Origin of the sequence: Nocardioides sp. GCM10030259 (assembly GCF_042666375.1) — a bacterium.
GTDB lineage: Bacteria > Actinomycetota > Actinomycetes > Propionibacteriales > Nocardioidaceae > Nocardioides.
The window spans coordinates 329,156-386,092 of record NZ_JBHTDF010000005.1 but is presented as its reverse complement, the minus strand read 5'-3'; the positions used below and the strand labels follow the sequence as shown (position 1 = coordinate 386,092).

The 56,937-nt window shown below is 71.8% G+C and carries 51 protein-coding genes and 2 tRNA genes (2 of these 53 only partly in view); 41 read left to right on the top strand and 12 right to left on the bottom strand.

Translation table 11 applies throughout. The features are described from left to right. The 7 genes from mtrB to secA all read left to right on the top strand — a co-directional run. Positions 1–1,093, top strand: the 3' portion of a protein-coding gene (gene mtrB / locus ACFQQI_RS06370; RefSeq protein WP_378559583.1) for an MtrAB system histidine kinase MtrB. Its footprint begins 536 nt before the window's first position; only the last 1,093 of its 1,629 coding nucleotides appear in the window; its start codon lies off the left edge, out of view; it ends in the stop codon at positions 1,091–1,093. Then, entirely contained in the window at positions 1,090–2,829 is a 1,740-nt protein-coding gene (locus ACFQQI_RS06365; RefSeq protein ID WP_378559580.1) for an LpqB family beta-propeller domain-containing protein, read from the top strand. Before mtrB ends, ACFQQI_RS06365 begins: the two co-directional genes overlap by 4 nt. 84 nt (positions 2,830–2,913) lie before the next feature. Continuing rightward, positions 2,914–3,669 carry a ComF family protein gene (locus tag ACFQQI_RS06360; protein ID WP_378559577.1) on the top strand — a complete coding sequence of 252 codons (756 nt, stop codon included), beginning with the start codon at positions 2,914–2,916 and terminating at the stop codon, positions 3,667–3,669. Between the two features lie 406 nt (positions 3,670–4,075). Then, a complete protein-coding gene (gene hpf / locus ACFQQI_RS06355; protein ID WP_378559574.1) occupies positions 4,076–4,699 on the top strand; it encodes a ribosome hibernation-promoting factor, HPF/YfiA family in 624 nt (207 codons plus the stop codon). 113 nt (positions 4,700–4,812) lie between these two features. Continuing rightward, complete coding sequence (locus ACFQQI_RS06350) at positions 4,813–5,493, top strand: response regulator (protein ID WP_378559571.1); 681 nt, start codon at positions 4,813–4,815, stop codon at positions 5,491–5,493. Positions 5,494–5,632: 139 nt separating this feature from the next. After that, positions 5,633–6,847 (top strand): winged helix-turn-helix domain-containing protein, encoded by a 1,215-nt coding sequence (locus ACFQQI_RS06345; protein ID WP_378559568.1) that lies wholly within the window; start codon positions 5,633–5,635, stop codon positions 6,845–6,847. Positions 6,848–6,952: 105 nt separating this feature from the next. After that, entirely contained in the window at positions 6,953–9,763 is a 2,811-nt protein-coding gene (secA, locus tag ACFQQI_RS06340) for a preprotein translocase subunit SecA (RefSeq protein WP_378559565.1), read from the top strand. 96 nt (positions 9,764–9,859) lie between these two features. On the opposite strand, the gene ACFQQI_RS06335 is transcribed toward secA, so the two are convergent. Next, entirely contained in the window at positions 9,860–10,366 is a 507-nt protein-coding gene (locus ACFQQI_RS06335) for an Rv3235 family protein (protein ID WP_378559562.1), read from the bottom strand. After that, complete coding sequence (locus tag ACFQQI_RS06330; RefSeq protein ID WP_378559559.1) at positions 10,363–10,962, bottom strand: LysM peptidoglycan-binding domain-containing protein; 600 nt, start codon at positions 10,960–10,962, stop codon at positions 10,363–10,365. The genes ACFQQI_RS06335 and ACFQQI_RS06330 overlap by 4 nt, the downstream gene beginning before the upstream one ends. A 237-nt stretch (positions 10,963–11,199) precedes the next feature. Here ACFQQI_RS06330 and ACFQQI_RS06325 point away from each other — a divergent pair, with 237 nt between their 5' ends. Next, entirely contained in the window at positions 11,200–11,421 is a 222-nt protein-coding gene (locus tag ACFQQI_RS06325; RefSeq protein ID WP_378559556.1) for a hypothetical protein, read from the top strand. A 100-nt stretch (positions 11,422–11,521) separates the two neighbouring features. Here ACFQQI_RS06325 and ACFQQI_RS06320 read toward each other — a convergent pair whose 3' ends face one another. Beyond that, positions 11,522–14,770 carry a VWA domain-containing protein gene (locus tag ACFQQI_RS06320; protein ID WP_378559553.1) on the bottom strand — a complete coding sequence of 1,083 codons (3,249 nt, stop codon included), beginning with the start codon at positions 14,768–14,770 and terminating at the stop codon, positions 11,522–11,524. 212 nt (positions 14,771–14,982) lie between these two features. Between ACFQQI_RS06320 and ACFQQI_RS06315 the strand changes: the two genes are divergently transcribed. Genes ACFQQI_RS06315 through ACFQQI_RS06305 form a run of 3 tightly spaced genes read left to right on the top strand, consistent with a single transcriptional unit; the run spans position 14,983 to position 16,354 of the window. After that, positions 14,983–15,291 carry an ArsR/SmtB family transcription factor gene (locus tag ACFQQI_RS06315; protein WP_378559550.1) on the top strand — a complete coding sequence of 103 codons (309 nt, stop codon included), beginning with the start codon at positions 14,983–14,985 and terminating at the stop codon, positions 15,289–15,291. Then, the gene (locus ACFQQI_RS06310) at positions 15,288–15,761 is read left to right on the top strand and encodes an SRPBCC family protein (RefSeq protein WP_378559547.1); all 474 of its coding nucleotides are present in this window, start codon (positions 15,288–15,290) and stop codon (positions 15,759–15,761) included. The genes ACFQQI_RS06315 and ACFQQI_RS06310 overlap by 4 nt, the downstream gene beginning before the upstream one ends. 59 nt (positions 15,762–15,820) lie before the next feature. Continuing rightward, positions 15,821–16,354, top strand: a complete 534-nt coding sequence (locus ACFQQI_RS06305) for a hypothetical protein (protein WP_378559544.1) — start codon at positions 15,821–15,823, stop codon at positions 16,352–16,354. Between the two features lies 1 nt (position 16,355). On the opposite strand, the gene ACFQQI_RS06300 is transcribed toward ACFQQI_RS06305, so the two are convergent. Genes ACFQQI_RS06300 through ACFQQI_RS06285 form a run of 4 tightly spaced genes read right to left on the bottom strand, consistent with a single transcriptional unit; the run spans position 16,356 to position 19,689 of the window. Continuing rightward, positions 16,356–16,694: a sec-independent translocase gene (locus tag ACFQQI_RS06300; RefSeq protein WP_378559541.1), complete on the bottom strand. Its 339-nt coding sequence runs from the start codon at positions 16,692–16,694 to the stop codon at positions 16,356–16,358. 18 nt (positions 16,695–16,712) lie between these two features. Then, on the bottom strand, positions 16,713–17,876 hold the full coding sequence (locus ACFQQI_RS06295) for an Mrp/NBP35 family ATP-binding protein (protein WP_378559538.1): 1,164 nt from the start codon (positions 17,874–17,876) through the stop codon (positions 16,713–16,715). Between the two features lie 11 nt (positions 17,877–17,887). Next, positions 17,888–18,436, bottom strand: coding sequence for a DUF1003 domain-containing protein (locus tag ACFQQI_RS06290; RefSeq protein WP_378559535.1), 549 nt, complete (start codon positions 18,434–18,436; stop codon positions 17,888–17,890). Beyond that, a complete protein-coding gene (locus ACFQQI_RS06285) occupies positions 18,433–19,689 on the bottom strand; it encodes a magnesium transporter MgtE N-terminal domain-containing protein (protein ID WP_378559532.1) in 1,257 nt (418 codons plus the stop codon). Before ACFQQI_RS06285 ends, ACFQQI_RS06290 begins: the two co-directional genes overlap by 4 nt. A gap of 267 nt (positions 19,690–19,956) precedes the next feature. On the opposite strand from ACFQQI_RS06285, the gene ACFQQI_RS06280 reads away from it, so the two are divergent. Then, a complete protein-coding gene (locus ACFQQI_RS06280) occupies positions 19,957–21,090 on the top strand; it encodes an endonuclease/exonuclease/phosphatase family protein (RefSeq protein WP_378559529.1) in 1,134 nt (377 codons plus the stop codon). Between the two features lie 4 nt (positions 21,091–21,094). On the opposite strand, the gene ACFQQI_RS06275 is transcribed toward ACFQQI_RS06280, so the two are convergent. Continuing rightward, on the bottom strand, positions 21,095–22,630 hold the full coding sequence (locus ACFQQI_RS06275; RefSeq protein WP_378559526.1) for a sulfatase: 1,536 nt from the start codon (positions 22,628–22,630) through the stop codon (positions 21,095–21,097). A gap of 31 nt (positions 22,631–22,661) precedes the next feature. Continuing rightward, the gene (locus ACFQQI_RS06270) at positions 22,662–24,557 is read right to left on the bottom strand and encodes a hypothetical protein (RefSeq protein WP_378559523.1); all 1,896 of its coding nucleotides are present in this window, start codon (positions 24,555–24,557) and stop codon (positions 22,662–22,664) included. A 216-nt stretch (positions 24,558–24,773) separates the two neighbouring features. Between ACFQQI_RS06270 and ACFQQI_RS06265 the strand changes: the two genes are divergently transcribed. The 8 genes from ACFQQI_RS06265 to ACFQQI_RS06230 all read left to right on the top strand — a co-directional run bounded on the left by ACFQQI_RS06265 (position 24,774) and on the right by ACFQQI_RS06230 (position 32,472). Continuing rightward, positions 24,774–26,366: a hypothetical protein gene (locus tag ACFQQI_RS06265; RefSeq protein ID WP_378559520.1), complete on the top strand. Its 1,593-nt coding sequence runs from the start codon at positions 24,774–24,776 to the stop codon at positions 26,364–26,366. Further along, entirely contained in the window at positions 26,363–26,590 is a 228-nt protein-coding gene (locus ACFQQI_RS06260; protein WP_378559517.1) for a DUF6752 domain-containing protein, read from the top strand. The genes ACFQQI_RS06265 and ACFQQI_RS06260 overlap by 4 nt, the downstream gene beginning before the upstream one ends. Continuing rightward, a complete protein-coding gene (locus tag ACFQQI_RS06255) occupies positions 26,587–27,666 on the top strand; it encodes a hypothetical protein (protein WP_378559514.1) in 1,080 nt (359 codons plus the stop codon). Before ACFQQI_RS06260 ends, ACFQQI_RS06255 begins: the two co-directional genes overlap by 4 nt. 58 nt (positions 27,667–27,724) lie before the next feature. Then, positions 27,725–29,167 (top strand): phospholipase D-like domain-containing protein, encoded by a 1,443-nt coding sequence (locus ACFQQI_RS06250; RefSeq protein ID WP_378559511.1) that lies wholly within the window; start codon positions 27,725–27,727, stop codon positions 29,165–29,167. Positions 29,168–29,174: 7 nt separating this feature from the next. Beyond that, the gene (locus ACFQQI_RS06245; protein WP_378559508.1) at positions 29,175–30,158 is read left to right on the top strand and encodes a hypothetical protein; all 984 of its coding nucleotides are present in this window, start codon (positions 29,175–29,177) and stop codon (positions 30,156–30,158) included. Between the two features lie 92 nt (positions 30,159–30,250). Further along, positions 30,251–31,456, top strand: coding sequence for an acyl-CoA dehydrogenase family protein (locus ACFQQI_RS06240; RefSeq protein WP_378559505.1), 1,206 nt, complete (start codon positions 30,251–30,253; stop codon positions 31,454–31,456). An 85-nt stretch (positions 31,457–31,541) separates the two neighbouring features. Beyond that, a complete protein-coding gene (locus tag ACFQQI_RS06235; RefSeq protein WP_378559502.1) occupies positions 31,542–31,727 on the top strand; it encodes a DUF5302 domain-containing protein in 186 nt (61 codons plus the stop codon). A 208-nt stretch (positions 31,728–31,935) separates the two neighbouring features. Beyond that, on the top strand, positions 31,936–32,472 hold the full coding sequence (locus ACFQQI_RS06230; protein WP_378559499.1) for a MaoC family dehydratase: 537 nt from the start codon (positions 31,936–31,938) through the stop codon (positions 32,470–32,472). Here ACFQQI_RS06230 and ACFQQI_RS06225 read toward each other — a convergent pair. Continuing rightward, complete coding sequence (locus ACFQQI_RS06225) at positions 32,449–33,669, bottom strand: MFS transporter (RefSeq protein ID WP_378559496.1); 1,221 nt, start codon at positions 33,667–33,669, stop codon at positions 32,449–32,451. The genes ACFQQI_RS06230 and ACFQQI_RS06225 overlap by 24 nt on opposite strands. Here ACFQQI_RS06225 and ACFQQI_RS06220 point away from each other — a divergent pair. The 11 genes from ACFQQI_RS06220 to ACFQQI_RS06170 all read left to right on the top strand — a co-directional run bounded on the left by ACFQQI_RS06220 (position 33,668) and on the right by ACFQQI_RS06170 (position 42,967). After that, positions 33,668–34,555 (top strand): alpha/beta hydrolase, encoded by an 888-nt coding sequence (locus ACFQQI_RS06220; protein WP_378559493.1) that lies wholly within the window; start codon positions 33,668–33,670, stop codon positions 34,553–34,555. The genes ACFQQI_RS06225 and ACFQQI_RS06220 overlap by 2 nt on opposite strands. A gap of 13 nt (positions 34,556–34,568) precedes the next feature. Further along, positions 34,569–35,075, top strand: a complete 507-nt coding sequence (locus ACFQQI_RS06215) for a ribose-5-phosphate isomerase (protein ID WP_378559490.1) — start codon at positions 34,569–34,571, stop codon at positions 35,073–35,075. After that, a complete protein-coding gene (locus ACFQQI_RS06210) occupies positions 35,068–35,916 on the top strand; it encodes an Fpg/Nei family DNA glycosylase (protein ID WP_378559487.1) in 849 nt (282 codons plus the stop codon). Before ACFQQI_RS06215 ends, ACFQQI_RS06210 begins: the two co-directional genes overlap by 8 nt. A gap of 28 nt (positions 35,917–35,944) precedes the next feature. Further along, complete coding sequence (locus ACFQQI_RS06205) at positions 35,945–37,042, top strand: PP2C family protein-serine/threonine phosphatase (protein ID WP_378559485.1); 1,098 nt, start codon at positions 35,945–35,947, stop codon at positions 37,040–37,042. Between the two features lie 94 nt (positions 37,043–37,136). Then, positions 37,137–37,210 (top strand) — tRNA-Gly (locus ACFQQI_RS06200). 45 nt (positions 37,211–37,255) lie between these two features. After that, positions 37,256–37,328, top strand: a tRNA-Pro gene (locus tag ACFQQI_RS06195). Positions 37,329–37,375: 47 nt separating this feature from the next. Beyond that, the gene (tig, locus tag ACFQQI_RS06190; protein ID WP_378559483.1) at positions 37,376–38,815 is read left to right on the top strand and encodes a trigger factor; all 1,440 of its coding nucleotides are present in this window, start codon (positions 37,376–37,378) and stop codon (positions 38,813–38,815) included. A 255-nt stretch (positions 38,816–39,070) separates the two neighbouring features. Beyond that, on the top strand, positions 39,071–39,655 hold the full coding sequence (locus tag ACFQQI_RS06185; RefSeq protein ID WP_378559887.1) for an ATP-dependent Clp protease proteolytic subunit: 585 nt from the start codon (positions 39,071–39,073) through the stop codon (positions 39,653–39,655). 25 nt (positions 39,656–39,680) lie between these two features. After that, positions 39,681–40,289 (top strand): ATP-dependent Clp protease proteolytic subunit, encoded by a 609-nt coding sequence (locus tag ACFQQI_RS06180; protein WP_378559481.1) that lies wholly within the window; start codon positions 39,681–39,683, stop codon positions 40,287–40,289. 172 nt (positions 40,290–40,461) lie between these two features. Further along, the gene (gene clpX / locus ACFQQI_RS06175) at positions 40,462–41,760 is read left to right on the top strand and encodes an ATP-dependent Clp protease ATP-binding subunit ClpX (RefSeq protein WP_378559479.1); all 1,299 of its coding nucleotides are present in this window, start codon (positions 40,462–40,464) and stop codon (positions 41,758–41,760) included. 301 nt (positions 41,761–42,061) lie between these two features. Continuing rightward, positions 42,062–42,967, top strand: a complete 906-nt coding sequence (locus ACFQQI_RS06170; RefSeq protein WP_378559477.1) for a hypothetical protein — start codon at positions 42,062–42,064, stop codon at positions 42,965–42,967. A 27-nt stretch (positions 42,968–42,994) separates the two neighbouring features. Here ACFQQI_RS06170 and valS read toward each other — a convergent pair whose 3' ends face one another. Then, positions 42,995–45,637 carry a valine--tRNA ligase gene (valS, locus tag ACFQQI_RS06165; protein ID WP_378559474.1) on the bottom strand — a complete coding sequence of 881 codons (2,643 nt, stop codon included), beginning with the start codon at positions 45,635–45,637 and terminating at the stop codon, positions 42,995–42,997. A 239-nt stretch (positions 45,638–45,876) separates the two neighbouring features. Between valS and ACFQQI_RS06160 the strand changes: the two genes are divergently transcribed. Genes ACFQQI_RS06160 through ACFQQI_RS06150 form a run of 3 tightly spaced genes read left to right on the top strand, consistent with a single transcriptional unit; the run spans position 45,877 to position 48,560 of the window. Then, a complete protein-coding gene (locus tag ACFQQI_RS06160) occupies positions 45,877–46,764 on the top strand; it encodes a GNAT family N-acetyltransferase (protein WP_378559471.1) in 888 nt (295 codons plus the stop codon). Between the two features lie 24 nt (positions 46,765–46,788). Then, the gene (locus tag ACFQQI_RS06155; RefSeq protein ID WP_378559468.1) at positions 46,789–48,168 is read left to right on the top strand and encodes a bifunctional folylpolyglutamate synthase/dihydrofolate synthase; all 1,380 of its coding nucleotides are present in this window, start codon (positions 46,789–46,791) and stop codon (positions 48,166–48,168) included. Continuing rightward, entirely contained in the window at positions 48,165–48,560 is a 396-nt protein-coding gene (locus tag ACFQQI_RS06150; RefSeq protein WP_378559465.1) for a DUF4233 domain-containing protein, read from the top strand. The genes ACFQQI_RS06155 and ACFQQI_RS06150 overlap by 4 nt, the downstream gene beginning before the upstream one ends. Here the strand turns inward: ACFQQI_RS06150 and ACFQQI_RS06145 are convergent. Continuing rightward, complete coding sequence (locus ACFQQI_RS06145; protein ID WP_378559462.1) at positions 48,549–49,874, bottom strand: PLP-dependent aminotransferase family protein; 1,326 nt, start codon at positions 49,872–49,874, stop codon at positions 48,549–48,551. The genes ACFQQI_RS06150 and ACFQQI_RS06145 overlap by 12 nt on opposite strands. A gap of 70 nt (positions 49,875–49,944) precedes the next feature. Between ACFQQI_RS06145 and ACFQQI_RS06140 the strand changes: the two genes are divergently transcribed. The 7 genes from ACFQQI_RS06140 to rodA form a co-directional block, all read left to right on the top strand. Further along, positions 49,945–50,640, top strand: a complete 696-nt coding sequence (locus ACFQQI_RS06140; protein ID WP_378559459.1) for a pyridoxamine 5'-phosphate oxidase family protein — start codon at positions 49,945–49,947, stop codon at positions 50,638–50,640. 10 nt (positions 50,641–50,650) lie between these two features. Continuing rightward, positions 50,651–51,058, top strand: a complete 408-nt coding sequence (gene ndk, locus ACFQQI_RS06135; RefSeq protein ID WP_378559456.1) for a nucleoside-diphosphate kinase — start codon at positions 50,651–50,653, stop codon at positions 51,056–51,058. 145 nt (positions 51,059–51,203) lie between these two features. Beyond that, a complete protein-coding gene (locus ACFQQI_RS06130; protein WP_378559453.1) occupies positions 51,204–52,232 on the top strand; it encodes a rod shape-determining protein in 1,029 nt (342 codons plus the stop codon). After that, positions 52,232–53,140: a rod shape-determining protein MreC gene (gene mreC / locus ACFQQI_RS06125; protein ID WP_378559450.1), complete on the top strand. Its 909-nt coding sequence runs from the start codon at positions 52,232–52,234 to the stop codon at positions 53,138–53,140. Before ACFQQI_RS06130 ends, mreC begins: the two co-directional genes overlap by 1 nt. Continuing rightward, positions 53,137–53,649, top strand: coding sequence for a rod shape-determining protein MreD (gene mreD / locus ACFQQI_RS06120; protein ID WP_378559448.1), 513 nt, complete (start codon positions 53,137–53,139; stop codon positions 53,647–53,649). Before mreC ends, mreD begins: the two co-directional genes overlap by 4 nt. Further along, a complete protein-coding gene (gene mrdA / locus ACFQQI_RS06115) occupies positions 53,649–55,775 on the top strand; it encodes a penicillin-binding protein 2 (protein ID WP_378559445.1) in 2,127 nt (708 codons plus the stop codon). Before mreD ends, mrdA begins: the two co-directional genes overlap by 1 nt. A gap of 1 nt (position 55,776) precedes the next feature. Continuing rightward, on the top strand, positions 55,777–56,937 hold the 5' portion of the coding sequence (gene rodA / locus ACFQQI_RS06110; protein WP_378559442.1) for a rod shape-determining protein RodA. It continues 36 nt past the right edge of the window; the window shows 1,161 of its 1,197 coding nt (coding positions 1–1,161); it begins with the start codon at positions 55,777–55,779; the stop codon falls past the right edge of the window.

Below are 56,937 nucleotides of genomic sequence, written 5' to 3'. Positions count from 1 at the left end.
CTCCCAGGTGCTGCTCCCGGCCGACGCCCAGACCTACACGCTCTACTACCTCTTCCCGCTCGACGAGCAGGAGGAGACGATGGCGCTGGTCGCCCGCGCGCTGCTGACGGCGGCGGTCCTGCTCGTGGTGCTGGTCGCCGGCATGACCTGGCTGGTGACGCGGCAGGTGGTGACCCCGGTCCGGATGGCCCGTCGCGTCGCCGAGCGGCTCGCGGCCGGCCAGCTCCAGGAGCGGCTGCGGGTCTCCGGCGAGGACGACCTGGCGCGCCTGGCGACGTCCTTCAACCAGATGGCCAGCAACCTGCAGCGCCAGATCCGCCAGCTCGAGGAGCTCAGTCGCCTGCAGCGTCGGTTCGTCTCCGACGTGTCCCACGAGCTGCGCACCCCGCTGACCACGGTGCGCATGGCCGGTGACGTCCTCCACGACGCCCGCCGCGACTTCGACCCGGCCACCGGGCGGGCCGCGGAGCTCCTGCAGACCGAGCTCGACCGGTTCGAGACGCTGCTCGCCGACCTGCTCGAGATCAGCCGCTTCGACGCCGGAGCCGCCGTCCTGGAGCTCGACGACCTCAACCTGGTCGACGTCGCCCACCGCGTCGTCGACGCGACCGGGGTGCTGGCCGCGCAGCGCGGCGTCCGGATCGTCGTCGACGCCCCCGACCACGCGTGCCTCGCCGAGGCCGACGTACGCCGCATCGAGCGCGTCGTCCGCAACCTGGTCACCAACGCGATCGACCACACCGGCACCGACCGGATCGGCGGCGACATCGTGGTGGCCGTCGCCGGCGACGACCACGCGGCCGCGATCACGGTGCGCGACTACGGGGTCGGGCTGGCGCCGGGGGAGGCGGCCATGGTGTTCAACCGGTTCTGGCGCGCCGACCCCGCGCGCGCCCGCACCAGCGGAGGCACCGGTCTCGGTCTCTCCATCTCGCTCGAGGACACCCACCTGCACGGGGGCTGGCTGCAGGCCTGGGGCCGTCCCGGCGAGGGCGCGCAGTTCCGGCTCACCCTGCCGCGCCGCACCGGCGGCGTCCTGCGGCACAGCCCGCTCCCGCTGGTCCCGACCGACGTCACGGAGCCGGTCACGTGAGCCGCCGCGTCCTCTCCCTGCTCACGGTCCTGGCGGCGCTGGCGACGGCCGGCTGCGCCGGCATGCCCACCTCCGGTCCGATCGTCGAGGGCGAGGCCGAGGGCGGCACGTCGGCCGTCCAGGGCACCAGCTTCGACCCCCGGCCGCCGCAGCCGGGCGACACGCGCGCCGACATCGTCCAGGGGTTCCTGGTCGCGATGACGGCCACCCCGATCCAGACCAACACCGCCCGGGAGTTCCTCACCGAGGGCGCGGCGGTCGCCTGGACGCCGGAGGAGACGATCGCGTACGACGGAGTCCCGTCGGTGCGGGAGAGCGCGACCTCGGTGACCGTGACGCTCTCGGAGTCGAACCGGCTCGACGCCCAGGGCGCCTGGCAGGGCGCGCTGCCGCGCGCGGCGCGGACCATCGAGTTCCCGATGGCCTTCGAGGACGGTGAGTGGCGCATCGACGCGGCCCCCGACGCGCTCATCGTGCCGCAGTCCTGGTTCGCCCAGCAGTTCCGCCAGGTCTCGCTCTACTACTTCGACCCCACCGGGTCGATCCTCGCCCCCGAACCCGTCTTCGTGCCGGGTGGGAAGCCGCTCGCGACGGCGCTGACCCAGGCGCTGCTGCTCGGCCCGGGCGGGCGCCTGGACCGCATCGTGCAGAGCTTCATCCCGTCCGGCCTGAGCGTCACCTCGGTGCCGATCTCCCGGGAGGGCGTCGCCGACATCGCCTTCAAGGGTGACGGCGGCGAGCTGACGCCGCAGTCGATCGAGCTGATGATGGCCCAGCTCGCGTGGACCCTGCGCCAGGAGACCGAGATCGAGGCGCTGCGGGTGTCGATCGACGGGAAGCCGGTCCCGCTGCCCGGCGGCGCGAGCGCGTACCGTGTCGACGGCGGCGCGGAGTACGACCCGTCGGGTTGGCAGGCCAGCCCCCTGCTCTACGGGCTGCGCGACGGGCGCCTCGCCTCCGGCACGGGTGGCACCCTGGAGCCGGTCAGCGGACCGCTGGGCATCGAGGCGTTCGGCCTGCGCAGCGTCGGCGTCAGCCTGACCGCCAACCGCGCGGCGGGGGTCAGCGAGGACGGCAGCTCGGTGGTCGTCGCGCCGGTCAGCGGCAGCGACGACGGCCGGGCCCGGACGGTCGTCACGGGCGCCAGCGACCTGCTCAAGCCCGGGTGGGACGCCTCGAACCGGATGTGGCTGATCGACCGGACCGCCGACGGCGCCGAGGTGTCGTACATCGACGAGCGCCGGCGACGCGAGCTCGACGTACCCGGCATCACCGGGCGGGCGGTGCGCGCGTTCGTGGTCTCCCGCGACGGGACCCGCCTGGTCGCCGTGGTGCGTCGGCCGGCGGGCGACGTCCTCCGGCTCAGCCGGATCGCCCGCGACCGGAGCGGCCGGGTCATCCGGGCGACCCCCGCGCGGGCGATCTCGGGGGAGCCCGACCGCGACCTGCCGATGCGCGCGATCGCGTGGCGACGGCCGACGGTCCTGGGCATCCTCAGCCCGTTCGCCGCGACCAGCTCGCTGGTCGAGCTGCACGCCGCCTCCGTCGACGGCTCGCCGGCCGCAGCCAGCAGCTCGAACACCATCGAGGGGCCGCTGCAGTCGCTCGCCGGGTCGCCGGTCCCCGAGGAGCCGCTGTACGGCGTGGGCCGGCGGGAGCTGGTCAACCTGTCGAACGACGGCCGGCAGTCGCTGCCGCTGGCGGAGGGGACCGCGGCCATCACCTACGTCGGGTGATCCCGGCGCCGATCCACAGGCGCAGATCCACAGGGCGCTGGCACCGGCCTTGAGCGCGTGCCCCGCCGGTGGTGGCATCGGTGGGTGCTCCGTCAGTCCTGGGCCGATCTGGTCGATGCCGCCTCCGACCTCCTGCTCGGCGGCCGGTGCGCCGGCTGCGGGCGCGCCGGCCGCGTGCTCTGCGCCGCCTGCGCAGCGCTGCTGCCCGGTCGCGCCGTCCCGGCCTGGCCGGACCCGGTGCCGCCCGGGCTCGCGACGCCCTTCGCCGGCGGGGAGTACGCCGAGGTCGTCCGGGCGCTGGTGATCGGGCACAAGGAGCGGCGCCTGCTCGGGCTGCGCGACCCGCTGGCCGCGCTCCTGGCCGAGGCCGTCCGCGCCGCGCTCGCCGACCAGCCGCCCGGGCCGGTGGTGCTCGTGCCGGTGCCGTCGCGGCCGGGCACGGCCCGGGTGCGCGGCCACGACCCCACGCTGCGGATCACCACCCGGGCGGCCCGCCTGCTGCGGCGCTCCGGGGTCGACGTGGTCGCCGTGCCGATGCTGCGCAGCAGGCCCGGCGTCGTGGACCAGGCCGGCCTCGACGCGACCGCCCGCGCCGCCAACCTGGCCGGCTCCATGCACTGTCCCACGGCCCGCCTGCGCGCCCTGGCGGCACGGCGTACCCACGCCCGCGTGGTGGTCTGCGACGACGTCGTGACCACCGGCGCCACGCTGCGGGAGGCCCAGCGCGCGCTGGAGGCGGTCGGCCTCGACGTGGTCGCCGTGGCCGCGGTCGCGGCGACACGCCGACGGATCCGGACTCCGGGCCCTTCGCCCCTTTCGTCACTTGATCCGGCGGACTAACGTCACTGCATGGAGTCCGTCCGGGTCCGTGGTTGCGTCGTCCAGGCGCCCCGGTCGAACCGGGCGCCGAGCCGGCAAGCCGATGCCAGTCGCAGGCGAAACGGTCCACGTAAGACGGTCTGCACCGCCCTGCGGGGCGGATCGTCGATCACGGTGCGGCTTAGTGGTAAGTCCTGCCTCGGCGGCGCCGCCAGATGCGGTGATGGCCGGGAGAAGGTCAGTAGTGGCAGAGAAGCTGCGAGAGCCTCAGCAGGCGATTGTGGGGTCGAAGACCAGGTCGGCCGGACGGACTCCTCCCCGACGCCGGGCCCTGTCGGGCTCCGGTGCTCCGGCGTACCCCGAGGAGGGTGCGGCCGGAGCTGACCGCTGAAACGCCGAGAAGCAAGTGTGCAATCGGGAGGTTCACATGGAAGTTGTGGTCACGGCTCGGCACTGCGAGCTGTCCGATCGGTTCCGCAGTCACGTCGAAGAGAAGCTGTCGAGGCTCGAGAAGCACGATCATCGGATCATCCGGGTGAACGTCGAGGTGGAGTGTGAGCGGAACCCGCGTCAGGCGGACCGCGCCGTACGACTCCAGCTCACGGCGCTCTCCAAGGGGCCTGTGATCCGGGCCGAGGCCAGTGCCGCGGACAAGATGGCCGCGCTCGACCTGGCCGTCGACAAGATGGCCGCGCAGATGAGGCGGGCCTCCGACCGACGCCGCGTCCACCGGGGTGGCAAGACCCCCGTGTCCGTCGGACAGGCGCTCGCGAACGGAGCGCCGCCCACCGAGTCGCAGACCGACGACGTCGTGACCCAGGACCGGCAGGTCGGTCCGATCACCGTGACCGGCGACGGGCCGCTCGTCGTGCGCGAGAAGACCCATGCGGCCGTGCCGATGACGCTCGACCAGGCGCTCTACGAGATGGAGCTGGTCGGCCACGACTTCTACCTGTTCGTGGACAAGGAGAGCGAGCGTCCGGCGGTCGTCTACCGCCGGCGCGGCTACGACTACGGCGTGATCTCCCTGGACGTGGCAGGGGCCGCCTGAGGGCGACCCCAGCACGCGATCGACGACGGGATGGCCCTTCCGGGTCATCCCGTCGGCATGTCGGATCACCCCGATGTGGGCGTTCGGGGGCCCGGTCGTGCCATGATTCCCCCGTGACGGACCAGACGGAGCTCGGACGGGAGCCCATCCGCGTGCTGGTGGTCGACGACCAGGAGCTGTTCCGTCGCGGGCTGACGATGCTGCTCGGCGCCGAGCCCGGCATCGAGGTCGTGGGCGAGGCAGGCGACGGCGTCGAGGGCACCTCCCTCGCGGAGCGCACCGCGCCCGACGTCGTGCTGCTCGACATCCGGATGCCGAAGCGCTCCGGCATCGAGGCGTGCCTGGCGATCAAGGAGGCCGTCCCGTCGGCCAAGATCGTGATGCTGACCGTGTCCGACGAGGAGGCCGACCTCTACGAGGCGGTCAAGAGCGGTGCCGCGGGCTACCTGCTCAAGGACTCCTCGATCGAGGAGGTCGCCCAGGCCGTGCGGGTCGTGGCCGACGGGCAGTCGCTGATCAGCCCGTCCATGGCCGTGAAGCTGATCGACGAGTTCAAGCAGATGTCGCGCCCCGAGCGCGACCACGCCTCGGGCCTCAGGCTCACCGACCGCGAGCTCGAGGTGCTCCGGCTGGTCGCGCGCGGCATGAACAACCGCGAGATCGCCAAGGAGCTCTACATCAGCGACAACACGGTGAAGAACCACGTGCGCAACATCCTCGAGAAGCTCCAGCTGCACTCGCGGATGGAAGCCGTGATGTACGCCGTCAAGGAGAAGTTGCTCGATCTGCCGTAGCGGCGGAGCCGCGACGGCAGATCATCGGTGGTCGAGCGAGCGGCACGGCTGAGCTTGCGAAGCCGTGACCCGCGTGTCGAGACCCGGTGACGTGCAGACAGCGGCGACCACTGTCGGTGACCTCCTCTAGCCTCACCGCATGCAGTCGCTGAGCGTCGCCCAGGCGCGCCGGATCGCCCTCGCGGCCCAGGGCTTCCTCGACAAGCCGCACGCCGCGCCGACGATGCGCACGCTCCAGCGCACGCTCGAGCGCACCGGCGTGCTCCAGGTCGACTCCGTCAACGTCCTGCAGAGGGCGCACTACATGCCGCTCTACTCCCGCATGGGGCCCTACGACGTCGACCTGCTCCGTCGCGCGGCCGAGCGGCGGCCGCGCCGGATCGTCGAGTACTGGGCCCACGTCCAGGCGTACATGCCGGTCGAGCTGTGGCCGGTGATGCAGCACCGGATGGACGACCACCGCGCCAAGCGCGGCAAGTGGGGGTTCGTCGCGAAGAACGACGTGCTGGAGAAGAGCCTGCTCGACGAGATCGCCGAGCGCGGCGCCTCGACCGCGCGCGACGCTGCGTCGTGGGTGGGCGACGGCCTGCCGCGCGAGAAGGACAACTGGGGCTGGAACTGGTCCGAGACCCGCCGGATGCTCGACTACCTCTACGCCTCGGGGCAGGTCGCGATCGCGGGCCGCAACAGCCAGTTCGAGATCCGCTACGACCTCCCCGACCAGGTGCTCCCGGCGGCCGTCCTCGCGCAGCCGGTCCCGCCTCGGGACGACGCGGCCCGCGAGCTGGTGCGCCGCGCCGCGCGCTCACACGGCGTGGCGACGATGCAGGACCTGCGCGACTACTACCGGATGGAGGTCGCCGACACCACGACGGCCGTGGCCGAGCTCGTCGAGGAGGGCGAGCTGGTGCCGGTGACCGTCGACGGGTGGAAGCGCCCGGCGTACCTCCACCGCGACGCGCGGCTGCCGCGGCGGGTCGACGCGCGGGCCCTTCTCAGCCCCTTCGACCCGGTCGTGTGGGAGCGGGCGCGCACCGAGGCGCTCTTCGACTTCCACTACCGCATCGAGATCTACGTGCCGGCCGAGAAGCGGGTGCACGGCTACTACGTGCTGCCGTTCCTCCTCGGCGACCGCATCGTCGGGCGGGTAGACCTCAAGGCCGACCGCCAGTTCGACGCCGGGGCGGGCCGCCTCGTCGTCAAGGCGGCGTACGCCGAGCCGGGCGCTCCGGCCGAGACCGCGGAGGAGCTGTCGTCGGAGCTGCGCCGGCTCGCGGACTGGCTCGGCCTCGCCTCGGTCACCGTCGAGCCGCGGGGTGACCTGGCGCCGTCACTGCGTCCCTGGTGTCCCTGAGCGGGATGCACGCTCCGGCTTCGGCCACTGGGTGTCGCTGGGTAGAGTGGCGCCGCCCGCCCTTTAGACCGGGGCATCCGTCGGCGACCCCAGGAAGTTGGACCAGTGCCTGCCATTCTCGACAAGATCCTCCGCATCGGCGAGGGCAAGATCCTGCGCCAGCTCGAGGCCGTCGCCCAGGCCGTGAACGCCATCGAGGACGACTTCGTCGCGATGAGCGACGACGAGCTGCGCGGCATGACTGACGAGTTCCGGCAGCGCCTCGCCGACGGGGAGAGCCTCGACGAGCTGATGCCCGAGGCGTTCGCGACCGCGCGCGAGGCCTCGCGCCGGGTGCTCGGCCTGCGGCCGTTCGACGTCCAGGTCATGGGCGGGGCGGCGCTGCACATGGGCAACATCGCCGAGATGAAGACCGGCGAGGGCAAGACGCTGGTCGCCGTGCTCCCGTCGTACCTCAACGCGCTCCAGGGCAAGGGCGTCCACGTCGTCACGGTCAACGACTACCTGGCGAAGTACCAGTCCGAGATGATGGGCCGCGTCCACAACTTCCTCGGCCTGAGCGTGGGCGTGATCGTGCCGGAGCTGCGTCCCGACGCCCGGCGGGCGGCGTACAACTGCGACATCACCTACGGCACCAACAACGAGCTGGGCTTCGACTACCTGCGCGACAACATGGCCGGCTCCCTCGAGGAGTGCGTGCAGCGCGGCCACAACTTCGCCGTCGTCGACGAGGTCGACTCGATCCTCATCGACGAGGCGCGCACCCCGCTGATCATCAGCGGCCCCACGCAGGACGACGTCCAGTGGTACGCCGAGTTCGCGAAGATCGCCCGCAAGCTCGACCGCGACGTCGACTACGAGGTCGACGAGAAGAAGCGCACGATCTCGGTGCTCGAGCCGGGCATCACCAAGGTGGAGGACCACCTCGGCATCGAGAACCTCTACGACTCCGTCAACACGCCGCTGATCTCCTTCATGCACAACTCGATCAAGGCCAAGGAGCTCTTCCGCAACGACAAGGAGTACGTCGTCATGGAGGGCGAGGTGCTCATCGTCGACGAGCACACCGGCCGCATGCTGGCCGGTCGCCGCTACAACGACGGCCTGCACCAGGCGATCGAGGCCAAGGAGGGCGTGCAGGTCCGCGAGGAGTACCAGACCCTCGCCACGATCACCCTCCAGAACTTCTTCCGCCTCTACGACAAGCTCTCCGGCATGACCGGCACGGCCATGACCGAGGCGTCCGAGTTCGACAAGATCTACAACCTCGGCGTGGTCCCGATCCCGACCAACAAGCCGATGGCGCGCGCCGACCAGGCCGACCTCGTCTACCGCACCGAGGAGGCGAAGTACGACGCGGTCGTCGACGACATCGCCGGCCGCAACGAGAAGGGCCAGCCGGTCCTCGTCGGCACCGTGTCGGTCGAGAAGTCCGAGCACCTCTCGCAGAAGCTGCGCAAGCGCGGCATCCCGCACTCCGTGCTCAACGCGAAGGTGCACGCCGACGAGGCGAAGATCGTCGCGCTCGCCGGTCACAAGGGCTCGGTCACGGTCGCGACCAACATGGCCGGTCGAGGCACCGACATCATGCTCGGTGGTTCCGTCGAGTTCCTCGCCGACCAGGAGCTGCGCAAGCAGGGCCTCGAGCCGGGCGGCGAGACCGCCGAGCAGTACGACGAGGCGTGGCCGTCCATGGTCGAGCGGATCAAGCAGCAGGTCGCCGCCGAGCACGACGAGGTCCGCGACCTCGGCGGGCTCTACGTCGTCGGCACCGAGCGCCACGAGTCGCGCCGCATCGACAACCAGCTCCGCGGTCGTTCCGGCCGTCAGGGAGACCCGGGCGAGTCCCGGTTCTACCTGTCGCTGCAGGACGAGCTGATGCGGCTGTTCAAGTCCGACTGGGTCGACCGTGTGCTCCAGGTGCTGAAGATCCCGGACGACGTCCCGATCGAGAACAAGCGGGTCACGAGCGCGATCGCCAACGCCCAGGGCCAGGTCGAGTCGCAGAACTTCGAGTCCCGCAAGAACGTCCTCAAGTACGACGACGTCATGGACCGGCAGCGCAAGGTGATCTACGCCGAGCGCCGCGAGGTCCTCGAGGGCAAGGACCTCCAGGAGCAGATCCGGGGGTTCGTCGACGACACCGTCGCGGGCTACGTCACCGGCGCCACCGAGGACATCGCCGAGCAGTGGGACCTCGAGGCCCTCTGGAACGCGCTGCGCCAGATCTACCCGGTGCAGCTCGACCACAAGACGATCGTCGAAGAGGCCGGAGGCGTCGACCACGTCGACCGCGACGAGCTCATCGCGGCGCTCCAGGCCGACGCCCACGCGGCGTACGACGCCCGCGAGCAGGAGATCGGCGAGTCGATCATGCGCGAGCTCGAGCGCCGCGTGATCCTCTCCGTGCTCGACCGCAAGTGGCGCGAGCACCTCTACGAGATGGACTACCTCCGCGAGGGCATCTACCTGCGGGCCTACTCGCAGCGCGACCCGCTGGTCGAGTACCAGCGCGAGGGCTACGACATGTTCGCCGCGATGATGGACGGCATCAAGGAGGAGTCCGTCGGCTTCCTGTTCAACCTCGACGTCCAGGTCGAGGAGGAGCCGGACGCCGAGGCCGAGATCGAGGTCGAGGTCGAGGAGCCGGTCGAGCCGATGGCGCGCACGCTGCCGTCCGCCGAGCAGCCCAGCATCCGCGCCAAGGGCCTCGAGCGGCCGGCGGCCCCGCAGAAGCTCGCCTACTCGGCGCCGTCCGAGATCGGCGAGGCGGAGGTCACGACGGAGGACGCCCAGGCGGACGAGTTCGCAAAGGTCGGCCGCAACGACAAGTGCCCCTGTGGCTCGGGCAAGAAGTACAAGATGTGCCACGGCCGCCCCGGCGGCCCGACGGGACTGACGGCACGGGTGTCGTAACCCGGTGGTTGAGGTGCGAGGAGCGCCAGCGACGAGCCTCGAAACCACCAGAGCGTGACGCAGGGCGGTGACCGCGGTCGCCGCCCTGCGGCGTCTCTACGCGAAGTCGAGCGCGGTGCACTGCCAGTGATCGCGCACCCGCTCGAAGCGGGCGGCGAGCGCACGGGAGCGCTCGCCGTACCGGACGTGCGTGCTCACCTCGACGACGTCGCGGCTGAGGAAGCACGAGCGCACGCCGACCACGCGCGGACGCACCGGCTGCACCCGGCCGGCGCCGGGCAGGTGGCGCCCGGCGCGGGCGACAAGGAGTGCGCGACGCTGCAGGTCGTCGTAGACCTCGCGTGAGCTCCAGCGCAGCAGCTGGGTGGCCGGGCGGTCGCCGCCGACGATCTCGACGGCCGCCTGCGCGTAGCGGCGGGCCCAGTCCTCGACACCGTGCCGCGCCGGGCCCTCGATCGAGATGACCTCGGCGAGCGGCGGCTCCCGGCGCGGCTCGAGCTCCAGGGCGAGCGTGCCCTGCACGCTGGCGACGGGCACCGCTGCCGGGGCCGCGCGGAACGGCACGACGTCGGGATCGGCGGTGTGAGCGGGGCGGTGGGTCATGGTCGTACCTCCGAGTTGGGCATCCTCAGTCGTTGGGCGGGATGGATGAGGTCGGGATCCGGTCCGACCTCGGTGCGGTTGAGGGCGTAGACGCGACGCCACTCGGCGTCGACCTCGGCACCGGATGCGCCCGGACCCAGACGCTCCGCGGCGATCGCCCACAGCGAGTCGCCGGCGCCGACCGTCACGACAGCGGGGGAGGGCTTCGCCGCGCCGCGGTCGGGGAACAGGCCAGCGACCGCGGCGGTCGGCTGCGCGACCCGACTCTCCTGGGGCCGGCCGGGGGTCGCCTGGGCGGGCGCGGCCGCGAGCCCGCCGGCGAGGGCGACTCCGCACGCCACCAGGACGAGACGCCGCAGGGGAGCCGGTACGCCGCGCGCGTCGTACCCACGCAGCGCGGCGACGACGGTGACGCCGGTCGTCAGCCAGAGCCAGCCCGTCGCGGCGACGGCGACGACCGCGCACGCCCGCACCAGCACGTCGTCGAAGCGATCGGCCGGAGCCGTCGCGACCGGCAGCAGCCAGGCGACCGCGGCGGCGGTGGCCGCCGAGGCGGCCGTCCACACGGCCAGGCAGCGAGTCCATCGACGGTGCATCCCGAGCGCCTATGCTTACGTTTGCTTGTGTTTGCTTCAGGAAACCCCGCTTTGACCGAGGAGTCAACCATCCATCCACAGGCGCTCCGGTGGACGACGCGACATGCTGACGGTCCCTGCCATGCTCACCTAGACGGATGCTCGGACGACGACGCATCGCAGTCACCGCAGCAAGCCCGGCCTTGGAGCTCGGCGGGCGAACCGAACGATCAGGGCACTTCCGAGGAGGCAACCGAGATGCTGAATGGTGCAACACCGCTGGTCACCGAGGCTGCGCGGTACGTGCTCGGGTTCTCGATCGCAGCGTGCTTCGCTGCGTTGGGAGTCGGCGCGATGATCTGGATGGCCGGCCGTCAGGGCAGCAGTCCTGAAGCGGCGTCGCGGGGACTGCTGGCGGTGTTGATCGCGCTCATCGCCCTCACCCTCGTCCTGCTGCTCGCGTTGATCTACGCACTCTGAGGCTTCGCGGCCGGCCCAGAGTCAGCCGAGTCGGATCTGCTCATGCGCTCGGTACTCCTGGCGACCCCGCGTGGTGGCTGTCAGCCTCGTGCCTTGCTGATCACCGAGGGTTTCGGACGGGCTTGGCGACGACCACCACGTAACGCGTGTAGTGAAAGTGTCCGCCGGCGGTGACGACCCTGTCGGTGCAGCTGATGAGGACGAGGCGGTGTGCGCCGGTGGTGGTGAAGAACCGGTGGGGCAGCCCCTCGCTGCGGTCGAAGGTTGTCCTGCCGACCACCTGGAAGCGGTGTCGTGCGCCTGCTTGGTCGACGGTGATCCGCTGACCGGCGTGGGCTCGGCTGAGGTTGAACATCGCGCCGGGGCGGTCGTGCCGGTCCGAGACGTGTCCGCCGACGACGGCGGTGCCGATCATGTCGCCGAAGGCGGCGGACCGGCGCAGCCAGGCGACGTCGTGGACGTCGCCTGGCAGGCTCATGCTGCCGTCGACGATGCCGTGGCGCTGGACCGTCGCGCGCATCCCGATCCCCGGTATCGCGATCGTGGCCGGGGCTCGCCGATCACGGTCGGGGGCGAGGGTGCCGGAGAAGCCGCCGACGACGTCCGGGGCGGCGTAGGCCGGCTTGGCGACGACCGTGGTCTCGTCGGCCTGGCCGCAGCGGTGGGTCGCCGAGGTGTTGGTGTCATCGGCGCGGAGGGTCACCTGCCACGTGTACACGCCCGGGCTGCTGACCCGGACGCTGGGGGCCCGGTTCTGCCCGTTGGTGACGCGGACCTGCTCCGTCGTGGCCAGGAACCTCGGACGGCAGCTGGCCGCGGCGCGGGAGCTGAACGGCCCGTAGAGTCGCGCGACGGCGGTGGCATCGTCGCGGGCGGCCAGTCCGGTGACGCGGATTCGGTCGTGGAACGGCTCGCCCGGGGCGACCCGCCCGTCCGAGGTGACGGTCCGGACGACTGGCTGGCTCTGCCCTGGCTGCGACTCCGGCCGTTGCGCAGGCTGGGCGACGTTCTCGACGGTGCACTGGATCTCCTGGCCGAGCTCGGCAGCGATCGTTGCTGAGCCGGTCTCCTCGGTGCCCGTGCAGTACCACCCGGCGTTCGTGAAGCCGGACGGGCCGTCGGACTCGGTCAGGTGGTAGTCGCCGACCTCGATCGGCTGATCTGTCACCGCTGCGCTGTTGCCGGGACCGGACACACGGGTGGGACCCGTGGCCTTCAGCGTCCAGTCAGCGGGGTCGGCGTCGCGGCCGGTGCCGCGGTCGCTGACGATCTTGTGCAGGGTGAGCCGGGTCGAGCAGGTCACCGTGTTGGTGACTCTGAAGCGGTTGCGGCCCTCCACGAGCGTGGGCTCGAAGGGCAGCCTCTCGTCGACGCGCTCGCCGTTGGCTCTGGTGACCCGACGGGACACGAGCTCGCATCGCGGCCGGTTGACCCGGACCCGCTCGTCGATCTCGGGGGTGTCGCCTTCGCTGTAGCCGTACGCCGTGACGCCCCAGCCGAGATGGTTCCGGGTGCCGTCGACCGGGCTGGTCACGGTGAGCTGTGACTGCAGGAAACCGGGCTGTCTGCCCTCCCGGTACCTGGTCCGGGTGTCGCCCACCTCGACGACCCACCGCTTGTTGACGACGAGCTCGGCCGGCCGGGAGTCCGGGGGTGGCTGGGGTGGTCGGTCGTAGACGATGCAGGAGATGGCCTGGTCACTCGTGGTGGACACGGTGAAGCCGGGGTTCGCGGAGGTCGGGCCACCGACGTTGGACACGGGGACCGGGGCGTCGTCGGCCAGGTTCCGGCAGACCGCGTTGAAGCCGTCCTGCCGGACCAGGACGTGACGAGACTGCTGGGTCTCCGTGATCGTCACCCCGGCGGCCGCGGCGCCTCCGGCGAAGTCGAGGCCGAAGTTGACAGCGCCGGTGCCGTCGTCCGTGGTGGCCTGGGTCTGCGGGCTCACCGGGACCGGCGGCGTCGCGGTCGTGCTGGCGTCGAACCTCCAGCCCTCGGGCGCGGGGTCTGCGCCGGAGACGTCCTCGCCGGTGTTCCCGACCGGCACGATCTTCTTCACCACGCTGATCGTTCCCGTGCACTTGTCCAGGGCGATGCTGCGCAGCGCGTCGGCAGCGGCCACGAAGCTCGACTCCTGGAAGAAGTCGGCCGCGATGGGGTCGACTCCCGTGGCGAAGCCTGTCGATCCGGAGATCGCGCGCAGGTTGAACCGCGTGTTGGCGTCGGTCACACCCGCGCCGACGCCGAAGGCGATGACCCTGGTGCCCTGTGCCTTGAGTGCGTTGGCGGCGAAGATCGCCTTCTCGACCTCGACGATGCGGTTGTTGCTGCCGTTGCCGTTGACGGTCGCGGAGGTGGTGCCGGTGCCGCCCCAGTTGGTCGGGTTCCCGTCGGTGAGCACGATGGCGAGGTCGTAGCGGTCGTCGGGGCGCTCGCGAAGGCGGTTCGCGTCGGCTGCTGCCGCGATACCGCGGTCCCAGTTGGTGCCGCCCCCCGGGGTCCCGTCCGCGATCCAGCGCTTGACCGTGTTGGCTCCGGCGCTGTCGGAGATCGGCTCCAGGTCGGGGTAGTTCTGAGTGGCGTTGAGGGCGGGGGACCCCCAGGAGAAGGAGAAGACCGACATCCGCGACGGCGTGCCCACGAGCGCGTCCACGAAGGCGTTCCCGGCGTTCCGCAGGGCGCCGATCTGGTCACCGACCGACCCGGAGAGGTCGAGGACGAGGGCGATGTCGAGCCCACACTCCTCCGGCGGAGCCGGGTTGTTGCGGGACTGCTGCCACACCCCACCTGAGGACGGTCGCTGCTGCGCCGCCGTGAGGGAGCTGCTCAGCGTGTTCATGAAGCTCGTGCCCGACCGGTACGTGACACCGGCGCGAAGCTGGTCTCCGGTGCGGAACTGGTAGGGCTGCGCCGTCGTCTCGGACTGGGTCGCGCTGCCGGTGCGGACGGTCGGGTTCGTGAACCAGCCCCCGGGCGCGGAGACCTGCCGGACCCAGAACCGCTTGTCCCGGTTGCCGCCGCCCGCCGCCGTGTCGGGCACGCTGAAGCTGCAGTCACCCTGGGCATCGGACTCGCACGTCGACCACGACTCACCCACCCGCGCGGCCGGGGCACTGCCGACGTCGGTCCACAGCTCCAGCTCCACGCCCGCCAGCGGCTTGACCAGCCCGTCGGCGCCACGGTCGCCGCCGACGTCCACGGTGATGACCGCCGCGTCACCGGTGGCTCGCGGAACACTGGCGCGGGCCGGGGGTGCAACACCCAGCAGCGCCACGACCAGACCGGCCGACACCGCGACCCCGATCCTGCTGCGCCATGCCTCGCGACCCTTGACCCGCTGTACGAGCACGACCACTCCTGACGATCGGCATTCCCCGAGAGCGGACGATCAACAAGGACCGCAGGGGCGTCCCGTCAGCGTATTCAGTTCCTCCCGTCCCCGCTAGGTCGTGCAATGCGACGACCGGTGGTGCGAGCTTCCCACGACACGTGGCGCCCCTCGACGGACTGACGACGGGGGTGTTGACCGGATACATCCATAAGTCGTAACTTATGTTAGTGATGGCTTATGAACGGGACGAGGCATGGACCGCCCTGGCGGACCGCACCCGCCGGGCGATCGTGTCCGAGCTCGCCGGCGGGGAGCGCAGCGTCGGCGAGCTGGCCGCCGTGCTGCCGGTGAGCCAGCCGGCGGTGTCCCAGCACCTGAAGGTGCTCAAGGAGATCGGCCTGGTCAGTGACCGCGCCGAGGGCACCAGGCGGCGGTACCGGCTGAACGAGGCCGGCGTCGCCGCGCTGCGCGACCAGCTCGACGCGTTCTGGCGAGAGACCCTGACCGGATTCCAGCAGCAGATGGAGGAGGACCAATGAGCGAGCGGACCGTGGTGAACCGACAGGTCGTGGTGAACGGGACCCCGGAGCGGGCCTTCGCGGTGTTCACGGAGCGCTTCGACGCGGTCAAGCCCCCGGACCACAACCTCCTCGGCTCGCCCATCGTCTCGACGACCTTCGAGCCGCGCGTCGGCGGCCGCATCGTCGACCGTGGCGAGGACGGCAGCGAGTGCGCCTGGGCCCGGGTGCTGGTGTTCGAGCCACCCCACCGTCTGGTGTTCAGCTGGGACATCGGCCCCACCTGGCAGCTGGAGACCGACCTCGACAACACCAGCGAGGTCGAGGTCCGGTTCGTCGCCGACGGGCCGGACCGCACACGTGTCGAGCTCGAGCACCGCCACCTCGACCGGCACGGCCCCGGATGGCTGTCGCTGCGCGACGGAGTCGCCGACGAGGACGGGTGGCCCCTCTACCTCGCCAGGTTCGCGGACCTGCTCGTGCCGGCCTGACGCCCCCGGGTGCCGGCCGGACCGGTTTGGCGGAAGCGCCCGACCGGGCAGAGTCGGGCATGTCCTGGGAGGAGGAGCTCTTCGCGGTGCTCGACGACCTCGAGCAGCAGGCGGAGGCGCTCTACGACGCCGAGCGCGACTGGGAGCTGGCCGACCGCAGCCGGGCGGCGTACCGCGAGGTCACGCTCGCCAGCAGGTTGATGGCGTCGGTCGGCACGGAGGTGCGCCTCGACGTCGTCGGCGTGGGCGCGGTCGTCGGCGTGCTCGACCGGGTCGCCGAGGGGTGGTGCGTGGTGAGCGCTGCCGCGCAGGACTGGGTGGTCTGCCTGCCGGCCGTCGCCGTCGTGCACGGCGCGTCCGGACGCTCGGTGCCGGAGGTCGCGTGGGCGCCGGTCGCCCGCCTCGGACTGGGCTCGGCGCTCCGCCAGCTCGCCGACGCGGGGGAGCGGTGCGTGGTCCACCTGAGCTCCGGCGCGACGTACGACGCGGTGCTGCGCCGGGTGGGAGCCGACTTCGTCGAGGCGATCGTCGGCGAGGGCCGGCAGGTGCTCGTCGCGCTCGAAGGGATCGCGGCCGTGCAGTCGCGGGAGTAGCTCAGGTGGCGTCGGCGTCGTACGGCGGGATCTCGCCGTCCCCGAGGGGGCGCTGGCCGCGGCGCGCGGGACGGCGGACGGGCTCGTCGTCCTCGTCCTCGAGCGCCTCGGCGATGTGGCGCTTCACGATCTCGCGGGGGTCGAGGTCCCGCAGCTCGAGGTCGGCGTAGTCGGGGCCGAGCTCGGCGCGCAGCTCGTCGCGGGCGCTGTTGGCGAGCTTGCGCACCTGACGCACCATCCGGCCGGCCTGGCGGGCCAGGTCGGGCAGCCGGTCCGGGCCGAAGACGAGGACGGCGACGAACGCGATGACTGCAAACTCAGGCAGGCCGACCCCGAACACGTGGGAGAACCTACTTGGTCAGAGCTTGGTCGTGGGCGTCAGCCCGAGCTGCAGACCCGCGAGTCCGCGGCCACGGCCGGCCAGCTGGGTCGCGATCCCGCTGAGCGCCACGGCTGCAGGGGCGGTCGGGTCGGCGTCCACGATCGGCTTGCCGACGTCGCCGCCCTCGCGCAGCGAGGGGTCGATCGGGATCCGGCCGAGCACGGGGACGTCGTAGCCGAACCGGGCCGAGAGGGTCTGGGCGACCCGGTCGCCGCCGCCGCTGCCGAAGATCTCGAGGCGGTGGTCGGTGCCGGTCTCGGCGCAGTGGGGGCAGGGCAGGTAGCTCATGTTCTCGACGACGCCGACGACGCGCTGGTGCATCATCGAGGCCATCGTGCCGGCGCGCTCGGCGACCTCGGCGGCCGCCTCCTGCGGAGTGGTGACCACGACCACCTCGGCGCCGGGGAGGTGCTGGCCGAGGGAGATCGCGATGTCGCCGGTGCCGGGGGGCAGGTCGAGCAGCAGCGCGTCGAGGTCGCCCCAGTAGACGTCGGCGAGCATCTGCACGAGCGCGCGGTCGAGCATCGGGCCGCGCCACGCGACGACCTGGTCGCGCCGCGGCTTGAGCATGCCGATCGAGATGACCGAGACGCCGCTGGAGGTCGGGACCGGCATGATCAGGTCCTCGACCTGGGTCGGCCGCTCGTCGGCCACGCCGAGCATGGCCGGCACCGAGTGGCCGTAGATGTCGGCGTCGACGACCCCGACCTTGAGGCCCTCCCCGGCCAGCGCCAGCGCCAGGTTGACGGTGACGGAGGACTTGCCGACGCCGCCCTTGCCACTGGCGATCGCGTAGACCTTCGTGAGCGAGCCGGGCTGGGCGAACGGGATCTCGCGCTGCGCCTGGCCGCCGCGCAGCTGCTGCTGCAGCCCGGAGCGCTGCTCGGCGGTCATCACGCCGAGGGTGAGGTCGACGTCGGTGACGCCGTCGACCCGACCGACCGCGGCGTTCACGTCGCGGGTGATCGTGTCCTTGAGGGGGCAGCCGGCGACGGTGAGCAGCACCGTGAGCCGGACGACGCCGGCGTCGTCGATCTCGACGGAATCCACCATGCCGAGATCGGTGATCGGGCGCTTGATCTCGGGGTCGTTCACGGTCGCGAGGGCGGCGTTGACCTGCTCGAGAAGGGGGCTGCTCATGATCCCCGAGTCTACGTGGGGGTGTCCCGCGGCTCGTCCTCGCCCGGGTGAGACTGGCCACGCTCCTGGCCACGCTCCTGGCCGCGCCCCTCCAGATCGGCGAGGAGGCTGCGCAGCTCCGAGCGCAGGAAGTCGCGGGTCGCGACCTCGCCGACGGCCATCCGCAGCGACGCGACCTCGCGGGCCAGGAACTCCATGTCGGCGTGCGCCCGCGCGTCGGCCTGCCGGTCCTGCTCGGCGATGACCCGGTCGCGCGCCTCCTGGCGGTTCTGCGCGAGCAGGATCAGCGGCGCGGCGTACGACGCCTGCAGGCTCAGTGCGAGCGTCAGGAAGATGAAGGGGTAGGCGTCGAAGTGGGCGTCGTCGGGCGCGAAGGCGTTCCAGAGGATCCAGATGATGACGACGCCGGTCATCCACATCAGGAACCGCGCGGTGCCCATGTAGCGCGCGAAGGACTCCGCGAAGACGCCGAAGGTGTCCGAGTTGTACGACGGCCGCCGGACCAGCGGCTTGCGGCCGAGGTCCTTCGGGGTGTCGAGCCGCGGGGACCGGTCGCTCATGAGGTGGCCTCCGCGCGGATCGCCCGGTCGCGCCAGCCCTCGGGGAGCATGTGGTCGAGCAGGTCGTCGACCGTGACGGCGCCGAGCAGGTGGCCGTTCTCGTCGACCACCGGCGCCGCCACCAGGTTGTACGTCGCCAGGTGCGCGGCGACCTCGTCGATGGTCGCCTCAGCGCGCAGCGACTCCATGGTGTCGTCGAGCGCCCCGGCGACGAGCGTCGAGGGCGGCTCGCGGAGCAGCCGCTGGATGTGCGCGACGCCGAGGAAGCGCCCGGTCGGCGGCTCCAGCGGCTGGCGGCAGACGTAGACCAGCGCGGCCAGCGCCGGGGTGAGCTCGGGGTTGCGCACGTGGGCGAGCGCGTCGGCGACGGTGGCGTCGGGTCCGAGGATCACGGGCTCGGGCGTCATCATCGCGCCGGCGGTGTTCTCGACGTACGACAGGAGACGACGCACGTCCTCGGCCTCGTCCGGCTCCATCAGCCCGAGGAGCGCCTCCGCCGTCTCGGGCGGGAGGTCGGCGATCAGGTCGGCGGCGTCGTCGGGCGACATCTCCTCGAGGACGTCGGCGGCCCGCTCGGAGTCGAGGTGCTCGAGGATCTCGACCTGGTCCTCCTCGGGCAGCTCCTCCAGGACGTCGGCGAGCCGCTCGTCGTCGAGGGCGGCGACGACCGCCGTACGTCGCTCCGGCGGCAGGTCGTGGATCATGTTGGCCGCGTCGGCCGGGCGCATCTCGTTGAGCGCCGCGATCAGGTGGGTCGCGCCCTGGGTCTCCTCGCGGGTGGTCAGTCCCTCGACGTCACGCCACTCCACGACGTGCGTCTGCCCGCGGCGGCGCAGGCCCTTGGCCGGCTCCTGGATCGCGACCCGGGACAGCACCCAGTCGCGGTTGCGGGCCTGCTCCATGCCGACGTCGTAGACGGTGCCGGACACCCCTGAGCCCGGGATGCGCACGGTCCGGTCGAGCATCTGACCGATCACCAGCGTCTCGGTGGGGCGCTGCTCGAAACGGCGCATGTTGAGCAGCCCGGTCGTGTAGACCTGCCCACTGTCGATGTTGGTCACCCGGGTCATCGGCACGAAGATCCGGCGCCGTCCGAAGACCTCGGCGACCATCCCCAGCACCCGCGGCTGGTGCACCTCCGACCGTACGGCCGCCACCAGGTCGCGCACCTTGCCGACCTGGTCGCCCTGGGGGTCGAAGATCGGCAGCCCGACGAGTCGGGCCACGAAGACGCGTGGAGGTGCCGTGCTCATCCGGGGTCCCCGCGGAATCGTGGGCTGGAGGAGCGCAGCGGGGGAAGCCTGCGATTCCGTGGGGTGTTCACGCCGACACGCTACCGGTCCGGGACCGGCGGACCGGGGAGCCCGGAACGCTCAGGTCCGGAGGTTTCCGGCCGACGAGGCAGGGGGGAAGTATGTGGAGGAGACGAGTGCATTCGGTGGATCCCGTGCGCGGCGGTGGGCTTGCTACCCTCAGGCGAGCCCGCCGAACGGCGAGGATGAGCCAGGAGGTGGAGCGCGGTGGAGACGCCTGAGCCGACCTCCCGACCTCGCGGTGGGGCTCGCATCGACCGATCCCGGCGCAAGGACCGGGGCCGGATCGCGGTCGTCGCCGTGGGTGCGGTCGTCGTGCTCAGCCTGATGGTCACGGGCGTCGCGCAGCTGAAGTCCAACGGCGTCCTCGACAGCGGCCAGGCCGCGGAGCCGGTCGCGCGCCAGGCGGGCGCCCGGGCCATCGTCCCGACGCCTCCTCCGGACGCGCAGGGGATCGTCCCCGCCGCCGAGCTGGAGCTCCAGGACCAGCCCGCCGGCGAGAAGGCCAAGGGCGCCGCGAAGGGCGCGGGCAAGGGCGGGTCGGACTCGCTCGTCACGCGCGCCGAGCGCATCGCCCAGGGCCTGCCCGTGACGCCGGCAGAGCCCTTCGGCATCGCCAGCTTCAACATGCTCGGTGCCAGTCACACGAACGGCAAGGGTCGGCGTGCCCACTTCGCCAACGGCGCTACCCGCGCCGGGCAGGCCGCCTCCCTGATCTCCTCGCTCGGCATCGACGTCGTCGGCGCCCAGGAGTTCGAGCCGGTCCAGCAGTCGGTGTTCCTGTCCCGGCTCCCGAGCTGGTCGGTGTTCCCCGGCCAGACGCTCTCGGTGATCGACGGGACCAACAGCATCGCCTGGAACAGCTCGCTCTTCGAGCTGGTGCAGGCCGAGACCATCGCGATTCCCTACTTCGGCGGCCGCACGGTGCAGATGCCCTACGTGCTGCTCGAGCAGCGGTCCAGCGGCCAGCGCTTCTGGGTCGCGAACTTCCACAACCCCGCCGACGTCCACGGTGCCGCCCAGCACTGGCGCGTCCAGGCCACCAACCTCGAGGCCGAGCTCGCCGCGCAGCTCCACAACACCGGCGTGCCGGTGCTCATGACCGGCGACTTCAACGAGCACGCGGAGTTCTACTGCCGGATCTCCAGCATCACCCCGGTGCTGAAGAGCGCCAGCGGCGCCCTGCCCGGGCCGCCCTGCTACGTGCCGCCGGGCCCGCGGGTCGACTGGGTGCTCGGGTCCACACCGGTGGCGTTCTCGAACTACCGGGAGCTCGACGGCGGACCGATCGAGGCGATCACCGACCACCCGGTGATCGTGGCCGACGTCAGCATGCAGTAGCCGCTCAGCGGTGGAACTCGGTGGGGCAGGTGCTCCCCGCGCAGTCGCGGGCCTGCCGTGAGATCGCGCGGAGCTCCTTGAGCTTGCCGCGGTAGCGCCGGTCGGTGGCCAGGTTGTCGAGCTGGTAGGGGTCGACCGTGCGGTAGTAGAGCTCGGGCTGGCCGCGGCGCCCCTCGACGTAGGTCCAGGGCCCGACCACGACTCCGGTGTAGAGCGGCGTCAGGCCGCCCTTCACCGGCCAGCCGGCGATCGGTACGACGCGGCGCGTCGCGCGGGCGTCCAGCCACGGCAGCACGTCGACGCCGTCGGCCTCGCGCCCCAGGGTCGCGCCGGCCAGGGCGGCGAAGGTCGGCGCCCAGTCGGCGTTCGAGACCGGGGTGCTGCTCACGGTGCCGGCGGGGATGCCGGGGCCGCGGATGTACATCGGGACGCCCACCATGTCGCGGAAGTACCAGAGCTTGCCGTCGAGGTTGTGCTCGCCGAGGGCGAAGCCGTTGTCAGAGGTGAGCACGACGTACGTCTCGTCGAGCTGCCCGGTGCTGCGCAGCGTGTCGAAGGTCCGCGCGACCGCGCGGTCGACCGACTGGAGCGCCTCGACCCGCTGCTGGTGCGCCTCGCGCATCTGGGCCCGGCGCGACTCCGGGACCTGCTCGCGGGTGCCGGAGACGATGACCTTGTCGGAGGGGTCGTCCTCGAAGACGTTCGGCTTGTCGGGCAGCTCGAGGTCGGCGAACGTGTCGCGGTCGCGGCTCTCGGGCACCGTCGTCGAGAGCGGGTGCTCGTCGTCGGGGAACACCTCCGCGGGGTCGTCGTCCTCCGTCGGCCCGCCGTGGTGCGGTGCGACGTAGTTGAGCCACAGGTACCACGGTCGCCGGTCCCGCTCCGGGTCCTCGAGCAGCTCGGTGCTCTGGTCGCTGAGCAGCGTCGTGGAGTAGGTCCCGGTCTCGACGACCTCGCCGTCGACCAGCAGCTCGGGGTTCTCGAAGTTGTAGGTGCTGAAGTCGACCGTCGGCCGCCAGACGGACCACCCGGGCGGCTCGTGGTCGACCTGCTCCTCGGTGTACCCGTTGAGGTACTTGCCGAGGAACATCGTGTCGTAGCCCGCCTCCTGGAGGGCGACCGGCAGCGTGTCGTCGTCCTCGAAGGCCGCGAAGCCGCCGCCCTCGCCGTTGATGGTCACCGCACCGTGGTTGTGGGCGTACTGCCCCGTCAGGAGCGTGGCGCGGGCCGGCACGCAGACCGGCGTGGGGGAGAGGCCCTCCTCGAGTGTCATCCCGCCGTCGACCATCAGCTCCTGCACGTGCGGCAGGTACTGCATGTCCTCCCACGCCGCGTCGTCCAGGGTGATCATCAGCAGGTTCGGGCGGTCCGCCAGCCCATCGAGCGGCGCCGGCGTGGCGGGCTCGGTGAGCACGACGTCGCGCTCGGCGGGCGCGCGCACCGGCGCGATCCGCTCCGGGGCGCGGTACGGCGACTTCCGCGCCCCCGGGTCGTCGCCGTCGTCCGTGCAGCCGGTCGTGAGGAGCGAGCCGGCGAGCACGGCGGCGACGGCCAGGCGGAGCCTCCGGGGGCTACTGGACGACGGTGCCGTCGACGAAGACATTGAAGGTCGAGGACGGGTTCAGCGTCGAGCCCGGGAGCGGCGCCAGGCCGAGCGCGCCCAGCGTGAGGTTGGCGACGACGCCGGTGAAGATCGGGTTGTTCCGGTAGGGCACCTTCGCACGGCCGGGGTTGGTCCACGCGGGGTTGAGGTCGTAGAGGTCCGCTCCGGCGATGACGCCCGGGCCCCAGACGACCAGCGGCGCGGTGTAGCTGGGCGGCTTGTGGTTGCCGGCCTTCGCGCCGGAGGACCCACCGACGAGCACCACCATCGTGTGCCCGGCGATCGACGGGTTGTTCCCGATCGTGCGCACGATGCCGCTGACCTGCTTGTCGATGCGGCCGAGCGCGGCGGAGTACGCCGGCCCGCCGTACTTGCCTTCGTCGCCGATGCGCTGCAGCGCGCTGAGCTCGACGAAGCTGTAGGTCGCGGGCTTGGTGCGCAGGTCCTCCATGGCCCGCTTGACGGCCACCTTGTCCTTGTCGGGGGACAGGGCGAACCGGCTCAGCTTGTCGCGGCCGTTGTCGCGACCGACGGGGTCCGAGCCGCCGTTCTTCTTGTTCCAGGAGCGCTCCATGATGGTGGCGCTCTTCTTGCTCGAGTAGACGGCGGTGCGGCGACCGGCGTTGTGGACCCGATCGAAGACGCTCGAGACGTACTGGCCGGCGGTCTGCGCGAGGTTCTTGCCGCGGTCCTCGTCGTACTTCACGCCGTGGCCGTCGCGCTTCTTCACGACCGGTCGCCCGGTCAGCGTCGAGAGCGTGTTGGGCAGCGGCGTGGAGCGTTCGTAGCTCAGCCGGGCGTTCAGCGTCGACGCGCCGGCGGCGCGGATCTCGCGCAGGTGTCTGGTGCGGTCGGCGTCGGAGGCCGAGTTGAACGCGTTGGACCGCAGCCCGTCGACGGAGATCACCACGACGTTGGTGGTGCCGGCCGCGCGCGCCGCCATCGGCGGGATCGTCGCGGTCGCGATCATCGCCGGGTGGTCGCTGATCTTCTGCGTCATCGGGGTCAGCAGCTTGACGAACGAGGAGAAGGTCACGTCGGAGGTGCCGGTCACCCAGTCGACGCCGACCGTGCTCGGGAGCTGGCAGCCGGTCCCGTCGGAGTAGCTGCTGCCGTTGGCCGCCTGGAGCTCGGTGCTGCTGGCGATCGGGCAGAAGAAGTCGCGCGTCTCGTTCATGTCGCCGGTGAGGAAGACGGGGGTGGTCGGGTCGGCGGCGCGCAGGGAGTTGACGAGGGCTGCCTCGCCCGCGACGGCCTGGTCGCGCCACTGCTCGGCGTTCCCCCGGCTGTCAGCGGGGTTGTGCACGTTGATGAACCAGGCGAGCTGGCCGGTCTCGTTGTTGCGCAGCTGCACGTAGGGCATCGGCAGCGGGTTGCCGTTGAAGTACGGCGAGAGGAAGACGTTGGCCTGCACGAGCGTGAACTCGTCGAGCCGCCAGCTGATCGAGTTGTGCGCCGCGGGCTCGCTGCGCGTGGTGCCCGGGAAGGTGCCCCACTCGGGCGCGATGCTGTTCCACAGCGAGGCCTGCTCCCAGTGCAGCTCCTGGAAGCCCACGACCTGGACGCCGTTCGACTCCAGCATCTGCTTGGCGGCCGGAAGTCGCTGCGCCGAGGAGGCGAAGCCCTTGCGGGGGGCCTTCCCGTCGGTGTGGTCGGCGCCGAGGACGTTGAACGAGGCCATCCGGAAGCTGCTGGCGCCCGGCGGCTGCACCGTGACCACGGCGCGCTGCTTGGCCGTGGCGGCCTGCGCGGCCGGCTGGGCCGGCAGGGCGAGCACGCTGGCGGCCAGCGTCGCGGCGGTGGTGAGCGCGAGCGCGACGAGGAGGGTGCGGCGGCGAGGGGGAAGGGGGGCCGGCACGGGCATCTGCGTTATTCTCCCGTTCTGTCATCGCCCGAGATGTCGCCGAGTTGCCCCGCGTGGGTGACGCCGAGGCGGCGGGCGAGTGCTGAGGACAGAGTTGCTAGTGTGACAGCAGAGTACAGCACGTCCCCGCGGTCGACGCCGAGTCGATGAAGGGTCGACCGCGAGCTCCGGGCCCCTCCGACGGGTGACGGGATCATTCGGAAGGAGGAGGACCCGGTGGAAGCAGCGCCCCCGACCGCCGACGTGCTGACCGCGCTCGCGGTCGACGACGACGGCATCGCCTTCCGCGGCACCGAGGACCGCTCCGTCGACGTCCGGTTCGACGACCAGCGCATCGGGTCGTTCTGGACCCAGCGCGACACCGCCGAGCACCCGCCCGCCGGTGCCGCCGGCCGGCTCTGGCACTGGCCCGACGCCCTCCGGCCCTACCTCGACGGCCGCACGACCGTGACCGTGCTCGACCACGTCAGCCAGGCCGAGCTCGGCGCCGTCGAGGTCGGCCTCGGCTCCCGTGACGACCGCATCAGCGTCGTCGACCCGAAGGGCAACCCCCTCGGGCTGGACAAGTCCAACCGGCTGCGCCGGCTCTTCGCCAGTCGCAGCGCCGAGCACACCGAGCCGCTGCTCGACGCGATCGAGGAGGTCATCGGCGCGCTCACCGCGGCCGGTGTGCGCCCGTTCATCGCGTACGGCACGCTGCTCGGCGCCGTACGGGAGGGCGCGCTCATCGGGCACGACTCGGACGCCGACCTGGGCTACGTGAGCGACCACGAGCACCCGTACGACGTCGTCCTCGAGTCGTTCCGGTTGCAGCGGTCGCTCGTCGACCTCGGCTACCCCGTCACCCGCTACAGCGGCATCGCGTTCAAGGTCGGCGTCCGCGAGGGCGACGGACGCATGCGCGGCCTCGACGTGTTCGGCGGTTTCCTCCGCGACGGCCACCTGCACCTGATGGGCGAGGTGCGCGCGCCGTTCAAGATGGAGTGGATGTACCCGACCTCCGTCACCACGCTCGAGGGCCGCGAGCTGCCCGCCCCCGCCGAGCCGGAGCACCTGCTGGCCGCCATGTACGGCCCGAGCTGGCGCGTCCCCGACCCGGCGTACAAGTTCGAGACCCCGCCGAGCACCTACCGCCGCCTCAGCGGCTGGTTCCGCGGCACCCAGGCCAACCGCGAGCGCCTCTGGGACCCCTTCTACCTGCGCACGCACGGGCAGGCGACCGACCCGAGTGCGTTCGTGCGCTGGGTGGCCCGCCGCGAGCGCGGCGAGACCGACATGGCGATCGACGTCGGCTGCGGAGCCGGCGCCGACGCGGCCTTCCTGGCCCGCCAGGGCGTCACGTCGCTCGGCCTCGACTACGCGCGGCGCGCCTTCGGCAAGCGCGCGAAGAAGGCCCGCCGGGGCCGGCTGCCGCTGCGGTACGAGTGGATGAGCCTCACCGAGCTGCGGTCCGTGCTGCCGATGGGCGTCGAGCTCTCCCGGAACCCCGGCTCCAAGGTGATGCTTGCCCGGCACGTCGCGGACGCCACGACCGCGTTCGGCCGCGCGAACCTGCTGCGCCTCGCCCGGATGTCCCTCGGCGGCGGGCGGCTCTACCTCCAGGTCGCGACGGCACCCTCCCCGGACCTGCCGTACGGCGTGCGTCCGCTCGACCTCGACGCGTTCCTCGCCGAGATCGACCGCTCCGGCGGCCGGGTCGTCGCCCGCCACGACCTCAGCCGCGACACCGTGCGCGTCCGGCCCCGCATCGATGCGGGTACGCCGGACGCGCCGCCGTACCTCACAAGATTGGTGGTCCAGTGGCCATGATCCGCTCCCGCATCCGTGACCTCGCCCGGCTCCGCCAGCGCATGACCGACCTCGAGGCCGAGGTCCAGGAGTGCCGTCAGCTCAACCTCCGGCTGGCCGAGGTGACCGACCTCGTGTCGGAGCTCCTCGTGGCGCTCGCCGACACCGACGACCCGCGGGTGGCCGCCGCCGTCGCGCGCTACCGGGCGGGGGTCAGCGCGAGGGCGTCGGACGGCGCGAAGTGAGCACCCGCTCGCGGGTCTTCCTGCACATCGGGCTCCCCAAGACGGGTACGACGTACCTGCAGGAGGCGCTCTGGCTCAACCGCGACCGGCTGGCCGAGCGCGGCCTCTACCTCCCCGGCGCGCGCCGCCAGCACCTGCTCGCGTCGCTCGAGCTGCGGGAGGACCCGGGCCTGGCCAACCGACCGCGGCAGGTCGAGCACCCCTGGACGCACCTCGTCGACCTCGTGAACGCCCGCCTGCGCAAGAAGGGCGGGGACGCGCTGATCAGCCACGAGTTCTTCGCCTCGGCGACGCCGGCCCAGGTGGAGCGCGCCCGCGAGGCGTTCCCGGACGCCGACCTGCACGTCGTGGTGACCGCGCGGCCGATGGTCGACCTCTTCACCTCCCGCTGGCAGGAGTGGGTCAAGAACGGCAACGACCTCCCGATCGACTCCTACCCGCCCGAGCCGAAGGGCGTCAGTGCCTGGGGCTGGGCAAGCTTCGACCTCGGCGACGTCCTCGAGCGGTGGGGCAGCGTGCTCGACCACGACCGGATCCACGTCGTGCCGCTGACCCGGGGAGCCGGTCCGCGGCAGCTGTGGGACACGTTCCTCGACGTCTGCGGGCAGCGGTCCGAGGGGATCGACGCCGAGGAGCAGCCCGCGAACACCTCGCTCGGCCTGGCCGAGGTGGAGGTGCTGCGGCGTACCAACTCCGACCTGAAGGGCTTCACGTCCCCCACCGACCGGGGCCGGTGGATCCGCGGCCATCTCGGCGAGCGGACGCTGGTCCACGAGGGCGCCGAGCGCTACCGGCCGTCCGAGCAGAAGCTGGCCGAGCTCCAGCGCCGCGAGGAGCGGCTGCTCGCGCTGCTCGCGAGCGGCGGCTTCGACCTGCGCGGCGACGTCGACCTGCTCCGCTCCGCCGACATCTCCGCCCGCCGGCATCCGTCCGAGGCGACCGACTCCGAGCTGCTGCCGGTCGCCGTCGGCGCCCTCGCGGCCCTGCTCACCGACCTCCGGGCGGCCGCCGAACGGGCCGGCGAGGTGCCGGTCCTGGACGCCAAGCCGTCGCGCTGGCGCCGTCGGCGGGGATGACCTTGCCCCAATTCTCCTGTGTTAGCGTGCCCCGCTCCCTCGACGAAAGGTCCTTCGCGTGAAATCCAGCGTCCGTGCGCTTGCCACGGCACTGAGTCTCATCGTGCTCGTCACGGCGATCGGCGGCTCCGTCAGCACCTCGGCCGAGGCGGTGACGTCCGCGGCGAGCACCCGGGCCGCGCAGACTGCCAAGGCCGCCGCGGTAGCCAAGCCCAAGAAGCCGAAGTGGAAGCCCGCCGAGGGCCCGGTCTTCAACGTCCCGCGCTCCAAGCCGGAGACGCAGTTCCGCATCGAGCGCCAGGTGCTGTCGGCCATCCGGCACTCGAAGAAGGGCTCGCGGATCTGGATGTCGATGTTCTCCTTCGACCGGTTCCCGGTCGCAGACGCCCTGATCAAGGCCCGCAAGCGCGGCGTGCAGGTGCAGGTGCTGATCAACGACCACGAGATGACGCCGGCGCAGCGCAAGGTGCGCAAGGCCATCGGCACCAACCGCAAGAAGAAGAACTTCGTGGCCCAGTGCTACAAGGGTTGCCGCTCCAACGGTGACGTCCTGCACTCCAAGTTCTTCCTCTTCTCGAAGACCGGAGCGGCGGAGAACGTCGTGATGGTCGGCTCCGTGAACATGAAGATGAACGGGGCGAAGAACCAGTACAACGACCTCTGGACCAAGAACAACGCACCGAACCTCTACCAGCGCCTCGAGCAGCTCTTCGAGGAGCAGAAGCTCGACCAGCCGGTCCCCAAGCCGTACGTCAACGAGGCCGTCGGGGGCTATCACCTGTGGGTGACGCCCTTCCACGGCGTGCCGTACGACGACCCGATCATGGAGGCGCTCCGCCCCGTCCAGTGCACCGGCTCCACCATCAACGGCGGCCGCACGGTCATCCGGGTCAACATGCACGCGTGGGACGGCAGCCGCGGCAAGTACATCGCGCAGCGGTTCCGCAACCTCTACGCGCAGGGCTGTGACGTGAAGATCCAGTACGGCATGGCCGGCGCGGCGACCCGAGCGGTCTTCGGCAACCCGACCAGCCGTGGCTACGTCCCGGTCCGCTCCAACGGCTTCGACACCGACCACAGCGGCCCGGAGGGCGAGAGCGACGGCGAGATCGACCTCTACAGCCACATGAAGGAGCTGCTGATCTCGGGCAACTACGCGGGCGTCACCGGCGCCCGCTGGTCGTTCACGGGGTCCAGCAACTACCAGGACTCCGGCCTGACCGGTGACGAGATGGTGCTGGCGATCCCGGGCCGGCCGATGTTCAAGGCCTACCGCAAGCACTGGGACTGGATGTGGGCGAAGCGCACCCGCGCGGTCGGCTACCGGCCGCACACGGGCAACGCCGACCCGACCGACCCGCCGTTCCCGGCGCGGTTGGCCATGTCGGGGCAGGGGCTGACGCGGCAGGAGATCATGGACCTCGCCGCTCCCGGTGACCTGCCGAAGATGATCGTCACGGAGAAGTACGGCTTCGACAGCCCCGAGTGGCGCGACGAGTAGGCGTCTCATGGTTGATCGGTTGGTCCTGCACGTCGGACTGCTGAAGTCGGGTACGACGTTCGTGCAGGCCCGGCTGGGCGCGAACCTCGACGAGCTCGAGCGCCAGGGCGTGCTCTTCCCGACCCCGTGGTCGCGGCAGGTGCGCGCGGTCACCGACCTCGCGTCGTCCAGCGCCGGCGACAAGGCGTGGTCGCGGTTGGTCGCCGACGTGCGCGACCACCCCGGCACGGTGCTCGTGTCCATGGAGTTCATGGCGCCGATCGCCGAGGACCGGATCCGGGGCGTGATCGCCGACTTCCCGGACGCTCGCGTCGAGGCCGTGATCACCGTCCGCGACCTGGGCCGGGTGGTGCCCGCGATGTGGCAGGAGACCCTGCAGAACCGGCGCAGCTGGGGCTGGGGCGAGTTCCAGAAGGCGGTCCGCTCCGAGTCGGGCGCGGTCGGCAAGCGGTTCTGGCGGCAGCAGGACGCCGGCGTGATCGCCAAGCGGTGGGCCAAGGTGCTCGGCCCGGAGCGGGTCACGGTGATCACGGTCCCGCCGGCGGGTGCGCCCTCCGAGCAGCTGTGGGACCGGTTCTGCGAGGTCGTCGGCCTGGCGCCGGCGACCTGGGCGGCCGCCCCGCGCGCGAACGAGTCCCTCGGCGCTGCTTCGGCCCTGCTGCTCGGCCGGCTGAACGCCGCGCTCGGTGACGTCGACAAGGCCGTCTACAACAAGGCCGTCAAGAAGCGGCTCGCCAAGCAGGTGCTGGCCGCCCGCAAGGGCGACGAGCCGCCGATCGGGTTCGTCGTCCCCGACTGGCTGCGCAAGCGCTCCGACGCCCGCAGCGCCGCGGTGGCCGCCTCGGGTGTGCGGGTCGTCGGCGACCTGGCCGAGCTCGTCCCGCTCGACGTACCCGGCGTCGACCCGGAGTCGGTGAGCACGGAGCAGCAGCTCGAGTCGGCGGTCGACGCGCTCGCGCGGATCGTCCGCGGATCGGGCAAGCGCGACTGAACCGCGGCCGGTGCCGTGCGGTATCTCACGGTTCGGAACCCGCGTCGAACGAGTAAGTTACCGGTGAGTCACCCCGACGCGGAAGGACACTCATGGGCCGGCTGTGTGAGACCGATGGACTGACCGAGGACCAGCAGGAGATCCTCAAGGCGGTCCGGACCTTCGTCAACGAGAAGATCCTCCCGGTGGCGACCGAGCTCGAGCACGCGGACGAGTACCCGCAGGAGATCGTGGACGGTCTCAAGGAGCTGGGCATCTTCGGCCTGACCATCCCCGAGGAGTACGACGGGCTGGGGGAGTCGCTGCTGACCTACGCGCTGTGCGTGGAGGAGATCGCGCGCGGCTGGATGAGCGTGTCCGGCGTGATCAACACCCACTTCATCGTGGCCTACATGCTGATGAGGCACGGCACCGAGGAGCAGAAGCAGAAGTACCTGCCGAGGATGGCGACCGGCGAGATCCGGGGCGCCTTCTCGATGTCGGAGCCGGGCCTGGGCTCGGACGTGTCGGCGATCAAGACCAAGGCCGTCAAGCTGGGTGAGGGGGACGACGGCGGCTACTCGATCACCGGCCAGAAGATGTGGCTGACCAACGGCGGCACGTCGAATCTGGTCGCCGTACTCGTGAAGACCGACGAGGGTGCGGACTCGGTCTACCGGAACATGACGACGTTCCTGGTGGAGAAGGAGCCGGGCTTCGGCGAGACCGCACCGGGCCTGACGATCCCCGGCAAGATCGACAAGATGGGCTACAAGGGCGTCGACACGACCGAGGCGGTCTTCGAGGGCCACCGGGTCTCGGCCGACCAGGTCCTCGGCGGCGAGCCCGGCCAGGGCTTCTACCAGATGATGGACGGCGTCGAGGTCGGCCGCGTCAACGTCGCCGCCCGCGCCTGCGGCATCGCGAACCGGGCCTTCGAGCTCGCGATCGCCTACGCCCAGCAGCGCGAGACCTTCGGCAAGCCGATCGTCGACCACCAGGCGATCCTCTTCCGGATCGCGGAGATGGCGACCAAGGTCGAGACCTCCCACGCGATGATGGTCCGCGCCGCGCGCATGAAGGACTCCGGGGAGCGCAACGACGTCGAGGCCGGCATGGCCAAGATGCTCGCCGCCGAGTACTGCAACGAGGTCGTCCAGGACTCCTTCCGGATCCACGGCGGCTACGGCTACTCCAAGGAGTACGAGATCGAGCGCCTCTACCGCGAGGCGGCGTTCATGCTCATCGGCGAGGGCACCTCCGACATCCAGAAGATGATCATCGGCCGCAGCCTGCTCAAGGACTACAAGCTCTCCTGAACGCTGCAGGGGAAGTCGGTCGACGTACGTCGACGGGTCGTGCGAGGGTGGAAGGACCTGACCGGCCGACCCTCGCGGAGGAACGATGACGGACTCGCACGGCAACGAAGACCTCAAGGCCAAGATGCGCGAGGCGCTGGACCGGAAGAACTCCAAGGAGAAGGGCGTGCACCAGGACGCGCCGCTCCGGGAGAAGGCCCACGGAGCCGAGGTGGCCGGCGGTGCGACGCCTCCGATGCATCGACGCAAGGCGGGCGGCGGGGGTAGCTGACCAAGCGGCGCGCGAGGTACGAGCGCGGCGCGCAGGTCAAGCAGGTTGAGCAAGCGCGCGGCCGAGCCCGCGAGGCCGCGACCGCGCGTCGAAACCCGGCGAGCCGAGAGTCGGCGGCGACCACGGTCATTCAACCGCTCTCCTCAACCACGGGGCTGGTGAGATAGCCCACGGTGCGGTCGCCTAGGCGTCCGGGCAGAGTGAGCCCATGCAGTTCGGACGCAGCTACGAAGAGTTCGAGGTCGGCGCGACCTACAAGCACTGGCCCGGCAAGACGGTGACCGAGTACGACGACCACCTGTTCTGCCTGCTCACCATGAACCACCATCCGCTGCACCTCGACGTGCACTACGCGGGGGAGACCACGCAGTTCGGCAAGAACGTCGTGGTGGGCAACTACGTCTACTCGATCCTGCTCGGCATGAGCGTCCCGGACATCTCCGGCAAGGCGATCGCCAACCTCGAGATCGAGTCGCTGCGCCACGTGGCGCCGACCTTCCACGGCGACACCCTGTACGGCGAGACGACCGTGCTGGACAAGTGGGAGTCGAAGTCGAAGGACGACCGCGGCGTCGTGCACGTCGAGACCATCGGCTACAACCAGGACGGCAAGGTCGTGTGCATCTTCCGCCGCAAGGTGATGGTGCCGAAGCAGAGCTACCTCGAGGCCCGCGGCGGCGAGCAGCCCGGCCGCCCCGTGCCGCAGCCCGACAAGAGCTGGTCAGGCCCGGCCGCTGCTGAGTGACCCGAGCGATCCCGCGACGCGCGGGGCGAAGGCCGTCGCCAGCGGGATGATGCCGAGCACCAGCACCATCGGGACGGCGAAGCCGACCCGCAGCGACCCGCTCCCGACCAGGCCGGTCATGACCGAGCCGAGCAGCGCGCCCACGTAGTTGAACTGGTTGAAGCGCGCGATCACGGCGTCCACGCGCGCCTGGCGGACGGCGGGCTCGAGGCCCTCGCCCCCGGCGATCCGCGCCGCTGCCGAGAAGCTGAGCGGGGCGACGACCGCGACCCCGGCGCCGAGCAGTGCGAAGCCGAGCACCGCCACCTGCCAGGTGGGGGAGAAGACCACGACCGCCAGCGACGCCGCCGCGACCACGGCGCCGACCCGGAGCACGCGCACGGGGCCGTACCGTCCCACGAGGCGGTCGCCGGCCAGGCGGACCGCACCGCTGGCGAGCAGGTAGGCGAGCGCCGCGAGGGCGACGTACCGCTCCGGCGTGGTGAAGGTGTGGTCGAGGAAGAGCGGTCCCCAGGTCTGGACGCCCGTGTCGATCATGTAGAAGAGCACCATCGCGATGCCGACCAGGATGATCGGCCGCCACGGCACCGCGAGCGCCTCGGGCAGCTCGGTCGGGCCGTGGTCGCGGGGCAGGAACGGCGCGAACGCGACCGCCAGGGGCAGGACTCCGACCACGGCGTTGACCTCGATCGGAGCCGACGCGGTGGCCAGGCCGACGATCGCGCCGATCACCCCGCCGAGGGTCCAGGCGCCGTGGAAGGACGGCAGGATCGGCCGCGCGTACCGGTGCTCGAGGGCGACCGCCTGCATGTTGGTGCTCGCGTCGACCATGCCGAGCCCGATGCCGTACCCGGCCATGCCGGCGATGAACACGGCCTCGGCCGGGGCCAGGCAGAGCACGGGTACGGCGGCCGCGATCAGCAGCAGCCCCGAGCGCAGGAGCAGGGCGCTGTCGCGGCGCTTCGCGAGGGCCTCGGCCCCCACCGAGCCGACCCCCGCGAGCAGCACCATCATCAGCAGCACCAGCGAGAGGGTGACGTCCGAGAACCCCCACTTGTCCTGGACGTCGGGGAGCCGCGTGGTCAGGCTGAGCAGGACCAGGCCCTGGCTGAGGAAGGCGGCAGCCGTGGCCGCCCGCGCCCGCGACATCTGCATGGTGCGCATCGTGGCACGCGCGACGCAGTAGCGTGCGCGCATGCTGTACCCCGAAGCCCGGCGCGCCCTCGAGGTCGCCGCCGACGAGACACCGGTCTGGACCGACGGCTACGACATCGCCGCCGCCCGCGAGCAGGCCCGGGCCGTGGCTGCGGGGGAGCGGCGCGAGGACGTCGCCGAGGTGCGCGACCTCGACGCCGACGGCGTACCGGTGCGGCTCTACCGGCCCGCGGACGCCGTGCCGGGCCTGGTGCTGCACCTGCACGGCGGGGGCTTCGTCTTCCACGACGTCGAGGTGCACGACCCGGCCGCGCGCCGCCTGGCCAACCGGACCGGCCGCGCGGTGCTCAGCGTCGACTACCGGCGCCCGCCCGAGCACCGGTTCCCGGCGGCCCCGGACGACGTGTCCACCGTCGTCGGCTGGCTGGACCGCGAGGCCGTCGCCCTCGGCCTCGACGGGCCGACTGTCGTCCACGGGGACAGCGCCGGCGGCAATCTCGCGCTGGTCGCCGCCCTGCGGCACCCCGGGCGGTTCGCCGCGGCGGTGCTGGTCTACCCGTTCCTCGACCCGGCGGCCGGGTTCGCGTCGTACGAGACGGCGGCCGACGGCTTCGACCCGCGGGAGGCCGCCTGGTACTGGCAGCAGTACGCCGGGACGCCCGCCGACCTCGAGCACCCCGACCTGGCGCCCCTCCGGTCCGCCCGCCTCGCCACGCTGCCGCCGACGCTCGTCGTGACCGCCGAGCACGACCCGCTGCGCGACGAGGGGGAGCACCTCGCGGCGCTGCTCGCCGACGCCGGCGTGGCCGTGACCGCGACCCGCTACCTGGGCCAGGTGCACGGCTTCTGGCGGCACGTGTCGGTCTTCCCCCAGGCCGAGGCGCTGCTGCGCCAGACCTCCGGGTTCGTGGACCAGCACGCCGGCTGAGAGGATGGCGGCCATGCGCGTGCACCTCGGCTGCGACCATGCCGGACTCGACCTCAAGGAACACCTGGCCGCCTGGCTCGCCGAGCACGGCTACGAGCCCGTCGACCACGGCCCGTTCTGGTACGACGCCGAGGACGACTACCCCGTCTTCTGCCTGCGGGCGGCCGAGGCGGTGGCGCAGGAGCGCGCGGCCGGCCAGGACAGTCTTGGCGTCGTGATCGGCGGCTCCGGCAACGGCGAGCAGATGGCCGCCAACAAGGTCGCCGGCATCCGGTGCGCCCTGGCGTGGTCGGAGGACACGGCGCTGCTGGGCCGCCAGCACAACGACGCCAACGTCGTCGCCGTCGGCGGCCGGATGCACTCGATCGAGGACATGACCCGGTTCGTGGAGCTGTTCCTCGCCGAGCCCTTCTCGGGCGCCGAGCGACACGCGCGCCGGATCGCCCAGCTCACGGCGTACCAGGCCGACGGCACGCTGCCGCCGCTCCCCGAGCGCCCGGCCGCCGACCCGGATGCCTGAGGGGCACACCCTCCACCGCCTCGCCGGCGAGCTGACCGCGGTCTTCGGTGACCGCGAGGTCCGCGCGAGCAGCCCGCAGGGCCGGTTCGCCGACTCCGCGGCGCTCGTCGACGGCCAGGTCCTCGTCGGGGCCGAGGCGTGGGGCAAGCATCTCTTCGTCGCGTTCCCCGGCGACCGCTTCGTGCACATCCACCTGGGCCTCTACGGCAAGCTCGACGTGCACGCCGGCGTGCCGGAGGTGCCGGACCCCGTGGGGCAGGTGCGGCTGCGGCTGGTCGCCGGCGCCGGTGACCGGTTCTCGTACGCCGACCTCCGCGGCGCGACCGCCTGCGAGCTGCTGACGGTGGCCGAGCGCGACGTCGTCGTCGCCCGCTCCGGGCCGGACCCGCTCCGTGACGACGCCGACCCGTCGGTCGCCTGGGCGCGGATCCGGCGCAGCCGCGCGCCGATCGGCGGCGTGCTCATGGACCAGACGGTCGTGGCCGGCGTCGGGAACGTCTACCGCGCCGAGCTGCTGTTCCGCCACCGGATCGACCCCTACCGGCCCGCCAACACGCTGCGGGCGGGGCAGTGGCAGGCGATGTGGGACGACCTCGCCGTCCTCATGCGCGAGGGCGTGCGCACGGGGCGGATCGACACGGTCCGGCCCGAGCACATGCCCGAGGCGATGGGTCGGCCGCCGCGCCGCGACGACCACGGTGGCGAGGTCTACGTCTACCGACGCAACGGGATGCCCTGCCACGTCTGCGGGCGCGCCGTCCGCACCGCGGAGCTCCAGGGGCGCAATCTCTTCTGGTGCGGCCAATGCCAGCGCAGGTACCGGTCGCGGGCACTACAGTGATCGCATCCCAGGACGAGGACCGACGACCATGACCGCTCGAACCGACGCGGACCGGGCCGCCCGGGCGTCCCGGCTTCGAACCGTGCGCAGGCGTCGGCGCCTCCTGCCTCGCGGCAACCGCCCGCTGGTGCTGCTGATCGCGCTGACCCTCGTCGTCACCGCGTGCGCGCTGGTGTGGCCCGAGACGATGCCGATGACGGTGCTGATGATCCCGCTGCTGCTCGGCAGCCTGATGCTCGGCCCGCGCCAGCTGCCGTGGTTCGTCGTGTTCGTGATGGTGATGCTGATGCTGGCGATCACCCAGCAACCCCAGATCACCACCCGGCTCGTGCTCGCGATCACCATTCTCTATGCGCTGTGCTTCATCGTGCTGACGACGTCGTTCCGGCGGTCGCGCCTCGGCGTGGCCGGGGTGCAGGGCGAGTCGATGCTCGTCGACCTGCGCGACCGGATCCTCAGCCAGGGCGGCCTCCCGGCCCTGCCCGCGGGCTGGGTCGCCGAGGACGCCCTGCGCTCGGCGGGCGGCACGCCGTTCGCCGGCGACTTCGTCGTCGCCGACGTGCAGCGGGAGCCAGACCGCCTCCAGATCGTCGTCGTCGACGTCTCCGGCAAGGGCGAGCAGGCCGGCACCCGCGCGCTGCTGCTCTCGGGGGCGTTCGGCGGCCTGCTCGGCGCGCTCGAGCCGGCAGAGTTCCTGCCCGCCGCCAACGACTACCTCCTGCGCCAGGGCTGGGACGAGGGGTTCGCCACCGCGGTGCACCTCTCGCTCGACCTCGAGACCGGCGACTTCGAGGTCCGCACCGCCGGCCACCCGCCCGCGGCCCAGCTCCACGCCGGCTCGGGTCGGTGGAGCATCCACGAGGGGGAGGGGCCGGTCCTCGGCCTCATCGAGGACATGGACTTCCCCGCCCGCACGGGCGTCATGCGGCCGGGAGACGCGCTGCTGCTCTACACCGACGGGATGGTGGAGACGGCGCGGCGCGAGATCGGGATGGGCATCGACCGGATGCTCGGCCAGGCCGAGCGGCTGCTGCGCGGCCAGTTCGAGGGCGGCGCGAACCGGCTGGTCGACGCGCTGGGCTCGCACAACGACGACCGCGCGCTCGTGCTCGTCCACCGGCGCTGACCACGGGGACTTCCCGGTTGGGGCGAGAGCCCGCCGGTGTGGCACGATTGCACCCGCTCTGGGCCGCCGTGCCTGCACGGAGGTCAGGGCGCGCGCGGATGTAGCTCAATGGTAGAGCCCCAGTCTTCCAAACTGGCTACGCGGGTTCGATTCCCGTCATCCGCTCCAAGCAGGGTCCGCCGGCGCTCCGGCACCGGGCCGGGCCCCACTTGGCGGGGCGTAGCGTAGTGGCTAGCGCGCCTGCTTTGGGAGCAGGAGATCGCAGGTTCGAGTCCTGTCGCCCCGACTCAGCACCACCGCACAACACACCAAGCAACCAATAGGAGAAAGCCTGTGAAGAGCGCCGTCGAGACCTTGAGCCCGACCCGGGCCAAGCTGACCGTCGAGGTGCCCTTCGAGGAGCTCAAGCCGAGCCTCGACAAGGCGTACAAGACGATCGCCCAGCAGATCAACGTCCCGGGCTTCCGCCGCGGCAAGGTCCCGCCCGCCGTCATCGACCGCCAGGTCGGACGCGGCGCGGTCCTCGACCAGGCGATCAACGAGGTCGTCCCGCAGAAGTACGTCGAGGCGCTGCAGGCCAACGACCTCCAGCCGCTCGCGCAGCCGGACATCGAGGTGACGAAGTTCGAGGACAACGACGCCCTCGAGTTCACCGCCGAGGTCGACGTCAAGCCCGAGATCACGCTCCCGTCGTACGACGGCGTCGCCGCCCAGGTCGACGACATCGAGATCAGCGACGACGACGTCGAGGAGCAGGTGCAGAACCTGCGCGAGCGCTTCGCGACCCTCATCGACGTCGAGCGCCCGGCCGCCGACGGCGACTTCGTCGTCATGGACCTCAAGGCGACCCGGGACGGCGAGCCCGTCGAGGGCGCCGAGGTCAGCGGCATGTCCTACCGGGTCGGCCGTGGCGGCATGCTCGACGGGCTCGACGAGGCGCTGGTCGGCCTGGCCGCCGGGGACGAGAAGGTCTTCTCCTCCCAGCTGGTCGGCGGTGACCTGGTCGGCGAGAGCGTCGACGTCGCGGTCGCCGTGAGCCAGGTGCAGGAGCAGGAGCTCCCCGAGCTCGACGACGAGTTCGCCCAGATGGCCTCCGAGTTCGACACCGTCGACGAGCTGCGCGACGACGTGCGCGAGCGGCTCGGCCGCGGCCGCCGCCTCGAGCAGGCCGCCGCCGCCCGCGACGCCGTCCTCGAGGCGCTCCTCGAGAACGTCTCGGTGCCGCTGCCGGAGACGATCGTCACCGACGAGCTCAACTCCCGCCGCAGCAGCTTCGAGCAGCAGATCGCGTACGCCGGCATCACCATGGAGAAGTACCTCGAGGACGAGGGGCAGACCCAGGACGAGTTCGAGGCCGACCTCGAGCGCCGGGTCCGCGACGCGGTCACCGCCCAGTTCCTCCTCGACGAGATCGCCAAGGTCGAGGAGTTCGGGATCGACCAGCAGGAGCTCTCCGAGCACATGGTCCGCCGCGCCCAGCAGTCCGGCCAGGACCCGCAGGAGTTCGCCAACCACATGTTCGAGCACAACCACGTGCCCGAGCTGGTGCAGGAGATCCTGCGCGGCAAGGCGCTGGCGCGCATCGTCGAGGCGGCCGTGGTCACCGACGCCTCGGGCAACGTGCTCGACCTGAAGAACCTGCGCCCCGACGGCACCATCGGTGAGCCCGAGGACGAGGCCGCCGAGGCCGCCGACACCGAGGCCGACGAGGCCGCCGACCCCGAGGCCGACGAGGCCGCGGAGTCGAGTGAGGAGGAGAAGGCCGAGGCCTGATCCCGCGCACGTCGTACGCCGACCCGCCCGAGTCGCTCGGGCGGGTCGGTGTCATTTCGGCACAGGTCGGCGGCCCGCGCGGCGCGAGTGGCTGGTGTGACGGAGGAGCGGGAACGAAATCCGCTGTCGGCGAACAGGGGGGTGTGGGCCGTGGATGTGTCGGCCCTTCCGGCTAGGGTCGCTCCCGTGACCAGGTACTCCAGCTCCGCGTCCCACTCGGGGACCCAGCAGCCGCAGCTCAACGGCGGTGGCGGGATGAACGGCCTCGACGACCACATCTACCAGCGCCTGCTGCGCGAGCGCATCGTGTTCCTCGGCTCCGAGGTCCGCGACCAGAACGCCAACGCGATCTGCGCGCAGCTGCTGCTGCTGTCCGCCGAGGACCCCGAGGCCGACATCTTCCTGCACATCAACAGCCCCGGCGGCTCCGTGGACGCCGGTATGGCGATCTACGACACGATGAACTACATCCCCAACGACGTCGCGACGGTCGGCATGGGCCTGGCCGCCTCGATGGGGCAGTTCCTGTTGTGCGCCGGCACCAAGGGCAAGCGCTACGCGCTCCCGCACGCGCGGATCATGATGCACCAGCCGTCGTCCGGGATGGGTGGCTCGGCCTCCGACATCAAGATCCAGGCGCAGCAGTCGCTCCACATCAAGCAGATCCTGCTCGACCTGATCGCCGAGCACACCGGCCAGCCGCGCGAGCAGGTCGAGGCCGACGCCGACCGCGACCGCTGGTTCACGGCGGAGCAGGCGATGGAGTACGGCCTCGTCGACCAGGTCATCAAGAGCGCCCGCGAGGCCGCCGACGACGGCCGCCCTGCCCACAAGAACTGAACCGGCCAGAGAACGGTAGAGCGACATGAACTACTACATCCCGCAGTGGGAAGAGCGCACGTCGTACGGCTTCCGCCGCATCGACCCCTACGCCAAGCTGTTCGAGGACCGCATCATCTACCTCGGCACGCCGATCTCCGACGACGTCGCCAACGCGGTGATCGCCCAGTTGATGTGCCTGGAGTCGATGAACCCCGACCAGGACATCCAGATCTACATCAACAGCCCCGGTGGCTCGTTCACGGCGCTGACGGCGATCTACGACACGATGAACTTCATCAAGTCCGACGTCCAGACGGTCTGCATCGGCCAGGCGGCCTCGGCGGCGGCGATCCTGCTCGGCGCGGGCGCCCGCGGCAAGCGGATGGCGCTCCCCAACAGCCGGATCCTGATCCACCAGCCCTACACCGAGGGCACGTTCGGCCAGACCTCCGACATCGAGATCCAGGCCAACGAGATCCTGCGGATGCGCGAGCTTCTCGAGAAAATGATCAGCGATCACAGTGGTCGGCCGATCGAGCAGGTGAGTCGCGACATCGAGCGGGACAAGATCCTCACCGCCGAGCAGGCCGTCGAGTACGGCCTGATCGACGCCGTGATCGAGTCCCGCAAGGGCGCTCCTGCACTCGCCTGAGCGTGTCCGACCCGACGTTCCACGTGTCCCTCCCCGCAACGGGGGTGGCACGCGGTACCGTCAGAGAGGCCCTCGGCCCCTCGACCGCACCACCGCAGCACAGCCCGACACCTCGGGCCTGAGAGACGGGGCTCGATCAGATCGGGCTCGAGATACCGGAGGATGACCGCCCGTGGCACGTATCGGTGACGGAGGCGACCTGCTCAAGTGCTCTTTCTGTGGGAAGAGCCAGAAGCAGGTCAAGAAGCTGATCGCGGGCCCCGGCGTCTACATCTGCGACGAGTGCATCGACCTGTGCAACGAGATCATCGAGGAGGAGCTCAACGAGGGCTCCGAGGTCAGCCTCGACGAGCTGCCGAAGCCGCGGGAGATCTTCGAGTTCCTCAACTCCTACGTGATCGGCCAGGAGCAGGCCAAGAAGTCGCTCGCGGTCGCGGTCTACAACCACTACAAGCGGGTGCAGGCGGGCCTCCAGCCCAGCTCCGCGGCGAGTGGACCGGGCAAGCACAGCAAGGACGAGGTCGTCGAGGTCGCCAAGTCCAACATCCTCGTGATCGGGCCGACGGGCTGCGGCAAGACCTACCTCGCGCAGACCCTGGCCCGGATGCTCAACGTGCCGTTCGCCATCGCCGACGCCACCGCGCTCACCGAGGCCGGCTACGTCGGCGAGGACGTCGAGAACATCCTGCTGAAGCTGATCCAGGCCGCCGACTACGACGTCAAGAAGGCCGAGACCGGCATCATCTACATCGACGAGATCGACAAGGTCGCCCGCAAGGCCGAGAACCCGTCGATCACCCGCGACGTCTCCGGCGAGGGCGTCCAGCAGGCGCTGCTGAAGATCATCGAGGGCACCACCGCCTCGGTGCCGCCGCAGGGGGGTCGCAAGCACCCCCACCAGGAGTTCATCCAGATCGACACCACCAACATCCTCTTCGTCGTGGGTGGTGCCTTCGCCGGGCTCGAGCACATCATCGAGCAGCGCGTCGGCAAGAAGACGCTCGGCTTCACCGCTGAGGTGCGCGGCCACGCCGAGCGCGAGGCCGAGGACCTGCTCGCCCAGGTGCGACCCGAGGACCTCACCAAGTTCGGCCTGATCCCCGAGTTCATCGGCCGGCTGCCGCTGATCGCCAGCGTCACCAAGCTCGACCGCGAGGCGCTCGTGCAGATCCTCACCGAGCCCCGCAACGCCCTCGTGAAGCAGTACCAGAAGCTCTTCGAGCTCGACGGCGTGGAGCTGGAGTTCACCCAGGACGCCGTCGAGGCGATCGCCGACAAGGCGATGGAGCGCGGCACCGGCGCCCGCGGCCTGCGCGCGATCATCGAGGAGGTCCTCCTCCACGTGATGTACGACGTACCGTCCCGCGGCGACATCGCCCGGGTCGTCGTCACCCGCGAGGTCGTGTCCGACGACGTCGCGCCGACGCTGGTCCCGCGCGAGTCCGAGGCCAAGAAGAAGAAGTCCGCGTAAGCGGCCGCGCAGCGGACGCGTCTACGCGGAGATCGCCCTTCGAGACGCCTCGTCCCTCGGCCCTCAGGAACCGAGCGCGACCGCGCATGTCGAGATCCGGTCGGACGGCGCTGGCCCACCCGGGCCATCGGCTCGGGTCGCCCGGCGAACCTGGCCCGAGGGGGACTAGTCCACTTGGGCCATTTATGGCTATTCATGCCTCTGGGGTTTGGCGAGCGCTCTCCGCAGCCGCGAGACTTATCCCGTCCGATTTTCTCGGGAAAGGGAACTGGGAGTGCGCTCCGAGCACCGGGCTCCATTCGTGGCCTCCATCGTCGTCGTCCTGGCGTGCATCGCCGTGCTCGCGCACAGCGTGCGGACCGACGCCCTCGGCGGCATCGCAGGACTGCACCGCGTCCTGCTCGCCGCGCCGATGCTGCACCCGAAGCCGGCGCCGACCGAGGCGCCCGTCCCGCAGCTGGACGCCCCCGAGAAGTCCGCCGACCGCGACACCACGCCGAGCACGGGCAGCGCCACCCCGGTACGCCACGTCTCCGTCGCGAAGCCCCCGAAGGGCGGCGCCTCGGGCAAGGACAGCAGCTCCGGCACCCGCGAGGGCAAGCAGGACGGCAAGCAGGACGGCAAGCAGCAGGTCAAGCACGACGACAAGCAGGGCGACAAGCCCCAGGTCAAGCACGAGGGCCGGAAGAACGGCTCCGGCAGCTCCGGCCAGAGCACCCCGACCGTCCCGGTCGTCGCCGTCCCGGCTGCCCCGGCGACGCCCGTGGTCCCCGCCGTCCCGGCGGCGCCCGCCGTCCCGGCGATCCCGGCCCCCCGCCCCGCGACCGGCTCGGGCAACAACGGGTGGGGCCGCGACGACCACGGCAACGGCTACGGCAACGGGTACGGCAGCAGCAACGGCAACAGCAACGGGAACGGCTGGGGCCAGGGCGGCACCCGCGTGACCCGCCAGAGCGCCAGCGACATCGTGAAGAGCGTGATCGCGTCCGTGACCTCGTCGACCCGGAGCAGCCAGACCGGCGGCCCGACGGTCGTCGGCACCACCCCCGCCCCGCCGGCCGGCGTGATCGGCCTGGTGCCTGGCGCCGGTGCCGTCTCGGACGACGACTGGGCCAGGGACGCCTGGGACGACGACGACCGTTGGGACGACGACGACCGCAGCTGGGGCTACGGCGACAGCTCCGACGACCACGACGGCTGGCGCTGAGCCCGACCGAGTACGTCGGGCGCGGGCTCAGCCCTCGAGGGGGGCCAGCTCCGCCTCGACGGTGATCTCGGTGGCGCCGCCGTCGGCGGTGAACACCAGGTCGCCGACGATCTTGCCGGTCTTGCGCAGGTCGTCAGCCGCGTGCTCGGCCGCCCGGACCAGGGCCTCCGGGCCGCGGATCTCGACCCTAGAGAGCTCGGCGCGCATCGAGACCTTGGCGTTCGACTTCGCCCCGCGGATCCCGACCAACGCGGCCGCGACCGCGTCGAGCGTGATCGGGTCGCTCGCCGCCGCCGAGCCGAGCTCGCTGACGGTCGGCCAGGCGGCGTGGTGGATCGAGCCGCCCCCGAGCTCGGCGGAGCGCCACCACGACCAGACCTCCTCGGTGACGTACGGCAGGAACGGCGCCAGCAGCCGCAGCTGGACGTCGAGAGCGATCGCGAGCGTCGCCTTGGCGGAGACCGTCGCGGCGCCGCCCTCGTCGGCGTACGCCCGCTCCTTGACCAGCTCGAGGTAGTCGTCGCAGAACTCCCAGAAGAACTTCTCGGCGGCCTCGAGGGCGGAGGTGTAGTCGTAGGCCTCGAACGCGTCGGTCGCGGCGGTCACGACGTTCGCCAGCTTGCCGAGCAGGGCGCAGTCGACGGGCTCGGACACCTCGAACGGGTTCACGCCGGTGGCGCCGACGCCGCCGAGCACGAACTTGGAGGCGTTGAGCACCTTCATCGCCAGCCGGCGGCCGACCTTCATCTGGGTCTCGTCGAACGGCGAGTCCAGGCCCGGGCGGGCCATCGCCGCGCGCCAGCGGACGGCGTCGGCGCCGAACCGCTCGAGGACGTCGGTGGGGACCACGACGTTGCCCTTGGACTTCGACATCTTCTTGCGGTCCGGGTCGAGGATGAACCCGGAGACGAGCGCGTGCGACCACGGCGCGGCGTCGTTCTCGAAGTGGGCGCGGACGACGCGCGAGAACAGCCAGGTGCGGATGATGTCGTGCGCCTGGGTGCACAGGTCCATCGGGAAGACGCGCTGCCACAGGTCGTCGTCGGACTCCCAGCCGCCGGCGATCTGCGGGGTCAGCGACGAGGTCGCCCAGGTGTCCATCACGTCGGGGTCGCCGATGAAGCCCTCGGGCTTGCCGCGCTGGTCCTCGGCGTAGCCCTGCGGCGCGTCCGTCGACGGGTCGACCGGCAGCTCGTCCTCGCGGGGCAGCAGCGGGTGGTCGTAGTCGGGCTCACCGTCGGCGTCGAGCGGGTACCAGACCGGGAACGGGATGCCGAAGAACCGCTGCCGCGAGATCAGCCAGTCGCCGTTGAGGCCGCCGACCCAGTTGTCGTAGCGGTGCTTCATGTGCGCCGGGATCCACTGGATCTCGGCACCGCGGTCGAGCAGCTCGCCACGCAGACCTTCGTCGCGGCCGCCGTTGCGGATGTACCACTGCCGGGTCGCGACGATCTCGAGCGGCTTGTCGCCCTTCTCGTAGAAGTTCGTCATCCGCTGCGTGGACGTCGGCTCGCCGTCGAGGTCGCCGGTCTCCCGCAGCTTCGCGACGACGGCCTCACGGGCCGAGAACGCGGTCTTGCCCTTGAGGTCCTCGTACGCTGTGGCCGCGGGCTCGTGCGCCAGCCACTCGGGCGTGTCGCGGGCCATCCGGCCGTCGCGGCCGATCAGCGTGCGGACCGGGAGGTTGAGCTCGCGCCACCACTGGACGTCGGTGAGGTCACCGAACGTGCAGCACATCGCGATGCCGGCGCCCTTGTCCATCTCGGCGGCCGGGTGGGCGAGCACCGGGATCTCGACGCCGAAGACCGGGCTGGTCACGGTGGTGCCGAAGAGCGCCTGGTAGCGCTCGTCGTCGGGGTGCGCGATCAGCGCGACGACGCTCGGGATCAGCTCGGGGCGGGTCGTCTCGATGTGGACGGGCTCGCCGGACGGCTGGTGGAAGGCGACCCGGTGGTAGGCGCCGGCGTACTCCCGCGCCTCCAGCTCGGCCTGGGCGACGGCGGTCTGGAACGTGACGTCCCAGAGGGTCGGCGCCTCCTGGAGGTAGGCCTCGCCGCGGGCGAAGTTGCGCAGGAACGCGCGCTGGCTGACCGTCTGCGCCTTGGGGCCGATCGTCGTGTAGTGCTGCTTCCAGTCGACCGACAGGCCGAGCGTGCGCCAGAGCTGCTCGAAGACCTCCTCGTCCTGCTCGACGAGCTCCTCGCACAGGGCGACGAAGTTGGGCCGGCTGATCGGGATCTGCTTCTTCGGGTCCGGCTTCTCCGGCGGGGTGAAGTCGGGGTCGTACGGCAACGACGGGTCGCAGCGGACGCCGTAGTAGTTCTGGACCCGGCGCTCGGTCGGCAGGCCGTTGTCGTCCCAGCCCATCGGGTAGAACACGGACTTGCCGCGCATCCGCTGGAAGCGGGCGATCAGGTCGGTGTGCGTGTAGGAGAAGACGTGCCCGACGTGCAGGCTGCCGCTCACGGTCGGCGGCGGGGTGTCGATCGCGTAGACGTTCTCGCGCGGCTGGGAGCGGTCGAAGGCGTAGGTGTCGTCCGCCTTCCAGCGCTCGCTCCAGGTGGCCTCGAGGCCCTCGAGCGCAGGCTTGTCGGGTACGACGACGGCGCGTCGCTCCGCGCTCGGTGTCGTCCCCCCGGTGGCCGGTGCCTGGCTCTGAGTGTCGGTCATGGAAGAAATCCTAGTGGCGACCTCCGCTAGTTCGTCGGGGTCCCCGCCGCCCTGGTACGCACATCGCTGCGTTGGCAGCGCTCGAAAGACCCCGGTCTGTCTTCGCGCCGCCGCCTTGCGCTGCACGCACCCGGACGACGGCTACCCGCGACGACCTTCCGTCGGTCACCACTAGGGCGAGCGCTTCCGCCCGGAGAAACCGGTTGTGGCCAGCGGCATGCCGGTGGCTGACTTCCGTCATGCCATCCGCGCTCGAGTTCACCGACGACCCCGCCCGGTTCCTCGCCGAGGTCGATGCCCACCTGGCGGCCCAGCCGGTGGTGACGACGGTGATCGCGACGGTGACCGCGCGGATGGCGGAGCGTGGTGAGAATGCCTTCGGGGAGGCCCCCTACCGCTGGTGGGCGATCGCGCGCGACGGGGCCGACGAGGTCACCGGCGTGGCGATGCGCACCGCGCCGTTCGAGCCCTACCCGGCGTACGTGCTGCCGATGCCCGCCGACGCCGCCCGCGCCCTGGCGCGGGCGCTGCACGAGCGCGGGGAGCCGCTGCGCGGCGTCAACGGCGCCCTGCCGGCCACGCGGCTGGTCGCCGAGGAGTACGCGTGCCTGGCCGGGGGCGAGGTGTCGGTCCACGAGCACCTGCGCCTCTTCGAGCTCGGCGACCTGGTGGTGCCGCCCGCCCCGCCGGGGCGCCTGCGCCCGGCCGGCCGCGACGACGCGGAGCTCTGCCTGGCGTGGTTCCAGGACTTCGGGCGGGCGGCGGCCGAGCAGGCGGGTCGCAGCGAGCCGCACGCCGGCGTCGACTTCACGATGGACGAGATGGTCGCCCGCATCGACGACGGCATCGTCTGGCTCTGGGTCGACGAGTCCGGCGAGCCGGTGCACCTGACCGCCGCCAACCTCCCGGCCAACGGCGTCACCCGCATCGGCCCCGTCTACACGCCGCGGGAGAGGCGCGGTCGCGGGTACGCCAGCCGCGCCGTCGCCGAGGTCTCGCGGCAGTACGTCGAGCAGGGAGTGCGCTGCTGCCTGTTCACCGACCAGGCCAACCCCGTGTCCAACCACGTCTACGAGGCGATCGGCTACCGCGGGGTCGTCGACATGGTGAATCTCGTGGTGGGCTGACCCACCCCTAGACTCGGCCGCGAGATGAGCGACGTACCCGCACCCCGCCTGGCCGAGACCTACGAGGAGGTCGAGGACGCGCTGCTGTCCCGGTGGCCCGAGACCAGGCTCGAGCCGTCCCTCGACCGGATCCTCGCGTTCACCGAGCTGCTCGGCGACCCCCAACGTGCCTACCCGGTCATCCACCTGACCGGCACCAACGGCAAGACGTCGACGTCGCGGATGATCGACACGCTGCTGCGCGCGCTCGACCTGCGCACCGGCCGCTTCACCAGCCCGCACGTCGAGCGGATGACGGAGCGGATCTCGGTCGACGGCGAGCCGCTGTCCGACGAGGACTTCGTGCGCGCCTTCAACGACGTCGCGCCGTACACCCACCTCGTGGACGTGAGCCAGGACCACCCGCTGTCGTTCTTCGAGACCGTCGTCGGCATGGCGTACGCCGCGTTCGCCGACGCCCCGGTCGACGTCGCCATCGTCGAGGTCGGCATGGGCGGGGCGTGGGACGCCACGAACGTCGCCGACGCCCAGGTCGCGGTCGTGCTGCCCGTCGCCGTCGACCATGCGCGCTACCTCGGTGACACGCCGGTCGAGATCGCGCTCGAGAAGGCCGGGATCATCAAGCCGGGGTCGATCGCCGTGCTCGCGCAGCAGGAGCCCGACGTCGCGCAGCTGCTGCTCGACCGGGCCGCCGAGGTCGGGGCGACGGTCGCACGGGAGGGCCTCGAGTTCGGCGTCGTGTCGCGCGTGCCCGCGGTCGGCGGCCAGGTGGTCTCCCTGCAGGGCCTCCGGGGGCGGTACGACGAGGTCTTCCTCCCGCTCTACGGTGCCCACCAGGCGCAGAACGCCGCGGTGGCGCTGGCCGCCGTCGAGGCGTTCGTCGGCGCCAGTGGTGAGCAGAGCCAGCCGCTCGACGACGAGGTGGTGCGCGCCGCCTTCGCGGAGGTCACCTCGCCGGGTCGCCTCGAGATCGTGCGGCGCAGCCCGACGATCCTGCTCGACGCCGCCCACAACCCGGCCGGCGCGGAGGCCACCGGCGCCGCGCTCGCGGACTCGTTCACGTTCGACCCACTGGTCGGGGTCATCGGGGTGATGGCCGACAAGGACGCCGACGGGCTGCTCGCGGCGTTCGAGCCGCACCTCGCCCACGTCGTGTGCACCCAGAACTCCACCGACCGCGCGCTGTCGGCCGACCGGCTCGCCGCCGTCGCTCGCGAGATCTTCGGCGAGCACCGCGTCACCGTGGCACCCCGGCTTGCCGACGCGATCGACCAGGCCGCCGCGCTCGCCGAGGCCGGCGCGGCCGCATCGGTCGGCTCGGGTGCGGTGCTCGTCACCGGCTCGGTCGTGACCGTCGGCGAGGCGCGCAGCCTGATGGTCCGTCCGGAGCGAGGTCGCGGATGAGCGGCACGCCGTACCCCGAGCAGCCGGAGCGTTCCCCGCGGCGGGGCATGTGCGCGGCCGTGCTCAGCCTCGAGGCGATCACGCTCGGCCTGACCACCCCGGTGCTCATCACGATCGCCGACGTCGACACCGGTATCGCGCTGGCCGTCGGCCTCGGGCTGGCCGCGGTCTGCCTGCTGCTGGCCGGCATGCTGCGCGCGGAGTGGGCATACAGCCTCGGCTGGGCGGTGCAGGTCGCCGCGATCGGCCTGGGCTTCCTGATCCCGCTGATGTTCCTGCTCGGCGCGATCTTCGCGCTGCTGTGGGCCGCGGCGTACCTCCTCGGCCGCAAGATCGAGCGCGAGCGGGCCGAGGCCTACGCGGCGTACGACGAACAGCAGTCAGAGGACTGACGTCAGGGCCGCCAGCGCGCGGTCGAGCTCCTCGTCGGTGACGCCGCCGAAGCCGACCACGAGCCCGGTCAGCGTCGCCGAGCGGCAGTAGTCAGAGAGCAGGTTGACCCCGAACCCCGCCCGCCCGGCGGCCTCGCGGGCGCGCACCGCGTCGGCCTCGGGGAGCAGCCAGGTGGAGTACATGCCGGCGAGCGGCCCGGCCAGCTCGGCGTACGGCGACAGAGCGGTGGCGACCCGCGGCGCCCGCTCGGCGTACACCCGGCGGGCGGTGCGCACGACCTTGTCGACGTACCCGTCGCGCAGGAGGGCCAGGAAGGCGCGCTGCACCGGCCACGGCGCGCCCTCGTGGGTGATGACGCGGCGGGCGTTGAGCGGGCCGAGCAGCTCCGGCGGCGGCACCAGCCAGCCGAGCCGCAGCGAGGGGGAGACCGCCTTGGCGGCCGTGCCCAGGTAGGCGACGCGGGACCGGTCGAGGCTCGCCAGCGCGGGCACCGGGGCGACGTCGTAGCGGAACTCCGAGTCGTAGTCGTCCTCGACCACGATCGCCCCGGCCGCGCGGGCGGCGTCGAGCAGCGCCACCCGGTCGGGACCGGGCAGCACCCGGCCGAGCGGGTGCTGGTGGGCCGGGGTGACGTAGGCAGCGGCGACACCGCCGAGGTCGGTGACCCGCTCGAGCGCGGGCAGGTCGCGGACCTCGCGGCCGAGGCCGCGCACGGTCTCGACGGCGGCGCGGTAGCCCGGGTCCTCGAGCGCGACGGGTCCCGGCGGCAGCACGGTGAGGAGGTGGCGGAGCCCGTCGGTGGTGCCGTTCGTGACCACGACCTCGTCGGCGTCGACGGGTACGCCGCGGGTCCGCGCGATCCGGTCGGCCAGCAGCGCGCGGAGCTCGGGCAGCCCGCGCGGGTCGTCGTACCCCCGCGGCGGCCGGGCCGCCGACACCTCCCGCCAGGCCCGCCGCCAACCCGTGGCGTGCCGCGGGTCGATCCAGGGCGTGCCGGCGTCGAGCCGCACCAGCGGCTGCTCGACCGGCGTCCGCCCGGGGAGCGGTACGGCGTCGCGGGCCGCGCCGGTCGCGGCCACGAACGTGCCCGCGCCCCGGCGCGCCTCGAGCCAGCCCTCCGCGAGCAGCTGCTCGAAGGCCTGCTCGGTCACCGAGCGGCTGACGCCGAGGTCGGCGGCCAGCGCCCGGCTGCTCGGCAGCCGATCGCCGCGGGTGAGGGTGCCGTCGAGCACGAGCGCGCGGATCCGGCCGGAGAGCTGCACGCCGAGCGAGCCCGGTGCGGAGCGGTCCAGGACGACGGGGAGCGTGGACACGAGATTGGCCTGCCAGAGTGGTCGGGGATTGGCCCGTGTGCGCAGGCCACTTCTCCGTCAGGGTAGTCCCATGACCCTCCAGCAGTCCTCGACCCCGCTCTCGCCCACCCCGCGCACGACGATCGGGCGTGGCCGCAACCGCACGGTCGAGGACCGCGAGGCCCTGCACGCGCTGCTCACCGACGCCCTCGTCGCGCACCTCGGCGTCACCGTGTCCCGGGGCGGCGTCAGCCACCCGCTCGTGCTGCCCACGGCGTTCGCGGTCGACCTCGACGGTCCCGACCCCGACGGCACGCTCTACGTGCACGGCTCGGTGGCGGCCGGCTGGCTGCGCGCGGCGACCGACCGGACCGTCTGCGTGACCGTGACCGAGCTGGACGGCCTGGTGGCCGGGCGCTCGGCGTTCCACCACTCGATGAACTACCGCTCCGCGGTCGTGATCGGCCCGGCCCGGGTCGTCGACGACCCGGATGAGCGGCAGCACGCGCTGGACCTGATCGTCGACCACATGATCCCCGGCCGATCGGCGACCCTGCGCGCCTCGACCCGCAAGGAGCTCGCGGCCACCGCGGTGCTCGCCGTGCCGCTGCGCGAGGCGTCGATGAAGGAGCGTGGCGGCGGCCCCGTCGACGAGCCGGAGGACGTCGACGCGGGCATCTGGGGCGGGCACATCCCGCTGCGCCGCGTCGCAGGGGAGCCGGTCGCCGACGCGGACTCCACCGGGCCGGTCCCGGCCGACGTCGTACGCCGGGCGGCCGCTCTATAGGCTGCGCGCCATGAGCCAGCGCACCCTCGTCATCCTCAAGCCCGACGCCGTCCGCCGCGGCCTCGTGGGCGAGCTCGTCTCCCGATACGAGGCGAAGGGTCTGTCCATCGTCGCGATGGAGCACCGCACGATCGACGGCGCGCTGGCCGACCGGCACTACGCGGAGCACGTGGAGCGCGACTTCTACCCGCCGCTGCGCGAGTTCGTGACCAGCGGCCCGCTCGTGGTGCTGGTGCTCGAGGGCGACGAGGCGGTCGAGGTCGTGCGCGCGCTCAACGGCGCCACCGACGGCCGCAAGGCCGCCCCCGGCACGATCCGCGGCGACCTCTCGCTCTCCAACCGCGAGAACCTCGTGCACGGCTCCGACTCCGCCGAGTCCGCCGTCCGCGAGATCGGGATCTGGTTCCCCCGGCTCTGAGGCCTCACCCGACCGCGTGAAAGCGCTGGTCACCCCGCGTGTCGTCCCGGGGAGCCGCGGTCGTCGTTCGTAGCCTGTTGTCACTTCTTCCCCACCAGCACCACCCGACCCCCGGTCGGGGGGTGCGTCAGCGACAGGGCTAGGCATGGCGAACAGCTTCATCGGCCGCGACATGGCCGTGGACCTCGGCACCGCCAACACCCTCGTCTACGTGCGCGGCAAGGGAGTGCTCCTCGACGAGCCGAGCGTGGTCGCGCTCAACGACACCACCGGCGAGGTGCTGGCCGTCGGCCATGAGGCCAAGCGGATGATCGGGCGCACGCCCGACAACATCGCGGCGATCCGGCCGCTCAAGGACGGCGTCATCGCCGACTTCGAGGCGACCGAGCAGATGCTGCGCTACTTCATCGAGCAGGTGCACCGGCGGCGCTACTTCGCGAAGCCGCGGATGGTCATCTGCGTGCCCAGCGGCATCACCGCGGTCGAGCAGCGTGCGGTGAAGGAGGCGGGCTACCAGGCCGGCGCGCGCCAGGTCTACATCGTCGAGGAGCCGATGGCCGCGGCGATCGGGGCCGGCCTGCCCGTGCACCAGCCCACCGGCAACATGGTCGTCGACGTCGGCGGCGGCACCACCGAGGTCGCCGTGATCTCGCTCGGCGGCATCGTCACGAGCCTGTCCGTGCGCACCGCGGGCGACGACCTCGACCAGGCGATCGTCGCGTGGATGAAGAAGGAGCACGCGCTGATGCTCGGTGAGCGCACCGCCGAGGAGGTCAAGATGACCCTCGGCTCGGCGTTCCCGATGTTCGACGAGCCCGAGGCGGAGATCCGCGGTCGCGACATGGTCTCGGGCCTGCCCCGCACCGTGACCGTGTCCAGCTCCGAGGTGCGCCAGGCGCTCGAGGAGCCGCTGCACGCGATCGTCGACGCCGTACGCACCACCCTCGACCAGACGCCGCCCGAGCTGGCCGGCGACATCATGGACCGCGGCATCGTGCTCACCGGCGGCGGTGCGCTGCTGCGCGGTCTCGACGAGCGGCTGCGCCACGAGACCGGCATGCCGGTGCACCTCGCCGAGTCGCCGCTGACCTCGGTCGCCCTGGGTGCGGGCAAGTGCGTGGAGGAGTTCGAGGCGCTCCAGCAGGTGCTGGTCAGCGACCGGAGGCGCGGCTGATGGGGCGCGTCCGCCGGCCCTGGGGCCGCGATCCCGACCGCGACCGCCCGAAGACCGCGGTGCTCGTCGCGCTGGTGCTCGCCAGCCTGACGCTGATCACCCTCGACTCGCGGACGTCGTCGCCGGTCGACCCGGCGCGCCGCGCCGTCGGCGAGGTCCTCGGACCGGTCGAGGTCGCCACGGCCGCGGCGATCCGGCCGTTCACCGCCGTACCGGACTGGTTCCGCTCCCGTGACGCGATGCAGCAGGACCTCCTCGAGCTCCAGGCCGAGAACTCCGACCTGCGCTCGCAGATCGCGACCCACGACTACAACCGCAACCGGCTCGCGGAGTACGACGGCCTCACCGCCGCCGCCCGCAGCATCGGCTACTCGCTGGTCCCGGCCCGCGTCGTCGGCCTCGGTCCGTCGCAGTCGTTCTCCAGCACCGTGACGATCGACGCTGGCTCCGAGGCCGGGATCCACCCCGACCTGACCGTCGTCAACAACGACGGGCTGGTCGGCCGGGTGCTGCGGGTCACCCGCACCACCGCGACCGTGCTGCTCATCGTGGACCCGGACTCCGTCGTCGGCGGTCGCGTCGGGCGCAGCATGGACGTCGGCTTCGTGCACGGCCGTGGGGTGCTCGGCCGCGACGGCCGCCTCGACCTCGAGCTGGTCGACGACGCGGCCGTGCCCTCGAAGGGCGACACCGTCGTCACCTGGGGGAGCGAGACCACCGGCCCCTACGTCTCGGGTGTGCCGATCGGTCGCATCACCAGCGTCTACACGAGCGTGCGCGACAGCTCCCAGCGCGCTGTCGTCGACCCGTACGCCGACTTCGGCGCCCTCGACCTGGTCGGCGTCGTCGTCCCCAGCGGCACCGACAGCGACCGCGCCGTCATCGAGGCCGACGGGGGACTGCGATGAACGCAGCCCGCGTCGCCATCGCCGCGGCCGCCGTCGTGGTCACCCTCGTGCTCCAGGTCTCGTTCTTCCCGCACCTCGCCTGGGACGGCATCGTGCCCAACCTGGTGCTGCTCGTCGTCGTCGGTGCGGCGCTCACCCGCGGCCCGCAGTTCGCGGCCGTGCTCGGCTTCGCCGCCGGCCTCGCGATCGACCTCGCCCCGCCCGCCGACCACGTCGCCGGCCGCTGGGCGCTCGCCCTGGTCGTCGTCGGGTACGTCGCCGGCCGCGTGCGCCGCGACGCCCGCCCCACGCCGGGCACGGTGCTCGCGACGGTCGCCGCCTCGTCGTTCATCGGGACCTCGGTCTTCGCGCTCTCCGGGCTGGTGCTGCAGGACCCGGCCATGGGCATCCCCGAGCTGCTCGAGGTCGTGCTTGTCGGCGTGCTCTTCGACGTCCTGCTGACGCCCCTCGTGCTGCCGCCGGTGCTGGTGATGTTCCGCCACCTCGAGCCGGACCGGTCGCTCGCCTGATGTCCCCCCAGCAGAGGACGCAGCGCTCCGGCCGGCTGCGCCTGGTCGTCATCCAGGTCCTGGTCTTCTCCCTGTTCGCGACCCTGCTGGTGCGGCTCTACTACCTGCAGGTCGTCGGCGGCGAGGAGTACCACGCCCGCGCCGCGTCGCAGTCGGTGCGCGAGATCGTCGTCCAGCCGCAGCGCGGCCTGATCGTCGACGACCAGGGCCGCCCACTCGTCGCCAACCGCACGTCGTGGGTGGTCTCGATCGACCGCACCGTGCTCGGCAAGCTCACCGAGCGCCAGCAGGACGTCCTCGTGGAGCGGGTCGCCGGCGCCGTGCACGTGCCGGCGGGCCGGATCCGCAGGTCGCTGGTCACCTGCGGCGACGCGGGCTCCGAGCCGGGCGTGTGCTGGAACGGCTCGCCGTACCAGCCCGTGCCCGTCGCCACCGACGTGTCCGAGGCGGTCGCGCTGCGCGTGCTCGAGCAGCCCGAGGACTTCCCCGGCGTGCTCGCCGAGCAGCAGAGCGTGCGCGCCTACCCGCGGCCGTTCGGCATCAACCTCGCGCACGTGCTCGGCTACCTGAGCCCGATCACCGAGGACGAGCTCGACACCGCGCGCGAGGCCGACGACCCGTCGGTCAACGGCGCCTCGGTCGTCGGTCGCGCCGGCATCGAGCAGGAGTACGACGAGTACCTGCGCGGCATGCCCGGCTACCGCAGCGTCGCCGTGGACTCGATGGGCCGGGTGCTCGGCGACGACGGCGAGGTCGCGGGCACGCCGGGCGACACCCTCGTCACCAGCATCGACGCGAAGGTCCAGGGCGTCGTCGAGCAGCAGCTCGCCCAGACGATCCAGACGGCACGGGCGACCCGCGACACCGTGACGAACCGCAACTACGTGGCGGACTCGGGCGCCGCGGTCGTCATGGAGGCCGACACCGGCCGGATCGTGGCGATGGCCAGCCAGCCGACGTACGACCCCGCGACCTGGGTCGGCGGCATCAGCAAGAAGCAGCTCGCCCGGCTCTACTCCGACGACGCGGGCAACCCGCTGCTCGGCCGCGCGACGCAGGGCCAGTTCGCGCCCGGGTCGACGTGGAAGCCGTTCATGACGGCCGGCGCTCTCACCAACGGCTACTCGACCGACACGCGGCTCAACTGCTCGTCGGCGTTCCGCGTCGGCAACCGCGACTTCAAGAACTACGAGTCGGGCGCCTACGGCTACATCGGCTTCGCCCAGGCGCTCGAGGTCTCCTGCAACACCTTCTTCTACCGGGTCGGCTTCGACTTCTGGCAGCGCTTCGGCTCCGACGTCGCCGACGTGAAGGCCAAGGACCCGCTGGTCGCCGAGGCCAAGACCTTCGGGTTCGGCGAGGAGACCGGCATCGACCTGCCCGGCGAGTCGTCGGGCCGCATCGCCGACCGCGCCTGGAAGCGCGAGTACTACGAGTCGATGAAGGACTACTACTGCGGCATCGCCGACAAGCCGCAGGACAGCAAGACCAGCGACTTCGTCTACCTCTTCGCGAAGGAGTTCTGCGTCGAGGGCTACGCCTACCGCGCCGGCGACGCCGTGAACTTCGCGATCGGCCAGGGGGACACCCTCGTGACGCCGCTCCAGCTCGCGCGGGCGTACGCCGCGATCGCCAACGGCGGCACGTTGTGGGCGCCGCGCATCGCGAAGGCCGTCGTCGGCCCCGACGGCGAGCTGCTGCGGAAGATCCCGCCGAAGAAGACCGGCACCGTCGACCTGCCCGAGTCGGTGCTCACCTACATCGACCAGGCGCTCCAGGGCGTGAGCCGCCAGGGCACCATGGCCTGGCGACTGGGCGGCTTCCCGCTCGACCAGGTGACGATCCGCTCCAAGACCGGCTCGGCAGAGGTCCACGGCAAGCAGTCGACGTCGTGGGTGGCGTCGTACTCCGACGACTACGTCGTCGTGATGATGGTCAGCCAGGGCGGCACCGGATCCGGCACCTCCGGCCCGGCCATCCGCGCCATCTGGGAGACGCTCTACGGCATCGACGGCATGAGCGTGCGCCCCGACCGGGCCGCGATCCCGGGCACCACGCCGCCGGCCGGGCTGCCGACGTTCACGAAGGACGGCACGATCCTGCCGCCCGCGCGTGAGGAGGACTGACATGCCGCCGACCACGCCACGCCCCGGCTTCCGGGTCCCGCGTCTCGACTGGGTGCTGATGATCGCCGTCCTGGCGCTCGTCACGCTCGGCACGCTGCTCGTGTGGTCGGCGACCAGCCAGCGCGAGGACCTGACCGGCGGCGACCCCACGGCGTACCTGCGCAAGCAGCTGGTCAACATCGTCATCGGCCTGGTGCTGATGGCGCTCGTGCTCGCGACCGACCACCGGTGGGTGCGGATCATCGCGCCGCTGGTCTACCTCGCGTCGATCGTCGGCCTGGTGCTGGTGCTCACGATGGGCACCTCGATCAACGGGTCGCAGTCGTGGCTGCAGCTCGGCGGGATGTCGATCCAGCCGTCGGAGTTCGCCAAGCTCGCCGTGGTGATCGGGATGGCGTTGTGGGTCGCGGAGCGGGCCGACGTACGCCGTGGCGGCTCCGCTGGCTCCGGGGGAGGCCTCGGTGACGTGGCCGGCATGCTGGCGATCGCCGGCGTCCCCGCGGCGCTGATTCTGCTGCAGCCCGACCTCGGCACGATGCTGGTGCTGTCGGCGACCGTGCTGGGGGTCATCGCCGTCTCGGGCGCACCGCGCCGGTGGCTCGGCCTGCTCGTCGCCGGCGGCGTCACCGCGGCGATCGCCGCGGTCGCGGCGGGCTTCCTCAAGCAGTACCAGGTCGACCGGTTCCTCGCCTTCACCAACCCCGACCTCGACCCGCGCGGCGCCGGCTACAACGTCGAGCAGGCGCGCATCGCGGTCGGCAGCGGCGGGCTCTTCGGCGAGGGCCTCTTCGACGGATCCCAGACCCGGGCCGGCTTCGTGCCGGAGCAGCACACCGACTTCGTCTTCACCGTCGCGGGGGAGGAGCTCGGGCTGGCCGGGGCCGCCCTGCTGGTCGTCCTCCTCGGCCTGGTGATCTGGCGCGCCCTGGCGATCGCCGCCCGCACCGACGACACGTTCGGCCGGCTCGCGGCGGCGGGCATCGCCTGCTGGTTCGCGTTCCAGGCCTTCCAGAACGTCGGGATGTGCCTGGGCATCATGCCGGTCACCGGCGTACCCCTGCCGTTCGTGTCGTACGGCGGCAGCTCGATGTTCGCCGTGATGCTGGCGGTCGGCCTGCTCCAGAACATCCACCTGCGTGCCCAGGCCGCCCCCGCCGCCCGG

Coding starts and splice junctions, on each gene's coding strand:
- hpf (WP_378559574.1), top strand. CDS start 4,076: ATGGAAGTTGTGGTCACGGCTCGGCACTGCGAGCTGTCCGATCGGTTC.
- ACFQQI_RS06345 (WP_378559568.1), top strand. CDS start 5,633: ATGCAGTCGCTGAGCGTCGCCCAGGCGCGCCGGATCGCCCTCGCGGCC.
- ACFQQI_RS06335 (WP_378559562.1), bottom strand. CDS start 10,366: ATGACCCACCGCCCCGCTCACACCGCCGATCCCGACGTCGTGCCGTTC.
- ACFQQI_RS06330 (WP_378559559.1), bottom strand. CDS start 10,962: ATGCACCGTCGATGGACTCGCTGCCTGGCCGTGTGGACGGCCGCCTCG.
- ACFQQI_RS06325 (WP_378559556.1), top strand. CDS start 11,200: ATGCTGAATGGTGCAACACCGCTGGTCACCGAGGCTGCGCGGTACGTG.
- ACFQQI_RS06315 (WP_378559550.1), top strand. CDS start 14,983: ATGGCTTATGAACGGGACGAGGCATGGACCGCCCTGGCGGACCGCACC.
- ACFQQI_RS06310 (WP_378559547.1), top strand. CDS start 15,288: ATGAGCGAGCGGACCGTGGTGAACCGACAGGTCGTGGTGAACGGGACC.
- ACFQQI_RS06305 (WP_378559544.1), top strand. CDS start 15,821: ATGTCCTGGGAGGAGGAGCTCTTCGCGGTGCTCGACGACCTCGAGCAG.
- ACFQQI_RS06295 (WP_378559538.1), bottom strand. CDS start 17,876: ATGAGCAGCCCCCTTCTCGAGCAGGTCAACGCCGCCCTCGCGACCGTG.
- ACFQQI_RS06290 (WP_378559535.1), bottom strand. CDS start 18,436: ATGAGCGACCGGTCCCCGCGGCTCGACACCCCGAAGGACCTCGGCCGC.
- ACFQQI_RS06285 (WP_378559532.1), bottom strand. CDS start 19,689: ATGAGCACGGCACCTCCACGCGTCTTCGTGGCCCGACTCGTCGGGCTG.
- ACFQQI_RS06270 (WP_378559523.1), bottom strand. CDS start 24,557: ATGCCCGTGCCGGCCCCCCTTCCCCCTCGCCGCCGCACCCTCCTCGTC.
- ACFQQI_RS06260 (WP_378559517.1), top strand. CDS start 26,363: ATGATCCGCTCCCGCATCCGTGACCTCGCCCGGCTCCGCCAGCGCATG.
- ACFQQI_RS06245 (WP_378559508.1), top strand. CDS start 29,175: ATGGTTGATCGGTTGGTCCTGCACGTCGGACTGCTGAAGTCGGGTACG.
- ACFQQI_RS06240 (WP_378559505.1), top strand. CDS start 30,251: ATGGGCCGGCTGTGTGAGACCGATGGACTGACCGAGGACCAGCAGGAG.
- ACFQQI_RS06235 (WP_378559502.1), top strand. CDS start 31,542: ATGACGGACTCGCACGGCAACGAAGACCTCAAGGCCAAGATGCGCGAG.
- ACFQQI_RS06230 (WP_378559499.1), top strand. CDS start 31,936: ATGCAGTTCGGACGCAGCTACGAAGAGTTCGAGGTCGGCGCGACCTAC.
- ACFQQI_RS06220 (WP_378559493.1), top strand. CDS start 33,668: ATGCTGTACCCCGAAGCCCGGCGCGCCCTCGAGGTCGCCGCCGACGAG.
- ACFQQI_RS06225 (WP_378559496.1), bottom strand. CDS start 33,669: ATGCGCGCACGCTACTGCGTCGCGCGTGCCACGATGCGCACCATGCAG.
- ACFQQI_RS06215 (WP_378559490.1), top strand. CDS start 34,569: ATGCGCGTGCACCTCGGCTGCGACCATGCCGGACTCGACCTCAAGGAA.
- ACFQQI_RS06210 (WP_378559487.1), top strand. CDS start 35,068: ATGCCTGAGGGGCACACCCTCCACCGCCTCGCCGGCGAGCTGACCGCG.
- ACFQQI_RS06205 (WP_378559485.1), top strand. CDS start 35,945: ATGACCGCTCGAACCGACGCGGACCGGGCCGCCCGGGCGTCCCGGCTT.
- ACFQQI_RS06185 (WP_378559887.1), top strand. CDS start 39,071: ATGAACGGCCTCGACGACCACATCTACCAGCGCCTGCTGCGCGAGCGC.
- ACFQQI_RS06180 (WP_378559481.1), top strand. CDS start 39,681: ATGAACTACTACATCCCGCAGTGGGAAGAGCGCACGTCGTACGGCTTC.
- valS (WP_378559474.1), bottom strand. CDS start 45,637: ATGACCGACACTCAGAGCCAGGCACCGGCCACCGGGGGGACGACACCG.
- ACFQQI_RS06160 (WP_378559471.1), top strand. CDS start 45,877: ATGCCATCCGCGCTCGAGTTCACCGACGACCCCGCCCGGTTCCTCGCC.
- ACFQQI_RS06155 (WP_378559468.1), top strand. CDS start 46,789: ATGAGCGACGTACCCGCACCCCGCCTGGCCGAGACCTACGAGGAGGTC.
- ACFQQI_RS06150 (WP_378559465.1), top strand. CDS start 48,165: ATGAGCGGCACGCCGTACCCCGAGCAGCCGGAGCGTTCCCCGCGGCGG.
- ACFQQI_RS06140 (WP_378559459.1), top strand. CDS start 49,945: ATGACCCTCCAGCAGTCCTCGACCCCGCTCTCGCCCACCCCGCGCACG.
- ndk (WP_378559456.1), top strand. CDS start 50,651: ATGAGCCAGCGCACCCTCGTCATCCTCAAGCCCGACGCCGTCCGCCGC.
- ACFQQI_RS06130 (WP_378559453.1), top strand. CDS start 51,204: ATGGCGAACAGCTTCATCGGCCGCGACATGGCCGTGGACCTCGGCACC.
- mreC (WP_378559450.1), top strand. CDS start 52,232: ATGGGGCGCGTCCGCCGGCCCTGGGGCCGCGATCCCGACCGCGACCGC.
- mreD (WP_378559448.1), top strand. CDS start 53,137: ATGAACGCAGCCCGCGTCGCCATCGCCGCGGCCGCCGTCGTGGTCACC.
- mrdA (WP_378559445.1), top strand. CDS start 53,649: ATGTCCCCCCAGCAGAGGACGCAGCGCTCCGGCCGGCTGCGCCTGGTC.